The sequence below is a fragment of the Comamonas sp. A7-5 genome (assembly GCF_039581385.1).
Classification (GTDB): domain Bacteria; phylum Pseudomonadota; class Gammaproteobacteria; order Burkholderiales; family Burkholderiaceae_C; genus Comamonas; species Comamonas thiooxydans.
Genome location: NZ_JBCPWO010000014.1, coordinates 56468 through 110775, shown reverse-complemented (window position 1 = coordinate 110775; position 54308 = coordinate 56468). Strand labels below are relative to the sequence as shown.

The 54308-nt window shown below is 61.4% G+C and carries 57 protein-coding genes (1 of these 57 cut by a window edge); 20 read left to right on the top strand and 37 right to left on the bottom strand.

All coding sequences use genetic code 11. The features are described from left to right. From trbL to AAIL67_RS19945, 7 genes are all read right to left on the bottom strand, one after another. Positions 1 to 1604, bottom strand: partial view of a P-type conjugative transfer protein TrbL gene (gene trbL / locus AAIL67_RS19975; protein ID WP_343484653.1) — the 5' portion only. 46 nt of this gene lie to the left of the window's left edge; only the first 1604 of its 1650 coding nucleotides appear in the window; it begins with the start codon at positions 1602 to 1604; the stop codon falls past the left edge of the window. Continuing rightward, entirely contained in the window at positions 1601 to 1876 is a 276-nt protein-coding gene (trbK, locus tag AAIL67_RS19970) for an entry exclusion lipoprotein TrbK (protein WP_033945644.1), read from the bottom strand. Before trbK ends, trbL begins: the two co-directional genes overlap by 4 nt. 15 nt (positions 1877 to 1891) lie before the next feature. Continuing rightward, complete coding sequence (gene trbJ, locus AAIL67_RS19965) at positions 1892 to 2677, bottom strand: P-type conjugative transfer protein TrbJ (protein WP_343484652.1); 786 nt, start codon at positions 2675 to 2677, stop codon at positions 1892 to 1894. 170 nt (positions 2678 to 2847) lie between these two features. Further along, complete coding sequence (locus tag AAIL67_RS19960; protein ID WP_033945647.1) at positions 2848 to 3267, bottom strand: type II toxin-antitoxin system VapC family toxin; 420 nt, start codon at positions 3265 to 3267, stop codon at positions 2848 to 2850. Continuing rightward, a complete protein-coding gene (locus AAIL67_RS19955) occupies positions 3268 to 3522 on the bottom strand; it encodes a plasmid stabilization protein (RefSeq protein ID WP_033945649.1) in 255 nt (84 codons plus the stop codon). Between the two features lie 67 nt (positions 3523 to 3589). Next, positions 3590 to 5398 (bottom strand): TraI/MobA(P) family conjugative relaxase, encoded by a 1809-nt coding sequence (traI, locus tag AAIL67_RS19950; protein ID WP_343484651.1) that lies wholly within the window; start codon positions 5396 to 5398, stop codon positions 3590 to 3592. A gap of 399 nt (positions 5399 to 5797) precedes the next feature. After that, a complete protein-coding gene (locus AAIL67_RS19945; protein WP_017760541.1) occupies positions 5798 to 6097 on the bottom strand; it encodes a TraK family protein in 300 nt (99 codons plus the stop codon). Positions 6098 to 6378: 281 nt separating this feature from the next. On the opposite strand from AAIL67_RS19945, the gene AAIL67_RS19940 reads away from it, so the two are divergent. Then, on the top strand, positions 6379 to 6723 hold the full coding sequence (locus AAIL67_RS19940; protein ID WP_343484650.1) for a hypothetical protein: 345 nt from the start codon (positions 6379 to 6381) through the stop codon (positions 6721 to 6723). Positions 6724 to 6815: 92 nt separating this feature from the next. Here the strand turns inward: AAIL67_RS19940 and repC are convergent, their stop codons facing one another. From repC to AAIL67_RS19925, 3 genes are read right to left on the bottom strand one after another with little or no spacing between them, the layout of a single operon-like run. After that, positions 6816 to 7685, bottom strand: coding sequence for a replication protein C, IncQ-type (repC, locus tag AAIL67_RS19935; protein WP_033945669.1), 870 nt, complete (start codon positions 7683 to 7685; stop codon positions 6816 to 6818). After that, positions 7675 to 8553 carry a helicase RepA family protein gene (locus AAIL67_RS19930; protein WP_343484649.1) on the bottom strand — a complete coding sequence of 293 codons (879 nt, stop codon included), beginning with the start codon at positions 8551 to 8553 and terminating at the stop codon, positions 7675 to 7677. The genes repC and AAIL67_RS19930 overlap by 11 nt, the downstream gene beginning before the upstream one ends. A 15-nt stretch (positions 8554 to 8568) precedes the next feature. Continuing rightward, entirely contained in the window at positions 8569 to 8790 is a 222-nt protein-coding gene (locus AAIL67_RS19925) for a hypothetical protein (protein WP_017760538.1), read from the bottom strand. 90 nt (positions 8791 to 8880) lie between these two features. Between AAIL67_RS19925 and AAIL67_RS19920 the strand changes: the two genes are divergently transcribed. Together AAIL67_RS19920 and AAIL67_RS19915 are read left to right on the top strand one after the other, a co-directional pair. After that, a complete protein-coding gene (locus AAIL67_RS19920; RefSeq protein WP_343484647.1) occupies positions 8881 to 9918 on the top strand; it encodes a LuxR family transcriptional regulator in 1038 nt (345 codons plus the stop codon). Between the two features lie 103 nt (positions 9919 to 10021). Continuing rightward, positions 10022 to 10267, top strand: a complete 246-nt coding sequence (locus AAIL67_RS19915; RefSeq protein ID WP_017760536.1) for an AlpA family phage regulatory protein — start codon at positions 10022 to 10024, stop codon at positions 10265 to 10267. An 89-nt stretch (positions 10268 to 10356) separates the two neighbouring features. Here the strand turns inward: AAIL67_RS19915 and AAIL67_RS19910 are convergent, their stop codons facing one another. The 5 genes from AAIL67_RS19910 to guaB all read right to left on the bottom strand — a co-directional run bounded on the left by AAIL67_RS19910 (position 10357) and on the right by guaB (position 15798). Next, the gene (locus AAIL67_RS19910) at positions 10357 to 11559 is read right to left on the bottom strand and encodes a site-specific integrase (RefSeq protein WP_033945656.1); all 1203 of its coding nucleotides are present in this window, start codon (positions 11557 to 11559) and stop codon (positions 10357 to 10359) included. 306 nt (positions 11560 to 11865) lie between these two features. Next, positions 11866 to 13482 carry a glutamine-hydrolyzing GMP synthase gene (gene guaA, locus AAIL67_RS19905; protein ID WP_003064855.1) on the bottom strand — a complete coding sequence of 539 codons (1617 nt, stop codon included), beginning with the start codon at positions 13480 to 13482 and terminating at the stop codon, positions 11866 to 11868. 33 nt (positions 13483 to 13515) lie between these two features. Then, the gene (locus AAIL67_RS19900) at positions 13516 to 13956 is read right to left on the bottom strand and encodes a type II toxin-antitoxin system VapC family toxin (protein WP_003064858.1); all 441 of its coding nucleotides are present in this window, start codon (positions 13954 to 13956) and stop codon (positions 13516 to 13518) included. Further along, a complete protein-coding gene (locus AAIL67_RS19895; protein WP_034355606.1) occupies positions 13953 to 14225 on the bottom strand; it encodes a type II toxin-antitoxin system prevent-host-death family antitoxin in 273 nt (90 codons plus the stop codon). The genes AAIL67_RS19900 and AAIL67_RS19895 overlap by 4 nt, the downstream gene beginning before the upstream one ends. Positions 14226 to 14322: 97 nt before the next feature. Continuing rightward, positions 14323 to 15798, bottom strand: coding sequence for an IMP dehydrogenase (gene guaB, locus AAIL67_RS19890; protein WP_003064862.1), 1476 nt, complete (start codon positions 15796 to 15798; stop codon positions 14323 to 14325). A 97-nt stretch (positions 15799 to 15895) separates the two neighbouring features. Between guaB and AAIL67_RS19885 the strand changes: the two genes are divergently transcribed. Further along, the gene (locus AAIL67_RS19885; protein ID WP_343484646.1) at positions 15896 to 16399 is read left to right on the top strand and encodes a DUF4124 domain-containing protein; all 504 of its coding nucleotides are present in this window, start codon (positions 15896 to 15898) and stop codon (positions 16397 to 16399) included. A 69-nt stretch (positions 16400 to 16468) separates the two neighbouring features. Here AAIL67_RS19885 and AAIL67_RS19880 read toward each other — a convergent pair whose 3' ends face one another. Then, positions 16469 to 16831, bottom strand: coding sequence for an RnfH family protein (locus tag AAIL67_RS19880; RefSeq protein ID WP_224648184.1), 363 nt, complete (start codon positions 16829 to 16831; stop codon positions 16469 to 16471). Beyond that, positions 16824 to 17276 carry a type II toxin-antitoxin system RatA family toxin gene (locus AAIL67_RS19875; RefSeq protein WP_003064868.1) on the bottom strand — a complete coding sequence of 151 codons (453 nt, stop codon included), beginning with the start codon at positions 17274 to 17276 and terminating at the stop codon, positions 16824 to 16826. The genes AAIL67_RS19880 and AAIL67_RS19875 overlap by 8 nt, the downstream gene beginning before the upstream one ends. Positions 17277 to 17435: 159 nt before the next feature. Here AAIL67_RS19875 and smpB point away from each other — a divergent pair, with 159 nt between their 5' ends. Both smpB and AAIL67_RS19865 read left to right on the top strand, forming a co-directional pair. Beyond that, a complete protein-coding gene (smpB, locus tag AAIL67_RS19870) occupies positions 17436 to 17909 on the top strand; it encodes an SsrA-binding protein SmpB (protein ID WP_003054725.1) in 474 nt (157 codons plus the stop codon). A 103-nt stretch (positions 17910 to 18012) separates the two neighbouring features. Continuing rightward, positions 18013 to 18411: a DUF4259 domain-containing protein gene (locus AAIL67_RS19865; RefSeq protein WP_003064869.1), complete on the top strand. Its 399-nt coding sequence runs from the start codon at positions 18013 to 18015 to the stop codon at positions 18409 to 18411. A 51-nt stretch (positions 18412 to 18462) separates the two neighbouring features. On the opposite strand, the gene AAIL67_RS19860 is transcribed toward AAIL67_RS19865, so the two are convergent. After that, on the bottom strand, positions 18463 to 18756 hold the full coding sequence (locus AAIL67_RS19860) for a hypothetical protein (RefSeq protein WP_003064870.1): 294 nt from the start codon (positions 18754 to 18756) through the stop codon (positions 18463 to 18465). A 210-nt stretch (positions 18757 to 18966) separates the two neighbouring features. On the opposite strand from AAIL67_RS19860, the gene alaS reads away from it, so the two are divergent. Then, a complete protein-coding gene (gene alaS / locus AAIL67_RS19855; protein ID WP_343484645.1) occupies positions 18967 to 21591 on the top strand; it encodes an alanine--tRNA ligase in 2625 nt (874 codons plus the stop codon). A 246-nt stretch (positions 21592 to 21837) separates the two neighbouring features. Here alaS and trmB read toward each other — a convergent pair whose 3' ends face one another. The 4 genes from trmB to AAIL67_RS19835 all read right to left on the bottom strand — a co-directional run bounded on the left by trmB (position 21838) and on the right by AAIL67_RS19835 (position 25889). Further along, positions 21838 to 22572 carry a tRNA (guanosine(46)-N7)-methyltransferase TrmB gene (trmB, locus tag AAIL67_RS19850; RefSeq protein ID WP_343484667.1) on the bottom strand — a complete coding sequence of 245 codons (735 nt, stop codon included), beginning with the start codon at positions 22570 to 22572 and terminating at the stop codon, positions 21838 to 21840. A gap of 29 nt (positions 22573 to 22601) precedes the next feature. After that, entirely contained in the window at positions 22602 to 23660 is a 1059-nt protein-coding gene (gluQRS, locus tag AAIL67_RS19845) for a tRNA glutamyl-Q(34) synthetase GluQRS (RefSeq protein ID WP_343484644.1), read from the bottom strand. A gap of 41 nt (positions 23661 to 23701) precedes the next feature. Continuing rightward, entirely contained in the window at positions 23702 to 24817 is a 1116-nt protein-coding gene (locus tag AAIL67_RS19840; protein WP_034379415.1) for an FAD-dependent oxidoreductase, read from the bottom strand. Between the two features lie 133 nt (positions 24818 to 24950). Continuing rightward, on the bottom strand, positions 24951 to 25889 hold the full coding sequence (locus tag AAIL67_RS19835) for a LysR family transcriptional regulator (RefSeq protein WP_034410166.1): 939 nt from the start codon (positions 25887 to 25889) through the stop codon (positions 24951 to 24953). A 121-nt stretch (positions 25890 to 26010) separates the two neighbouring features. Between AAIL67_RS19835 and AAIL67_RS19830 the strand changes: the two genes are divergently transcribed. The 3 genes from AAIL67_RS19830 to AAIL67_RS19820 all read left to right on the top strand — a co-directional run bounded on the left by AAIL67_RS19830 (position 26011) and on the right by AAIL67_RS19820 (position 27913). Further along, positions 26011 to 26712 carry a pirin family protein gene (locus tag AAIL67_RS19830; protein WP_003064881.1) on the top strand — a complete coding sequence of 234 codons (702 nt, stop codon included), beginning with the start codon at positions 26011 to 26013 and terminating at the stop codon, positions 26710 to 26712. Positions 26713 to 26781: 69 nt separating this feature from the next. Then, a complete protein-coding gene (locus AAIL67_RS19825; RefSeq protein WP_012838442.1) occupies positions 26782 to 27189 on the top strand; it encodes a DoxX family protein in 408 nt (135 codons plus the stop codon). Positions 27190 to 27358: 169 nt separating this feature from the next. Continuing rightward, positions 27359 to 27913 carry a flavodoxin family protein gene (locus tag AAIL67_RS19820; protein ID WP_034355547.1) on the top strand — a complete coding sequence of 185 codons (555 nt, stop codon included), beginning with the start codon at positions 27359 to 27361 and terminating at the stop codon, positions 27911 to 27913. A 149-nt stretch (positions 27914 to 28062) separates the two neighbouring features. Here AAIL67_RS19820 and AAIL67_RS19815 read toward each other — a convergent pair whose 3' ends face one another. The 9 genes from AAIL67_RS19815 to AAIL67_RS19775 all read right to left on the bottom strand — a co-directional run bounded on the left by AAIL67_RS19815 (position 28063) and on the right by AAIL67_RS19775 (position 39252). After that, positions 28063 to 28848 (bottom strand): sulfurtransferase, encoded by a 786-nt coding sequence (locus AAIL67_RS19815; RefSeq protein WP_003064888.1) that lies wholly within the window; start codon positions 28846 to 28848, stop codon positions 28063 to 28065. Between the two features lie 52 nt (positions 28849 to 28900). Then, positions 28901 to 29707: a MinD/ParA family protein gene (locus tag AAIL67_RS19810; RefSeq protein WP_034355541.1), complete on the bottom strand. Its 807-nt coding sequence runs from the start codon at positions 29705 to 29707 to the stop codon at positions 28901 to 28903. Between the two features lie 49 nt (positions 29708 to 29756). Beyond that, positions 29757 to 30551 (bottom strand): GGDEF domain-containing protein, encoded by a 795-nt coding sequence (locus AAIL67_RS19805; protein ID WP_051517656.1) that lies wholly within the window; start codon positions 30549 to 30551, stop codon positions 29757 to 29759. Between the two features lie 40 nt (positions 30552 to 30591). After that, entirely contained in the window at positions 30592 to 32307 is a 1716-nt protein-coding gene (locus tag AAIL67_RS19800; protein WP_034355603.1) for a SulP family inorganic anion transporter, read from the bottom strand. Between the two features lie 476 nt (positions 32308 to 32783). Continuing rightward, positions 32784 to 34160 (bottom strand): DUF1329 domain-containing protein, encoded by a 1377-nt coding sequence (locus AAIL67_RS19795; RefSeq protein WP_034379410.1) that lies wholly within the window; start codon positions 34158 to 34160, stop codon positions 32784 to 32786. A 185-nt stretch (positions 34161 to 34345) separates the two neighbouring features. Further along, entirely contained in the window at positions 34346 to 35821 is a 1476-nt protein-coding gene (locus AAIL67_RS19790; RefSeq protein ID WP_034361973.1) for an amino acid permease, read from the bottom strand. Positions 35822 to 36356: 535 nt separating this feature from the next. Continuing rightward, positions 36357 to 37151: an ABC transporter ATP-binding protein gene (locus tag AAIL67_RS19785; protein ID WP_003064901.1), complete on the bottom strand. Its 795-nt coding sequence runs from the start codon at positions 37149 to 37151 to the stop codon at positions 36357 to 36359. 134 nt (positions 37152 to 37285) lie between these two features. After that, on the bottom strand, positions 37286 to 38167 hold the full coding sequence (locus tag AAIL67_RS19780) for an ABC transporter permease (protein WP_012838434.1): 882 nt from the start codon (positions 38165 to 38167) through the stop codon (positions 37286 to 37288). 116 nt (positions 38168 to 38283) lie between these two features. Next, positions 38284 to 39252, bottom strand: coding sequence for an ABC transporter substrate-binding protein (locus AAIL67_RS19775; protein WP_034355528.1), 969 nt, complete (start codon positions 39250 to 39252; stop codon positions 38284 to 38286). A 395-nt stretch (positions 39253 to 39647) separates the two neighbouring features. On the opposite strand from AAIL67_RS19775, the gene AAIL67_RS19770 reads away from it, so the two are divergent. Beyond that, positions 39648 to 39806: a hypothetical protein gene (locus tag AAIL67_RS19770; RefSeq protein WP_156367901.1), complete on the top strand. Its 159-nt coding sequence runs from the start codon at positions 39648 to 39650 to the stop codon at positions 39804 to 39806. On the opposite strand, the gene AAIL67_RS19765 is transcribed toward AAIL67_RS19770, so the two are convergent. Beyond that, entirely contained in the window at positions 39795 to 41498 is a 1704-nt protein-coding gene (locus AAIL67_RS19765) for an electron transfer flavoprotein-ubiquinone oxidoreductase (RefSeq protein ID WP_034355525.1), read from the bottom strand. The genes AAIL67_RS19770 and AAIL67_RS19765 overlap by 12 nt on opposite strands. 257 nt (positions 41499 to 41755) lie before the next feature. On the opposite strand from AAIL67_RS19765, the gene AAIL67_RS19760 reads away from it, so the two are divergent. From AAIL67_RS19760 to AAIL67_RS19730, 7 genes are all read left to right on the top strand, one after another. After that, positions 41756 to 42178, top strand: a complete 423-nt coding sequence (locus tag AAIL67_RS19760) for a thioesterase family protein (RefSeq protein WP_063661292.1) — start codon at positions 41756 to 41758, stop codon at positions 42176 to 42178. Positions 42179 to 42487: 309 nt separating this feature from the next. Continuing rightward, entirely contained in the window at positions 42488 to 43783 is a 1296-nt protein-coding gene (locus AAIL67_RS19755) for a dicarboxylate/amino acid:cation symporter (protein WP_039050781.1), read from the top strand. 61 nt (positions 43784 to 43844) lie between these two features. Further along, positions 43845 to 45707, top strand: coding sequence for an ATP-binding protein (locus AAIL67_RS19750; protein ID WP_231905772.1), 1863 nt, complete (start codon positions 43845 to 43847; stop codon positions 45705 to 45707). A gap of 13 nt (positions 45708 to 45720) precedes the next feature. Then, positions 45721 to 47043, top strand: coding sequence for a sigma-54 dependent transcriptional regulator (locus tag AAIL67_RS19745; RefSeq protein WP_343484642.1), 1323 nt, complete (start codon positions 45721 to 45723; stop codon positions 47041 to 47043). Between the two features lie 93 nt (positions 47044 to 47136). After that, entirely contained in the window at positions 47137 to 48249 is a 1113-nt protein-coding gene (locus AAIL67_RS19740) for a saccharopine dehydrogenase NADP-binding domain-containing protein (protein WP_343484641.1), read from the top strand. Beyond that, a complete protein-coding gene (locus AAIL67_RS19735) occupies positions 48249 to 48794 on the top strand; it encodes a DUF4166 domain-containing protein (RefSeq protein WP_343484640.1) in 546 nt (181 codons plus the stop codon). The genes AAIL67_RS19740 and AAIL67_RS19735 overlap by 1 nt, the downstream gene beginning before the upstream one ends. After that, positions 48791 to 49180, top strand: a complete 390-nt coding sequence (locus tag AAIL67_RS19730) for a thiol-disulfide oxidoreductase DCC family protein (protein ID WP_343484639.1) — start codon at positions 48791 to 48793, stop codon at positions 49178 to 49180. Before AAIL67_RS19735 ends, AAIL67_RS19730 begins: the two co-directional genes overlap by 4 nt. A gap of 64 nt (positions 49181 to 49244) precedes the next feature. Here the strand turns inward: AAIL67_RS19730 and AAIL67_RS19725 are convergent, their stop codons facing one another. Then, the gene (locus AAIL67_RS19725) at positions 49245 to 49823 is read right to left on the bottom strand and encodes a hypothetical protein (protein ID WP_063661279.1); all 579 of its coding nucleotides are present in this window, start codon (positions 49821 to 49823) and stop codon (positions 49245 to 49247) included. A 149-nt stretch (positions 49824 to 49972) separates the two neighbouring features. On the opposite strand from AAIL67_RS19725, the gene AAIL67_RS19720 reads away from it, so the two are divergent. Beyond that, positions 49973 to 51376, top strand: coding sequence for an RtcB family protein (locus tag AAIL67_RS19720; protein ID WP_343484638.1), 1404 nt, complete (start codon positions 49973 to 49975; stop codon positions 51374 to 51376). Between the two features lie 121 nt (positions 51377 to 51497). Here AAIL67_RS19720 and AAIL67_RS19715 read toward each other — a convergent pair whose 3' ends face one another. Next, positions 51498 to 51656 (bottom strand): hypothetical protein, encoded by a 159-nt coding sequence (locus AAIL67_RS19715; protein WP_343484637.1) that lies wholly within the window; start codon positions 51654 to 51656, stop codon positions 51498 to 51500. A 96-nt stretch (positions 51657 to 51752) separates the two neighbouring features. Between AAIL67_RS19715 and AAIL67_RS19710 the strand changes: the two genes are divergently transcribed. Beyond that, on the top strand, positions 51753 to 52289 hold the full coding sequence (locus AAIL67_RS19710) for a YcxB family protein (RefSeq protein WP_343484636.1): 537 nt from the start codon (positions 51753 to 51755) through the stop codon (positions 52287 to 52289). 104 nt (positions 52290 to 52393) lie between these two features. On the opposite strand, the gene AAIL67_RS19705 is transcribed toward AAIL67_RS19710, so the two are convergent. The 3 genes from AAIL67_RS19705 to AAIL67_RS19695 are packed head-to-tail and all read right to left on the bottom strand — an operon-like array spanning position 52394 to position 54260. Then, positions 52394 to 52981: an SRPBCC family protein gene (locus AAIL67_RS19705; RefSeq protein WP_034355499.1), complete on the bottom strand. Its 588-nt coding sequence runs from the start codon at positions 52979 to 52981 to the stop codon at positions 52394 to 52396. After that, positions 52978 to 53700 carry a YceI family protein gene (locus AAIL67_RS19700; RefSeq protein WP_343484635.1) on the bottom strand — a complete coding sequence of 241 codons (723 nt, stop codon included), beginning with the start codon at positions 53698 to 53700 and terminating at the stop codon, positions 52978 to 52980. The genes AAIL67_RS19705 and AAIL67_RS19700 overlap by 4 nt, the downstream gene beginning before the upstream one ends. Further along, positions 53697 to 54260, bottom strand: a complete 564-nt coding sequence (locus AAIL67_RS19695) for a YceI family protein (protein WP_343484634.1) — start codon at positions 54258 to 54260, stop codon at positions 53697 to 53699. Before AAIL67_RS19695 ends, AAIL67_RS19700 begins: the two co-directional genes overlap by 4 nt. Between the last annotated feature and the right edge of the window lie 48 nt (positions 54261 to 54308).

Here is a 54308-nt window from a genome sequence, read left to right as displayed (position 1 = left end):
GTATCGGCAGCCTGATTGCCGGCCTGCTCGCCGGCCAAGCTGTTGCCATCGAAAGCCGGAGGCTCGGCTGCCGCGCCGGCCCGGATCGCCGTTGCCACCTGGCCGCCGATCGTTTGGCCCATGCGCTCCTGGAAGCCCTCTGCGAGCTGCACGGCCTTGCCCTTGAGCACAGCACCTGCGCCTTTCGCCAGCTCGCCGGCGGTGCCCGCTGCCAATGCTGCGGCACGAGTCAAACCACTGGGGCCGGTGCTGCCCGGCGCGGCCTGATGGCTGCCCTGCTGCCCTTGTCCTGCCCCGCCGGCAGCGGACTTGGGTTCGCTTTTAGCCGCCTTGTCGGCACCGTTGCCACTACTGGCCGTCGAGCTGCCGCCCTTGTCGCCGGCGCCGGCCTTGTCGTCACCCTTCGCGCTGGCCGAGCTGCTGCCGAGTGACGTGCTATTGCCACCCGACGACGAACCGCCAAAGCCTGCCGCCTGCGCGAACGGTGATGCCCCTGCGCCGGCCGAATCCTGACCGCTCGATGTATTCGCGCCGCCCATGCTCGCCATCATGTCCACACCTGCGCCGACATCGCTCGTCGCGCTGCCCTGGGCCTTCTCGAAAGCGGCCTTGACGGCCGAAGCCCCGCCGGCGAGGTTGGCCGCGCCACTCATCACGGCAGCACCGGCCATGCTTGCAGCACCAGCCGCAACACTGGCCGCACCCATCGCAGCACCTACAGCAGCGCCCGCACCGAAGTTGCCGATGCCGCCGGCGTTCCCAATTCCCGTGCCGGAAATGATGCCGGCGATCAGTGGCGGCACACGATTGACCAGCATCAGCAACGCCACGCAGAAAACCAGCATCACGCCCAGCTCTTCAAAGTTCAGCGTGCCGGTGTTCATCCTGGCGTAGAAGCTGGAAAGCAGGTCGTTCCCGATGCCGACCAGGAGCACCATCGTCATGATCTGCACGGCCACGCCCAGCACCGTCTTGTAGTAGTTGATCGCCATGTCGGAAGTCCAACGAGAGCCACCGAAGCCGAGGAAGAAGATGCCGGCGTACATCAGCAACCACCCTGACACGAGCAGCAGAAGCATGTTCACGGCGACAACTGCCAGCAGGATCAGGATGCCGACGCTCAAGGCCACACCAATGAAGCTATCCACGGGCGACCAGATCGACGAGTTCGTGAATGCCTGCTTCAAGATCATGAAACCGATATCCACGATGCCCGAGGGTGTCACCGACGCCACCCCGGATGCCTGCTCACCGATCCGGGCCAGTGACTGGATGATCGAGTTGGCGAAGGCCGGGCCGTTGCGCAGTAGCCAGAGGAAGAAGCCGAAGAACAGAATGAAGCGGATGAACTCGGCGAAGAACTCGCCAATGTCGGCCTTGCGCAGCGCCATGAAACCGAACGTCCAGACCAGCGAGATCGTGCCCAGCGTCCAGAACAAGAACGTCGCGGCGTTCATCACCACTGTCTGCCAGGCCGTGGCCCGCGTGGCGAACTCCGTCACCACTTGGTCAAGCATCCCCTGGTTGGTGAGCTGGGCCGACGCAGCGGTGGAGTAAAGCGCGAGAGTGACGCCGATCAGCGCCGCCTTGTGCAGTGCTTTCATGGTTTCACCTCCTGCCCCTTCGAGCCTTTCGGATCGGCCAGCTCCAGCCAGTTCATCGGCCGCTCGGTCGGGGCGATGCCGCCGCCGGCCGGCGACCGGCGCGAGCACAACCCGGCGAAGGTTTCGCGCGTAGCCCTATCCTCGATCTTCTTGATCGCCTCGATCTGGCAATTGGTGTCATTGACCTCGGGCATGGGCGGAATGGCCGGCTTGTTGTCGCAGCCGGCCAGCATCGCCGCCGCGAGGCCGGCAAGCAGCATCGTCTTTTTCATGGTGCTGGGCCTCCGTCAGCGGGTCAGTTCGAGCCAGTTTTTCGGGGTGGCCGTGCGCTCGATCCTCGATTCCCTGGAAGTTGCCCCGGCTGCCGCCTGCTGGGCTTCCTTGTCGGCGTCGGCCTGCATCTTGGTCGCCACCGCGTTCTGCTGCGCGATCAACAGGCCGCGAATCTGCAAGAGCTGGTTGGCCTGCTGGCTGGCGAGCTGGTTGGCGTAGCCGATGGCCTGCATCTGCCCGGTTGCGCCCTGCGCCGAGGACTGGAGCCGCTGCAACGTCGCTGCGTCGGCGGTCAGGTTGTCTTGCTGCTTGTCGAGGCCCTTGAACAAGGCATCGTTGGCCTTCTTCTGCGACTCGCTGGCGAGCTGCTGCACGTTCTTCATGGCCGTCCACTCGGCGGCCGAGCAGCCGGTGGCCGAGAAGCACGGCGACCCCTTGTAGTAGTTCACGTCCTGGAACTTGCCGATGTAGCTGTCCAGGCTGCCGAGCTGGTTCTTGTAGTAGTTCAGCGTGTTGGTGGCGTTCATCAACCCGTTGATGGTCGATTGCGCCTGATCCCAGATATACGCGGCCGGGGCCATCGTGTTCTGGAGCTGGTTCTGATACTGCTGGAGCTGGGTGCTGTACTGCTCAATTTGCTTGAGCGTTTGAGCCACCGACTCGATGGCCGTCATGATGTTTTGCGACAAGTTGGTGCCGTCGATGACGGGAATACCAGCCTGCACAGGCGTGATGACGATGCTGCCGGCCAGGGCGGCGGCGAGCGCGGTTTTAGCCGCTAAAAAACGAACGTGCTTCATGAGCGTAATCTCCATTCGATGAAAGAAAGGCAATGCCCTGACCAAGCTCGCGCTTGCCCATGGCAAGGTTTCATCGAAGAGCTACGCCACTAGCTGATCGGTATCGCCCTGGGCACTGAGGCCCGGACTTCTGTGATTCTGTTCTTGGCCCTTACGGGGTGTCGCTGGCCCTACACGCCCTCCCAAGGATTGATGACAGTCACACCGGCCGCTTCATAGGGCGATGTGTCGCGTGATGCCACGATAAAGCCCCGCGATGCGGCAACGGCCGCGATGTAGCCGTCTGGCGTCGGGAAGCCACGCCCGCCGTTCTTGGCCGTCACGGCCAGGTCGGCGTAGTGGCGCGCTGCATCCGTGTCGAACGGCAGCACCCGATCTTTGAACAGCTCCAGCAGTTCGTTCAGGGCGCGGTCGAGCATGTTCTTGCGCTTGCCTGCTGGCAGCGCCCGGATGCCAAACAGCAACTCGGCCAGCGTGACGCTCGACAGATACAAGGTTTCCGCCGCCTGGTCGTTCAGCCAGGCCCTTACGCCCGCGTCTGGCTCTGGCTTCATCGCCTCAGAAACGACGTTGGTATCCAGGACGATCATTCAGTCAAAGCTCAACGGTTTGGCCGGCGTCTTGTCGCGCACGCTCTCGAACACAGCGAAATCTTCATTGGTCAGCCCGATCTTGCGACCGATGGCGGCCAAGGCTTCGCCCACGCGCACGCGCTTCTCTGGCTTGACCACAGCCGCCAGAATCTCGCGCACCTCCGCTTCCGTGCTGCGGCCGTGCTGAGCCGCCCGCACGCGCAAAGCGCGATGCACGTCATCAGGCACGTTCCTTACAGTCAAGATTGCCATAATTCAAAACCTCTCATTTGCTGTCCATGACTGCAATCATAGATAAATGCAGTCACCTGCGCAAGCATCAAGCTCCACGCCCCTTCCTGCCCTGGCGTCTCGCCCTCTTGGCTTCCATCTGCGCCCGTATCCGGGCCTCGCGCTGCTCCAACTCGGACGGTGCCGACTTCTGGACCCTGGACGGCTTCGGGGCCGAGGTGGTCGGCACTTGCGCCGGCCGTTGGGCCTCGCCCTCAATGTGCAGGTTGTCGAGCTGGCCAAGCGTGCGCAGGCCATGCCGGCGATGCGGCGGTGGTTCCGGGCCGGCTGCCGGCACGCCTGGCCGGCGCTTGACCTCGGCCTTCGTGGTCTCGGCCTGCCGCCGGCTTTCCAGGGCTGGATCGGCGAAGGTGATAGGAAGCTGCGCATCGACCGCCGCTCGGATCACGGCGGCCTTGAACGCCACGCTGCCGCTGACGGCGATGCGCTCGCCATAGCGTTCCATCGCCAGGCGCAGCGCCGCCGCCACGCCGGCGCGGTCGGCTTGGCTGGACACGGCCAGACGCTCGCCATCATCGCGCACAGCCGAGTTGCCGGCGCGAAAGATGATCGTCCCCTTCTTCGTGATGTTGTCCACCGCCGGCGCGCGACCGGGCTTCGCCTGGCCCTCGCCCCGGATGGTGTTGCCCTTGAGGCCCTGGGCCGCCTCGCGGGCGCGTAGGGCGGCCAGGGCGTCGGCGCTGCCGTGCTGCGCCTCCTTCTTGAGCCAGTCGGCCCACGTGCGCCGGCTGTGCTCGGCATAGAGCGCGGTGCGCTCCTGCTGGAACTGTTTGTTGATCGCCTGGATTTCGCTGCGCAGCGCCTTGCTCGCCTGGGCGTACAGCAGCTTCTTGTTCGTGCGGCCCTCGCCGACCACCTTGATCGTTGCGCGGCGCAGGCGGTTCGACCGCTTGGCCGCCTCGATCAGCCGATCCTTGCGATGCCGGGCGCGCTCCAGGGCCTGGCCGCGCGCCGTGGTCAAGCTCTGCTGCTCGGCCTTGTACTTCGCGTACAGCTCCACGGTGTTGACGCGGAGACGGATGGGGTCTTTGCGGTACTGCCGCTTCGCGGTGGTTTGCGCCTGCCGTTCGGGCGAAGCCTCGAACGGGCCAAGCCGCGCCTCCAGGCTCGGCTTGGAAAGGTCGCGGGCTACTGTGCTCGCCTTCACCATCGTGCCGTCGCCGGCCTCGAAGACGAGGCCATTGGCGCGGACGCGCAACTCCAGGCCGTTTTCGCGCATGACCTGGTGCAGCTCCTGCCAGGACTGCGCGCCCTTGATTTCGTCCAGGCACTCGCGCTTGATCCAGCCGACCAGGCTTTCAACGCCGGCGTGCCGCTCCATGTCGGCGGCCCGGCCCTCCGCGCCGCGCTTGCGCGGCTCGTGGTTGTCGCGCTCCAGGCCGTAGTCGCGCTCCAGGGCCGTGCAGAGTTCCGCCAGCGCCCGGTGCGGGTAGTACGGCTCGTGCATCGTGTGCCGCGTCGGGTGAATCTTGTTGATGGCGATGTGGATGTGCAGGTTGTCGGTGTCGTTGTGGACGGCACTGATTCGCTGATGCTCGCCATAGCCCAGCCCGGCACAGATGCGTTCCTCAATCGCGCGCAAGGTGTCGGCGCTCGGCTGCTCGCCGGCCCGGAAGCTGACGATCAGGTGGTAGGTCTTGTCGCCCTTCGCGCGGGTGTTCGTGTGCTGGGTCGCCAGCACCTCCGTGATGGCGTCCTGGATGGAACCGGCTTCGCAGTTCGTCGCCTGCACCTGGCCCAGCCGGTGGTCTTTGCTTTGCGCGTCGGTGATGTAGTTCGCAAGACCCGCGAAGTCGCTCTTGCCAAGCGAGCGCATCGGCACGTGCTTGGCGATCATGGCCGGCCTCCGGGCTTTTTAGCCGCTAAAAAGCTCAAGGCTCGGCCCTCGGCTGAACCACTCCGGCGGTAGCCGGCTGCCTCGCAGAGCAGGATGACCCGTTGAGCGCCCCGGCGCGAATAAGGGATAGTGAAGATAGATAACCGGCTCGCCGGTTAGCTAACTTCACACATCCTGCCCGCACCATCGCGTTGATTCTCGACAATCGACTCACCTAATCTCACGCGATAAGCACGCCATTGACGCGCAATGGCACGCCAACCGCGGGAAAACAGATAAAAGTTGCCGGTTTACGTGCGCTTGCTGCGATTCACCCGGGCGGTTGCAGCGTTTCACAAGACTGCTTACAGCGATTGAATACGGACCTTGTTGGACGTTCTTCATAGCAAGCGTGCTGGCTCAAGTCCGCTTCGCCGGACCGGCGGCCTTACCTTCTGAACTTGGCATCGTCAGGTCGGCCGGCGCATTGGTGATGTGCTGTTGGACGTATTTCAGGAACGTTTCGTAGCGAAACGGAATGCGCCCGATCTCGTGCATGTGCTCCCAGATGATCTTTAGCGCAAAGCCTGCGGCCATCGCCTCCATCACGTTCGAGCGCGCCGCCATGAACGCTGGCAAGTAGTCCTTCCGCGTCAGCCGCCCGCTTTTCTGCTCGCGCTTGAGACGAGCGGCCAGTTCCTGCTCAATCCTTGTCGTCATTTCCGTAAACCTCCGTTATCAACTGAACTACTCCGAAGGTTACGAACTGGCAGCCTACACAACATTCCAATAGTTGGCCGAATTGGTTGACATGAAGGACTCGACGCGACAGAAAATGCGGTAGACGCCATTCAGCAACGCCGAAAAAGTTTCAACGCCAAGAGGAAAAGGCCGGAAGAATCCCCGCAGCTCCGCCCCTCAAGTGTCAAAGAGTGGGATCTCATCGTCGGAAGTGGCGATGCGAGATCCAGCGCCGGCGGCCGTCATCGTCGAATGTGGCGATGGCCCTCGGTGCATCGCTGGATGTGGCGATGGTCGACCGTGGCCGGGATGTGGCCAGCCTCGCCGGAAGTGACGATGCTGCAGCTTCGACGTGCGCGCGAAAAGAAGGCCGCCCTTATGACGTGGCCGGGAATCGCATTGAACTGTTGTATGTTGTAGCGTGCTACAACATACAACATACAACATACAACGCCTGCCTATCGACACTTGAGGGGCGCTATGTTTTAGCCGCTAAAAAGATCAACCAGGAGCTGACCACCTTTCTGGCGTACAACTCAACGGCCGAAGGCCGCAGGCAATGGCTTGGCGTCGCCCTACAGGGCGGCGGCAAATGCCGCGCCTAGTGGATGATCTTGGAAGATCATGGATGGAATTTGCGGACTGACCGCAAGCCCGCGCCGTTACTGTGTTTTCCAGTTTTTGGCAGGGAACGTTGCTACGGGTGAAGGGGAACGTTGCTACGGAGATTGGGGAACGTTGCTACGGGCCTCGGCCTCCCGATTTCCCACTTTCCTTCTGCATACTCGTTCACCTTCCAGCCCACGGCATCAAGCTCGGCCAGGGCCTTGCGAGCCTTCTGCCGGCGCTTCTTCATGGCCTCGGCGTTCGCTTCGTCCGGCCAGACGTAACCGCAAAGCGTATCGAGTTCTGCGCGCCCGGCTTTGCCAGGGTCGATCCAGCCGCACAGCCGTTGATGAATCAGGCGAGCCGGGTCGGTTTGGAGCGCCCGCACCTCGGCCATCTCGATGCGGGTGTAGGGGCGCCGCCCAAGAATCGCCTCCGCAATCTGGGGATTCAGCGCAACGAATAGCCGCCCGTCTTCGTCGTCGAAGGCATAGCTCATCAGGTGAAAGGACCTTTGCCGGCTTCCTTTTGTGACTACCACCGTCACGTTCGCCATGCGGAGCAAGCACGCCTTGATCGCCCTGATGTTGTCGCCGCCATCGGTCAAGCCGATTTCGGCCAGTAGGCTTGTCATGCTCTCGCGTACGACAAGCGCATCCTGCCCAACCGCGTCGAACTTCGGCTCCAGGAATAGACGGAGTTGCCTCGGCAAATCCGCTGTTGGCTGTGGCGTCAGGATGATGCCCTTCGGCCCTCCAAGAGCCACAAGGCCTTGCAGCAATCGCATATCGTCAGCGCCAAGAGGCTCAAAGCCGACGAATCGCGCTTGTTCATTCTCGGCATAGTGATACGTCACATCGAGCTTGAACTTCTTTCGTTCGCCGCGCTTGAGACTGCGGAACAAACCGGGAACCAAACAGTGCATTGGGTCGTGCCTGGCATGGGTGAGGTCAAAAGCCATCGCCTCGCCTCCGACCATCACGTCCCTTTTCCTCATTTCTGCGGGCCTCATACAGCTCCACCGGCAACAGCACGCCGCCAGCGTGCCGCATGTACCAGCGATCAAGCGGCGTGGCGTCGTAGTTCTGCTTGCTGACGCCGAAGCGCACGAAGTAGCCACGCCGCTCATCGCCGATGGGCTGCCGGTCATGAGCGCGGTCGCTGAGGCGCTTCGCCTCGTCCTCAGTCATGCGCGCGACGTAACCGCACCACCTGGCGTTATCGATCAGCGCGGACGCACCACGTGCGGCCTGTTGCTGGTCGGTCTGCCCTTCGCGAGCACTTCCCTTGCTGACGTGATGCAGGTAGAGCACGGATGCGCCCGTGGCAGCCGCGACCTGCTCCAGCACAGCCACGAGGCGGGCCATATCGCCGTTGCTGTTCTCATCGAGGGCGTGGATGCGGCTCAGGGTATCCAGTACGATCAGCCTCGCTCCGGCGCTGTATTCGATGACGCGGCGCAACTGAACCTTTTCCATGATGTTCAGGCGCTTGCCCATGATCGGCTGAAGCGCAAGGTTCTCCGCTATGGCTTCGCGGGCTGCATGCCCGAGGTGCTGGCCGATGGCGTGAATGCGCCGTACAAGCGCGGGCGGCGGGTCTTCCCCGGCCAGATAGACCACGCGCCCGGTGTGTGCGGGGGCCAGGCCCACGAGGTCGCCGCCGGCAACGCTGCATGCAATGCTCATGGCCGCTTCCAGCGCCCAGAAGCTCTTGCCTGTGGCCCCCGGGGCGACCAGCGCGCCCACAGTGCCCGCAAGGAAGCCGGGCCATATGAAGTCAAGCACCGGCGGTTCTTGCTCGAAGGCCGCCAGTACATCAATCGCCATGACGCTGTTCCCCGCTCAGTACAGGGACTCGTCGCTCAACACCTCGGCGATCTGCGAAGTTCGGAAGTAGACCCGCCGGCCGATCTTCAAGCGGGACTTGTTGATCCGCCCCGCCCACTCGCTCGGTGCGCGCAGGCTGATCCGTAATCCATCCGGCGATCGATCCAGGACAGAGGCGAGCTGTGCCATGCTCAGCAGCGGGCCGAAGCGTTGCAGCAGCGTGTCTTCCATCGTCATTGCGTAAACCTCCGTTATCAACTGAATTGCAACGAAGGTTACGCAGCGCCAGGCTTGCTTGGAGCCTATTTGTTGTCGATAATGGTTGACATGGAAAGCGAAGAAGACGCGCAGAAACGCCTTGGCCCTTACTACATTTCCATCTGGGAAGGATGTGCGCCTGGCGTTTCTCAGGCTATCAAAGACTTTCGCGAACGCTGGAAGCCATACTCCATATCCTCAAGACGCTACCCCATCTGGCGACTGATCCACGAAGTGGTCGACCCCGCCGTGAGCGCGTACTTGGCAACTCTACCGGCACGCTATTCTGGTTACGTCCCCGGCGCGGGAACAGGAATCGGCTTCAGCGCAATTATTCGACTGGTTGGGTTTGATGCGATGGTTCGTGTGCAACGGCAGTTGCTACGCCAGTTCATCAAGACGGAAGACACGCAAACAGCCAGAGATCAACGCTTTGTTGCCTCGTTCGAATCATTAATCGACTTGGTTAGTGACTGTGGCCGAAAGCGTCCAAAGACCTCAACTGCCGTCAGGGGCGTCAGTCTCAATGCAGAACGCAAACATGGCTTTTGCGATCTCTGCGGAAATCTTTCGGAGTTTTCAGCCTTCATGGCCATAGTCGCCGAGGAGAAGGTCAATGATGTGGAGCTTGAAAACCGCAAGAAGCTTGAACTCAGCCATCAGTATTGCAACAGGCATCGCCCCAAACTTCCGAATGGCGAATGGAACCCTGTATACAGACAAGCGAAGCGGTCGCTCAGCCAGTTTGAAGTCGAAGTAGCGAGGCTCAGCCGCCAATGCGCCAGGCCGTCCTCACCACAGGCAGCGGCGTCGGGCGATCCACTGGTAGATAGCTATTACTACCGCTATTTGCTGCACAAGGGAGTGCAGCCGGCAGACAAAGCCGCGCTGCGCAATCTGGCCCGATTGATGGTGGACAATAAGCTGTCGGACACCAAGAAAAAAATGCTGGTTCTTCTACATTCCGGGTTCAATCAATCAGTGATCGCAAGCAAGTTGCAAGGCCATAGACAAAAATCCCTGACTCGCCAAGCGGTATCTAAAGCACTGACATCGATTTCCGAAATATTCGACCTGAGGAAACCCAATAGGCACTTCGTTTTTTGACGCCCATCTTGTCAACCATAATCGCCAACAATTGGACCGAATCAACCTGCTTCGCCAGGCACCATCAGGCACATGTTCGCAAGTGACTGAAAGAGGCCAGGAGATGCAAGCAACGACAAGCAAGACGCTTATCAACCGCAAGAAGCTACTGGCGATGATCCCGCTGTCTGAGCGCACGATTTTCAACATGGAGCAGCGTGGGGAATTCCCGCGCCGGATCGCACTCACCAGCCGAAACGTCGCCTGGGACTTGGCAGAGGTCGAGGAATGGATCGAGGCGCGCAAGGCATCGGGCACTCAGGCCATGCGTCCCGGCTTCACCCCGTCGGTCGCAGCAGCCACTTTTTAGCGGCTAAAACGCAGCGCCCCTCAAGTGTCAATGAAACCCGGGGCCATGCCTCGATGTTCGGGCAGGCGAGCGAACTGTCATCTTCTGGCTTACGCCTTCGGCCGCTTCAGTGTCCATTCGTCGATCATGTCCGCCCAGTCTTGCAACATCGCCGTCCGCTGCTCGCGGTACTCGGCCTTGTTGTAGACGGCCCTGACGCCTCGCTGCTCGTGCGCCAGGCACTTCTCAATCCAGTCCGTGTTGTAGCCGGCCTCATGCAGCAACGTGCTGGCTGTGCGCCGCAAGTCATGTGGCCCGAACTTGGCGAGTGACTTCCCTTCCTTCTGCGCCAGCCGATACGTCAGCGTCAGCACCTGGTTGAGCGTGGCGCTGCTCATGGGCAAGTCCGAGTCGTACCGCGACGGCAACACGTAGTCCGATCCGCCGGCAAAGGTCTTGAGGGCAATGAAGATGTCCAGCGCCTGCCGGGACAGGAAAACCAGGTGCGGATTGCGTCGCTTCATCCGCTCCTTCGGGATGGTCCAAAGCGCCTCGCTGAAGTTGATCTCGCTCCAGGTCGCGTTGGTCAGCTCGCTCTTGCGCACCATCGTCAGCAGCAACAACTTGGCGGCAGCCCGAATGGATGGCGTTGTGCCGATGCGCTCCATGTACTGGTACATCAGACCGATCTCGTCGGGCGTCAGCGCACGGTCGCGCGGCTCGAACTTGGCGATAGTCGTCGGCCGCACCAGCTCTGCCGGGTTCTCAACCTTCTGGCCGCGCTCGATGGCCCAGCGAAAGACCTGCAACACCACCTCGCGAGCATGCACTGCGGTCGCCGGTGCACCGCGCTCCACGATGGCATCGGTCAGCGCCCGCAAGTCCTCGTGGGTGATCTCCACCAGCTTCTGGTTGCTGAATTTCGGCTTCAGCTCGCGCTCGTAGACTGAACGGCGCATGTCGCGGGTGGAGTCGGCCATCTGGTAGCCGCGCAGCCACTTTTCCGCCCATGCCCCGAACGTCTCCGCATCCTTGATGCGAGCCTTGTCCCGCGCCTTCTCTTTGGCCGGCGACTTCCCAGCCGCGATCATCTTCTTGGCCTCGCCCAACCGCTCGCGGGCTTCCGCAAGGGTGATGCCGCCGACGCCATAGCGGCCGAAGGTGATGGTCTCCTGCCGGCCGTGGATCGAGTAGTTGTAGCGGAACGAGATCGCCCCGGCGGGCGTGACGGCCACATAGAGGCCGTCACGGTCGTTTTCCTTGTAGAGCTTGTCCCTCGGCTTGAGGTTGCGCAGCTTGGTATCGGTCAGCATGGTTTTCGCCCTGATTCGGCTCCAATACCATGATTCGCAGCCCATCCTATCATGGCGTAAAAACACAATAAAATCATTGTGTTACGCCATATCAATACCATGAACACCCGGAAGGGACTGCATGGTATTGGCGGCATCTCATGGCATTGAAGCGTTCAATGCCATTCATCATGCCATGAAAAAACGGTGCTTGGCGATGCCAAATATTGCCTGAAGATGCCGAACCAAATCATAAAAAAGCCCGCAGTGACGCGGGCTTAGGTGTGTTTTCATGCTACTCGGTGCCAGCCGATGCCAGACACCGAATCACTCCCACTCGATGGTTGCTGGTGGCTTGGTGCTCACGTCATAGGTGACGCGGTTGATGCCGCGCACTTCGTTGATGATGCGGCCGGAGACCTTCTTGAGCAGGCCGTAGGGCAGCTCGGCCCAGTCGGCAGTCATGAAGTCGCTGGTGACCACGGCGCGCAGGGCCACGACGTAGTCGTAGGTGCGGCCGTCGCCCATCACGCCCACGCTCTTGACGGGCAGGAACACGGTGAAGGCCTGGCTGGTCAGGTCGTACCAGCTCTTGCCGGTCTTTTCGTCGATCCAGTTGTTCAGCTCTTCGATGAAGATGGCATCTGCGCGACGCAGCAGGTCGGCATATTCCTTCTTCACCTCACCCAGAATGCGCACGCCCAGGCCGGGACCGGGGAAGGGGTGGCGGTAGACCATGCCGCGGGGCAGGCCCAGGGCCACGCCCAGTTCGCGCACTTCGTCCTTGAACAGGTCGCGCAGGGGCTCCAGCAGCTTCAGGCCCAGTTGCTCGGGCAGGCCGCCGACGTTGTGGTGGCTCTTGATGGTGACGGCCTTCTTGCTCTTGGCGCCGCCGGACTCGATCACGTCGGGGTAGATGGTGCCCTGGGCCAGGAAGGTTGCACCCTTGGAGCCGGCGTTGGCTGCCTTGAGCTTTTCGGCTTCGGCCTTGAATACGTCCACGAACAGGCGACCGATGATCTTGCGCTTTTGCTCGGGCTCGGACACGCCGGCCAGCTCGCCCAGGAACAGAGCGGAGGCATCGACGCGCACGACCTTGGCGTGCAGCTTGCCTTCGAACATGTCCATGACCATATCGCCTTCGTTCAGGCGCAGCAGGCCGTGATCGACGAACACGCAGGTCAGCTGGTCGCCGATGGCGCGGTGGATCAGGGCTGCAGCCACGGACGAATCCACGCCGCCGGATAGGCCCAGGATCACTTCTTCATCGCCCACCTGCTCGCGGATCTTGGCCACGGCTTCTTCGATGTAGTCGCCCATGATCCAGTCAGCTTGCGTGCCGCAGATGTCGAGCACAAAGCGGTTGAGCAGTGCCTGGCCCTGCACGGTATGCGTGACTTCGGGGTGGAACTGCACGGCGTAGTAGCGACGTGCTTCGTCGGCCATGCCGGCGATGGGGCAGGACGGCGTGGAGGCCATGACCTTGAAGCCTGGAGGCAGTTCGGTGACCTTGTCGCCGTGGCTCATCCAGACCTTGAGCATGCCGTGGCCTTCGGCCGTGGCGAAGTCTTCGATGCCTTCCAGCAGCTTGGTGTGGCCATGGGCGCGCACTTCGGCGTAACCGAATTCACGGGTGTTGGAGCCTTCGACCTTGCCGCCCAGCTGGGTGGCCATGGTCTGCATGCCGTAGCAAATGCCCAGCACGGGCAGGTTCAGCTCGAACACGGCGTCGGGAGCGCGGTCGTCCACTTCGTAGACGGAGGCATGGCTGCCGGACAGGATGATGCCCTTGAGCTTGCCGTCGGCGGCAAACTCGCGCACCCAGTCGCTGCTCACATCGCAGGGGTGAACTTCGCAGTAGACATTGGCTTCGCGCACGCGGCGAGCAATCAGCTGCGTGACCTGGGAGCCGAAGTCCAGAATAAGAATCTTGTCGTGTTGCATGGTGATCAAGGGCAAGAGGGTGGCAAAAAGGGATTAGAAATCTTCGGGAGCCCAGACGGTGACGCCGCTTTTGCGGGCGGCCGCGATCTGGGCTGCATCGAATGTGGCCAGTGGCAGGCGCAGCGACTGCGCCAGCCACAGGTATGCGGCATCGTAGGTGGGCAGGCCGGTGTCCAGTGCCACATCCAGCACGGCCTTGTGCTGTGCAGGAGCCAGGTCGTGCAGCTCCACGCGGTGGCGAATGGCTTCCAGCACGCCCCACAGGCCTTCGACCGAAGTCTGTGGAATACGGCCATTATTCACGCCCGATGCAATCAGGTTGCCGCATTCCCACTGCCAGAGGTTGGGGGCTTGTGGGTCCACTTCATCGCGGCGGATACGGGTGTAGAGGCGTCTGGTGTGCTCGCTGGCGTCGTCAGGCAGCAACCAGGCGGCGGTGACGGATGCATCGAGCACAAAAGCGGTGGCGCTCATGCCTGGCTCCGTCCTGTGTGGCGCAAACCGGTGATGCTGTTCGCTGCCGGGTTTGTGGCTGCTTGAGCTTTCACTGTCTGCTGCAGGGCCGAGATCTGCTCCAGCTCGCGGGCAATCTGTTCATCGGTGATAACGGGCTTGCGGCGCATGGGCAGCATGCGCACGACTTCTTTGCCATGGCGCGTGATGCGAACTTCTTCGCCTTGCTCGACCATTTCGACCAGGGCGGAAAAGCGGCTTTTGGCTTCGTAGATACCGATAGATTGCATGATGGAAAACAAAAAATCTGGCTAGAACCAGTAGTTCAGGCCAGATTTTAGCATTCTGACCAGGTTTTTCAATCTGGTCAGATTTCAAGGGGCTTGCTTAGTCAGCGCGGTAGTTGGGCGCTTCCTTGGTGATCTGCACGTCATGCACGTGAGATTCGCGGATGCCGGCTGCGGTGATTTCCACAAACTCGGCCTTTTCATTCATCTCGGAGATCGTGGCGCAACCGCAGTAGCCCATGGAGGCGCGCACGCCGCCAGCCATCTGATAGACGATGGAGACCATGGAGCCCTTGTAGGGGACGCGGCCTTCGATGCCTTCGGGAACCAGCTTGTCGGCATTGGGGTTGCCGGTGGAGGATTCCTGGAAGTAGCGGTCGGCCGAGCCTTGCTGCATGGCACCGATGGAGCCCATGCCGCGGTAGCTCTTGTACGAGCGGCCCTGGTACAGAATCACTTCGCCAGGAGCTTCTTCGGTGCCCGCAAACATGCCGCCCATCATGATGGTGGAGGCGCCAGCGGCCAGGGCCTTGGAGATGTCGCCGGAGAAGCGGATGCCGCCGTCACCGATCAGGGGCACGCCGGTGCCCTTCAGGGCGTCGGCCACATTGGAGATGGCCATGATCTGGGGCACGCCCACACCGGCCACGATACGGGTGGTGCAGATGGAGCCAGGGCCGATACCGACCTTGACCGCGTCGGCACCGGCTTCCACCAGAGCCAGGGCGGCTGCGCCGGTGGCAATATTGCCGCCGATGACGTCCACCTGGGGGTAGTTCTGCTTGACCCAGCGAACGCGATCGATCACGCCCTTGGAGTGGCCGTGAGCCGTGTCCACCACGATCGCGTCCACACCGGCCTTGACCAGCAGTTCCACGCGCTCTTCGGTGCCAGCGCCCACGCCGACAGCGGCAGCCACGCGAAGGCGGCCCGATGCGTCACGCGCGGCATTGGGGAAGGTGGTTTGCTTGTTGATGTCCTTGACAGTGATCAGACCCTTGAGTTCAAAGGCGTCGTTCACCACCAGGATTCGTTCGAGCTTGTGCTTGTTCAGCAGTGCCTTGGCTTCGGCGGGGCTGGTGCCGTCTTTTTCATTGACGGTGATCAGCTTTTCGCGGGGCGTCATGATCTGGCTGACCTTAACGTCGTAGCGAGTCTCGAAGCGCAGATCGCGGCTGGTCACGATGCCGACCACCTTGCCGCCGTCGCACACGGGAAAACCCGAAATGCCGCGTTCTTCCGACAGCTGCAGCACTTGCAGCACGGTGTGCTCGGGGGTGATGACCACAGGGTCGTGCACCACACCGGATTCGTGGCGCTTGACCTTGGACACTTCAGCGGCTTGTTGCTCGGCTGTCATGTTCTTGTGGATCACGCCGATACCGCCTTCTTGCGCAATGGCGATGGCCAGACGCGCTTCTGTCACCGTGTCCATGGCGGCAGACACCAGGGGCAGGTTCAGGCGGATATTGCGAGTGAATTGGGTGGCGAGGGAAACGTCCTTGGGCAGGACTTCGGAGTAGGCGGGAACGAGCAGGACGTCGTCAAAGGTCAGTGCTTTTCCGAGAAGGCGCATGTGATGGCTCCAAAAGAAAGATTGTACCTGTGACTTGCCGCACAATGTGGGCTCGTGACCCAGAATCCCCAACGCCAGTCCAAGACTTATTGACTCCATGCACGCCATCAAGTTCGCTTTGTTTGCAGCCATTGCCTGCTGCACGGTCCCCGCAATTGCCCAGTGGCAATGGATTGATGGTCAGGGGCGCAAAGTGTTCAGCGACAGGGCTCCGCCGGCCGATATCCCTGCCAAGAATATTTTGCGCAGCCCCGGCGGAGCCAGGCCCGCAGCACCTTCGGCGGTGCCGGAGGTCGGCGCGGCCAAGCCCGTGGCGGACGCCGGTGTGGACAAGGGGCTGGAAGAGCAAAAGCGCAAGATGCAGGAGCAGGAAGCAGCCAAGACCCAGGCTGACAGACTGCAAAAGGAAAGGCAGCGCCAGGACAACTGCAATCGTGCCAGGCAGGCCAAGACAACCCTGGCGTCGGGCCGCTTGCTCTCCCATGTGAATGCCAAGGGCGAGCGTGGCTTCATGGATGAGACCGCGCGCGATGCCGAGATCAAGCGCGCCGATGCCGTGATCGCTTCCGATTGCGGGCCCATGGCCGAGCCAGCGCAGTAGTCGCCGGAGTCTTCGCCGGGATCTCGATAAAAAAGCGCCTTCTGAAGGCGCTTTTTTGAGTCCTGTTGGCTAGTAACCCGCCTTGGCTCCGTCTCTCTGACGCTTGAAAAGTCCGGCGCTGCGCGCACCCTGGCGGGCAAAGCGTTCGCGTCGGGCAACCTTGGGGTCTACGGTCAGCGGGCGATAGACTTCCAGACGATCGCCATGTTTGAGAACCTGGCCCGGATTCGCGACCTTGCCCCAGATACCGACCATGCCGGCCAAGGGTTCGGGTACTTGAAGGTCCGGCAATGCTGTTGAAGCGGTCACGGCGTCCAGCGCCTGCTGGACGGTGCTGCCTGCGGGAAGCTGCAACAAGGCTTCCTTTACGGTACCGGGGCAGGGCGAGATGCAGACCGTGATGTCGATCACCTCCGGCAGGGCATCAGCCATAGATTTGCTCGGCTCGCTTGATGAAGGCGTCAACCATGGAGCCTGCGATGCGGTCGAAGACCGGGCCGATGATGGCGGCTACGGCACCGTTCTCGAAGCCGTAGTCCAGTTGCAGCTCGACCTTGCAGGCGCGCTGCGTGCCGTCGCCTACAGGATGAAAGCGCCAGTGGCCTTCAAGACGCGAGAAAGGTCCCTTGACCAGACGCATGCTGACCTGCTTGCCGCCGTCATCCATGCTACTGTTCGTGTTGCGCGTCACGAAAGACTTGCGCAGTCCGCTGAACGCAATACCCACCTCGGCTGTCATGCCTGTGTCGTCCTGCTCCAGAATCTTGGCATGATCGCACCAGGGCAGAAAGTCGGCATAGTGGGCCACGTCCGTCACGAGGGCAAACATTTCTTCGGGGCTGTACCAGATGAGGACGGACTTGTTGACGTTTTTCATGAACAAAGAGCAATCAGCAGGGCGCAAGAGCAGGGAATTGGCCTAGGCCAATGCACCCAGAGGCGCGATGCGAAACTAAAATCATCGCTCAGAGGCGAGACGGCAATCCAGTATTGTAGGGAGAGCTTTCATCTCCGGTCCGCCTGCAACTAATATTCCATGGCCAAGAAACCAGAAACATCGTCGCGCATTGCCGACAATAAAAAAGCAGCTTTCAACTATTTCTTCGAGGAGCGCCACGAAGCCGGCATGGTGCTGCACGGCTGGGAGGTCAAGGCCCTGCGCAGCGGCAAGGTGCAGCTCACCGATGGCTATGTGCTGATCAAGGACGGCGAGCTGTTCCTGCTGGGCTGCCAGATCAACCCGCTCAAGACCGCTTCCACCCACGTCAATCCCGACTCGGCACGTATCAAGAAGCTGCTCTTGAAAAAGGACGAGATCAAGCGCTTGGTCGGCAAGGTCGAGCAAAAGGGCTATACCCTGGTGCCTATCAATCTGCACTGGAAGAACGGTTACGTGAAATGCGAGATCGCCCTGGCCAAGGGCAAGGCCGAGCATGACAAGCGCGACGTGATCAAGGACCGCGAAGGCAAGCGCGAGGTGGAGCGCGCCATGAAAAACCGCAACCGTTGACTTGCCGCGCCTGGATCGATCTTCCGCACTGACACAGTTCTGACATCAAGGCTCGCTATGTTGGGCCTTGCTTTACTGACATATCGCAGCAAGGAGTTTGGTCATGGGCACTTGGTCGCACGGCAATTTCGATAACGACACCGCATTGGACTGGCTGGCGGATATCACGGGCCAGCTCATCGATGAAATTGCCGAGGCTCTGGACTCGCCCGAGGCCTTGCAGGCAGGCGAGTCTGAGTCCGATCTGGTTCCCTGCCGTATCGAGCTGCTGTGCGCCATGGCCGAGGGCGGCATGCATCCGCTGTGGCCGGATCTGCAGACGCTGGAGCAATGGAAAGCCACTTATCTGCAGGCCTGGGACCAGAGCATCGACGAGCTGGAGCCCGAAGAGGGCTACAAGCAGGACCGTCGCATCGCGATCATCGAGACTTTCGATCGCATGATCGCGCTGGCTGCAGCAGAAGAGGAAGAGGGCGCGGACGAAGACTGGGGCGAAGAGTAAGCCCCTCAGTCACCCAAGACGCCTGCCCGGGCTTGCCGCGTCGCGGCTGCCTCAAGGGTTTTCGCCGTAGCGGGTCTTGAAATCGAACTCCAGGCGTTCGCAGTCCTGAGGGGTTTTGAACTCCTGGGTCTTGCGCTCGGCCTCGGGCTTGGCCGTTTGTTTCCAGCAGATCTTGATGGTTTCTGCCTCCGTCCAGCGCTGCTTGCTGAGCGGATCGTCCATGAACTGGCCGATGAGCATGAGTGCGCCAAAGATGATCACGGGCAGGGCGATGAGCCAGACGACCAGGCGGTTTTTGGCGGGGGCAGCGGGCTTGGAGGTCTCGGTTTGGGGTGTATCGCTCATAGTGGTTGCCGATTATCCGCAAGCCGATGATGAAGACATTAATGCAACGCATGAAAATTCATGATCGCTGTTATCGGCACAAGGCCGCGCGGGTATGTAGCCGCAAACCTATAATGTTCGGCTGATTTGCCTGTCTGCGCAGCTCCTGAAAAAGCAGCGCCGGGCCGTACTGATCGCAGGCGTCATGCAGGCGTCTTCATACCAAACACCATGAGTACACCCACTTTTTCCGTTGCGGACATCCGCAAGACGTTCCTGGATTTCTACGCTTCCAAGGGCCACACGGTTGTCGCGTCCAGCTCGCTGGTTCCCGGCAACGATCCGACGCTGATGTTCACCAACTCCGGCATGGTGCAGTTCAAGGACGTGTTCCTGGGCACGGACAAGCGCCCCTACAACCGCGCAACTTCGGTGCAGGCCTGCCTGCGCGCCGGCGGCAAGCACAACGACCTGGAAAACGTGGGCTACACCGCGCGCCACCACACGTTCTTCGAAATGCTGGGCAACTGGTCCTTCGGCGACTACTTCAAGAAGGAGTCCATCGAGTGGGGCTGGGAGCTGCTGACCAAGGTCTTCGGTCTGCCTGCCGAGAAGCTGCTGGCCACGGTCTATCACGAAGACGACGAGGCCTATGACATCTGGAAGAACGTCATCGGCCTGCCTGCCGAGCGCATCATCCGCATCGGCGACAACAAGGGCGGCAAGTACAAGAGCGACAACTTCTGGATGATGGCCGACACCGGCCCCTGCGGTCCCTGCTCGGAAATCTTCTACGACCACGGCGAGCACATTGCCGGTGGCCCTCCCGGCAGCCCGGAAGAAGACGGCGACCGCTTCATCGAGATCTGGAACCATGTGTTCATGCAGTTCGACATGAAGGAAGATGGCTCCGTGGTGAAGCTGCCCGCACCTTGCGTGGACACCGGCATGGGCCTGGAGCGCCTGGCGGCCATCCTGCAGCATGTGCACAGCAACTACGAGATTGACCTGTTCCAGGCATTGATCAAGGCTGCCGGCCGCGAAACCCGCACCGAAGATCTGAGCACTCCTTCGCTGAAGGTGATTGCCGACCATATCCGCGCCACCTCCTTCCTGGTGTCCGACGGCGTGATCCCTTCCAACGAAGGTCGCGGCTATGTGCAGCGCCGCATCATCCGCCGCGCCATCCGTCACGGCTACAAGCTAGGCCAGAAGACTCCCTTCTTCCACAAGCTGGTGGCCGACCTGGTGGTGCAGATGGGCGATGCCTATCCCAAGCTTAAGGAGCAGGAAGCACATATCACCAGCGTGCTCAAGGCCGAGGAAGAGCGTTTCTTCGAGACCCTGGCCAACGGCATGGAAATCCTGGACAGCGCTCTGGCCGGCGACGTCAAGGTGCTGCCCGGCGATGTGGCCTTCAAGCTGCATGACACCTACGGCTTCCCGCTGGACCTGTCCAACGATGTGGCGCGCGAGCGTGGCGTGACGGTGGACGAGGCAGGCTTCAACGCCGCCATGCAGCACCAGAAGGAAACGGCGCGCGCAGCCGGCAAGTTCAAGATGGACCGCGCGCTGGAATACACGGGGGACGCCAATGTGTTCACCGGCTACGACAAGCTGGCCGAGGCTGCCAGGATCGTCGCGCTGTACGCCGATGGCGTGAGCGTGAACGAGCTCCAGGCCGGCCAAAACGGTGTCGTGGTGCTGGACACGACCCCCTTCTACGCCGAATCCGGCGGCCAGGTCGGCGACCAGGGCGTGATTGCCGCAGGCGGCAACCGCTTTGTCGTGGAAGACACGCTCAAGATCAAGGCCGATGTATTCGGTCACCACGGCGTGCTGGAAGTCGGCAGCCTGAAGTTGGGCGATGCCGTTGAAGCACAGGTGGATACCGCCGTGCGCGCAGCGACCATGCGCAACCACTCGGTCACACACATCATGCACAAGGCCTTGCGCGAAGTGCTGGGCGGCCATGTGCAGCAAAAGGGCTCGCTGGTCAATGCCGAGCGCACCCGCTTCGACTTTGCGCACAACGCCCCGGTGACGGCCGAGCAGATCCGCGAGATCGAAGCCCGCGTGAATGCCGAGGTGCTGGCCAACACCGCCACCGATGCCCGCGTGATGGATATCGAAAGCGCCCAGAAGACCGGCGCCATGATGCTGTTCGGCGAGAAGTACGGTGAAACCGTGCGCGTGCTGGATATCGGCTCCAGCCGCGAGCTTTGCGGCGGCACTCACGTCAGCCGTACCGGCGACATCGGCTTGTTCAAGGTGGTGGGCGAATCCGGCGTGGCCGCTGGCGTGCGCCGTATCGAAGGCATTACCGGCGAGAACGCGCTGGCCTATCTGCAGTCGCTGGAGTCCACCGTGGACCAGGCTGCAGCCGCTTTCAAGGCCCCTGCAGCCGAGCTGACCAACCGCATCGGCGGTGCACTGGATCAGATCAAGGCACTGGAAAAGGAAATCGCTGCGCTCAAGGGCAAGCTGGCTTCCAGCCAGGGCGACGAGCTGGCCACGCAGGCCGCCGACGTCAATGGCGTCAAGGTGCTGGCAGCCAAGCTCGAAGGCGCCGATGCCAAGACCTTGCGCGACACCATGGACAAGCTCAAGGACAAGCTGGGCGCGGCCGTGATCGTGCTGGCTGCCGTGGACGGCGACAAGGTGCAGCTGGCTGCAGGCGTGACCAAAGCTGAAACTGCCAAGGTCAAGGCCGGCGAGCTGGTGAACTTTGTGGCCCAGCAAGTGGGCGGCAAGGGCGGTGGCAAGCCCGATATGGCCATGGCCGGCGGCACCGATGCCGCAGCCGTGCCCGCAGCGCTGGCCAGCGTGCAAGCCTGGGTGGCCGAGCGCCTCTGAGCCGAGCGCCTGTAAGGCGAGCGTCAAAAGGCAGCTTAGGCTGCCTTGACTCAAAACAAAACGCTCCTCAATGAGGAGCGTTTTTTATGGCTTGGAGCGAAACCCTTGCAACTGGCGGTGATCAAGATCCGAGATGCCGAGCAAGAGCCGCCTCGCGGCGAAGGCATCGTCCCCCTTCCATAGTGCGAAGCGCGTAGAGAAAGGGGGCGCCCGGCTAGGGGAAGGCGCAGAGCGCCTCAGGGGGTATTACTTTTTCCTGAACACCAGGTCCCAGACGCCATGACCGAGGCGAATGCCGCGGTTTTCGAATTTGGTCAGCGGACGGTAGTCGGGCTTTTCGGCGTAGTTCTCGGCCGTGTTCTGCAGCATGGGTTCTGCGTTCAGCACTTCCAGGATCTGCACCGCATAGGGTTCCCAGTCGGTGGCGCAGTGGATGTAGCCGCCGGGCTTGATGCGAGCAGCCAGCTTGGCGATCAGTGGGCTCTGGATCAGGCGGCGCTTGTTGTGCTTTTTCTTGTGCCAGGGGTCGGGGAAGAAGATGTGCACGCCGTCGATCGAGGCTTCGGGCAGCATGTTGTCGATGACTTCCACGGCATCGTGCTGGAGGATGCGGATGTTCTCGATCTCCTGCTCGCCAATGCGCTTGAGCAGCGCGCCCACGCCGGGCTCGTGCACTTCGCAGCACAGGAAATTATCGTCGGGGCGCACGCGGGCGATATGGGCGGTGGCTTCACCCATGCCGAAGCCGATCTCCAGAATCAGCTTGCCGTCGCGGCCATAGGCGGCAGCGGCGTTCAGAGGAGCCTTCTGGTATTGCAGCAGGAAGCGCGGACCCAGTTCTTCAAAAGCCTTGGCCTGGCCCGTGGTGGTGCGGCCGGCGCGGCGTACATAGCTTTTGATGGTCTTGGGATAGGCCACGCCTTCGGGCGCCTGGCCTTGGGATGCTGCGGGTGCGTCAGCGGCTGGCACGTTTTCGGCCATATCGGTGGTAGGTGTTGGATTTGAAGAAGTCACGGGGCGATATTGTAGGTTTGGCGCCAGCACCGGACCCAGAAGTCCAGCGCCAAAGGCAAGGCGCTTGCGGGGCTTTCGCTGCTGGAGGATGCGGCTGCGGGCGCTTGTGGCAGGCCGAGCTGCTGCGCCGCGCCAGAAAGCACGGTCAGCGGCTGGCTGACATCCACGGCGGGTGCGCCATGCTGTTTGGAGAGCTTTTCTCCGTTTTCCATGCAGACCAGCGGCGTGTGCAGATAGCGCGGCTGGGTCAGACCCAGGGCGTGTTGCAGCGCGATCTGGCGAGGGGTGTTGTCGGCTAGGTCTTCGCCGCGCACCACATCGGTGATGCCTTGCTCGGCATCGTCGACGACCACGGCCAGCTGGTAGGCCCAGAGCCCGTCCGCTCGGCGCAGCACAAAGTCGCCCACGCTGGCGAGCAGGTTTTGCTGCTGGGCGCCCAGACGTTGGTCCTGCCAGTGCAGCACGGGGCGCTTGCTTTCCAGGCAAGAGTGCCCGATTGCTATGCTTTGCGTAGCTGCTTGCGCTTGTTGGTAGGGTGTTTCGGGTTGATTCTTTTGTAAGTCATGTACCTGCTGCTCCAGCGCAAAGCGCCAGGCTCTGGCAGATTTGCCTTGCAGGCCATGACGGCAGGTGCCGGGGTAGGGCCGCTCCACATGGCGCTCGTGAGTCAGTCCCTGTGCCAGCCAGGCGGCTTCGATGTCCTTGCGCGTGCAGCCGCAGGGGTAGGCCATTTTTTGCGCCTGCAGCTGTTGCAGCGCTTTTTCATAGAGTGCATGGCGCTGCGACTGCCAGACCACGGGGGCATCGGAGTGGAGGCCGCAGGCGGCCAGTTGGCGCAGGATTTCTTGGTCGGCACCAACCTGGCAGCGTGGCGGATCGATGTCTTCGATGCGAATCAGCCAGCGTCCGTGGTGGGCGCGTGCATCCAGCCAGCTGGCCAGTGCCGCGACCAGAGAGCCGGCATGCAGCGGCCCGGTGGGAGAGGGCGCAAAGCGCCCGATATATGGCCCCGTGCAGGGAGCGCTGGAGGAGGAACGGGAGAGGGCCGCAGTCATGAGGGACGCCATCTTACGCCCCTTGACTGCGCGCAGTTGGCTCAGGCCAGGGCCAGCCCCATTTCCAGACCCGAGACAAAAGCGTCTTCCACCCGCATGCCTATGCACCAGTCCCCGCACAGGCTCAGGCCGACCGAGGGGTCGTGGCTGAACGGCCTGCCCAGGGGCGCCAGCGTCTGGGCATGCTGCCAGAGGTAGACGCTGGCATGGCGCGGCGCAACGCGGATGCCCGTGATCTCGCCGAAGGCCTTTTGCAGCTTGGCAAGCACGCGCGTGGCGTCGTCGTGGCGGTGCTCGTTGGACCACAGCGGGTTGGCATGAATCGTCCAGCGCTCGGTCTGGGCGCGGCCGGGTTTGGAGGACTCGCGGGCTACCCAGGCAACGCGCTCATGCGTGCTGCGTGCGGCATTCCACTGCGGGCCCAGTGTGGTCAGTCCAGCCTGCGCGGCCATGGGGTAGGACAGCGTCATGGCCCAGCAGGGGGCCATTTCCACAGGGGCCAGGGTCCTGGCCAGGGCCGCCCCCTGCGGTGCGGTCTGCAGCAGCTGCGCGGCCACGGGCGCTGGCACGGCCAGCACCACGGCATCGAAGTCGGCAGCAATCTGCGGGCCGTGGTCTTCGGTATCCAGCATCAGGGACCATTGGTGGCGGCTGTGGTTGCTGCCGCTGGCAATGTGGTGGCTCATGGCGCGCAGGGACTGGCCCAGATGCAGGCGTCCGGCATCCCATAGCGGCGCTGCCCAGGCCAGTGGCAGCGATTGCATATCGGGCATGCCGACCCAGTGGGTCTCGCGCACCGGCGTGTGCTTGTCGACTCTGCGGCCCTGGGCGTTGCGGGTCTGCACGCTGTTCAGGCTCCAGGCGCGCAGATTGCCGGGCGTGGTGTCCAGCACTTGCTGAAAGCGCGGGTCGCGTACGGTGAAGAACTGGGCCCCGATGTCAAAGCTGCCGTAGGGGCCGCTGACCGAGCGCATGCGTCCGCCGGCCTGGGTCAGGCGCTCATAGACATGGACGTCGTGCCCGGCCTGCATCAGCGTGCGGGCACAGGCCAGACCTGCAATGCCCGCGCCGATGACGGCAATGCGCTTGGCACCGGTATGCGGGGAAGGGGAAGAAGCGGAGGCAGTTGCGGACGCGCGAGTGCGGGAAGCATTCATGAAAAAGCCTTTTCGACACCGTTTGAGTTCTAGCGTAGCAGCTATCCAAAAGATAGCAAGTGCTGCTTGTGCTGAATTGTTGCAGCGCAACTCACTCTACACCTCCCGCGTGATGGCTGCGACGCGCAGCAGCTTATTGACGGTGATGGTTTTCCATAAGCGCCTTGCGCGTGGCGGGGCTTTCCAGTTGCGTCAGCCACCACTGGAGGGCACGTCCAGGCGTACGGTGGGCGGGGCCGGGCCATGCATAGTGCAGGCGCAGATTGCGACTGGCGCGCTGCACCTGTCTTGTGACCAGCAGGCCGGCATCGAGATAGGCCTGCACCATGCCGCGTGGCAGAAAGCCGGCGCCAATGCCGCGTATCTGGGCCTCCAGCTTGGCCTGCATGCTGTCCACGGTGAGCACGTCCTGGCCGTTGACCAGGCCAAAGCTGGTGTTGGTGCGCACGCCGGAGTCGGCCACGGCCACCATGCGATGGCGCAGCAGCAACTCGTCGGACAGCGGCTCGTCGAGTCTGGCCAGAGGGTGGTGCGGCGCGACGGCGAAGACGAAATCAATCTCCCCGATTTCGCGCGTCTGCAGCTCTGAGACATTGCTGGTGTTGACCGCCACGCCAATGGCCAGATCGGCATGGCCGCTGGTCAGCACTTCCAGCGTGCCATTGAGAATGCCGTCACGCAGCTTGAGTGTGGTGGGCGGGGTCAGCGCATAAAAGGCTTCGACCAGCTCGAAGATGGGCGTGCGGGCCACGGCCCCGTCGATGACGATGGTCAGCTGCGGCTCCCAGCCCGTGGCCACGCGCTTGACGCGGTGCGCCACGGCATCGATCTCCTGCAGCAGGCGGGCGCCTTCGCGCAGCAGGGCCTGGCCGGCCTCCGTGGCCTGGGCATGGCGCGAGCTGCGGTCAAACAGCAGCACATCGAGCGCATCTTCGATCTGGCGCACGCGGTAGGTCAGCGCACTGGGCACCAGGCCCAGGGAGCGCGCAGCGGCGGCAAAGCTGCCGGTTTCGGCAATAGCCTGCAGCATGGCCAGGCTGTCGGGGGTGAGCACATCGCGGGAGCTGGGCATGGTGAGATTGATGATTCAAACAGTTTGAATGATGCCATCAACGCCGTTCAGCCACAGCCTGGCAGGTGACTTCTACAGTAGAGCCCATAGAGACAGTCACTTGAACGAAAGGAAGCACACCATGATGACTCTGCGCAAATCCCAGGAACGCGGCTACGCTGACCACGGCTGGCTCAAGTCCTATCACAGCTTTTCGTTTGCCGGTTACTACGACCCGCGCCATATGGGGTTCGGCAATCTGCGCGTGATCAACGAAGACCGGATTGCCCCCGGCACAGGCTTTGGCTCGCACGGCCACCGCGATATGGAAATCATCAGCTATGTGCTCGAAGGTGCGCTCTCGCACAAGGACAGCATGGGCAATGAAACTCCCATCCTGCCTGGAGAGGTGCAGCGCATGAGCGCGGGCTCGGGGGTGGTGCACAGCGAGCAGAACTATGCCAAGGAGCAGACCACGCACTTTCTGCAGATCTGGCTGCTGCCCGCACGGACGGGTATCGAGCCAGGCTATGCCCAGAAGACATTCAGCGAGGCGCAAAAGCGTGGACGTCTGTGTCTGGTGGCTTCACCTGACGGTGCCGAGGGCTCGGTTCCCATGAATGCCGATGCACGCTTGTATGCCGGTCTGTTCGATGCAGAAGAGGCTGCCGATGTGGCCCTGCCAGCCGGTCGCAAGACCTATGTGCACCTGGTGCGTGGCGAGCTGGACGTGAATGGACAAAAGCTGACAAGCGGCGACGCTGCACTTATTGAAAATGAGGAGCGCCTGCGCCTTGCCAATGGCCGGGCTGCGGAAGTTCTGGTGTTTGACCTGGAACCTTGAGTCTGACGATTTCAAGGCTTGTACTGATATGAACCAACGCGGCCCTTGGTCGCAATGACTGGAGTTTAAATGTTGAATCAATTGCGAAATCCTCTGGACCTGGTGGGCCGTGTGCTGATTGCCCTGCTGTTTCTGCCAGCAGGCATTCAGAAAATCAGTGGCTTTGCGGGCACCGTGGGTTATGCCGCATCGGCGGGCATGCCCATGCCTCAGGTAGCGGTGGCGGTGGGCCTGGTGATCGAGATCGTGGGCGGTCTGGCCATATTGCTGGGTTGGCACACGCGCTGCGCGGCCTTGATCCTGGGATTTTTCACGCTGATCGCCAGCTTCTTCTTCCATAACTTCTGGGGCGTGCCCGCAGAGGCCGCCATGATGCAGCAGCTGCTGTTCTGGAAGAACATCGCCGTGGTCGGGGGCCTGCTTGGCTACGCCGCCCATGGGGCAGGTGCCTGGAGCGTGGACGGCCGCAAAGGCTGAAGCATGAAGAGCACAAGCTGAACGTGCGCAAGCGGTCATAGCTTTGATAAGCTAGCGCGCTCTCGCAAGACAAGGCCCGCCGGGTGTCAATCCGGCGGGCCTTTATTTGGTACAGATACAGGATGGCGCGGCGGATGGCCGCGCCGATGCAAGCAGGAAAGAAGAAATCATGAGCAATATCGTTGTGGTCTACCACTCCGGCTACGGCCATACCCAGCGCATGGCGCAATCCGTGGCCCAGGGCGCGGGCGCACAGTTGCTGGCCATCGACGCCGATGGCAATCTGCCCGAGGGCGGCTGGGAGCAGCTGGCTGCGGCCGATGCCATCGTCTTCGGCGCGCCGACCTATATGGCCGCTCCGAGCTGGCAATTCAAGAAATTTGCCGATGCCTCGTCCAAGGCCTGGTTTGCCCAGGCCTGGAAGGACAAGCTGTTTGCCGGCTTTACCAACAGCGCGAGCGTGCAGGGCGACAAGCAGGTCACGCTCGATTATTTCTACCACCTGGCCATGCAGCATGGCGGCGTGTGGGTGGGGCTGGGCCTGCTGCCTTCGAATACCAAGGCTGCCCAGCGCAACGATGTGAACTGGATGGGCAGTTTCTGCGGTGCCATGGCGCAGTCGCCCTCTGACTCATCGGCCGGCGAGATGGCCGGCGGTGATCTGGAAACCGCACGCCAGTTTGGCGAGCGCGTGGCCAAGGCTGCAGCACGCTGGGCCAGATAAGCGTTCGGCTAAGTTGGGTGCTATCCAATTCAAAGCGGCTAGCGCTGCTCCTGCAGGAGTTTCAGAGATGAATATTTCTGAAACTTAGCCTGAGCCAGCGCTAGCCGCTTAGTTTTTGATAGTAGCGTTGAGCGCCATCTTGGCGCTGCTTACTCCGCGTCTTGCTCCATCAGATGCTTTTTGATGGGGCGGGGGTGAACCAGCTCGGTGCGCGACAGATCGGTGCCCAGCGAGTCGCGACCGTCAAAGACGAAGCAGCCGCCGTCGTAGAACTTGCCGTCGGTCTCCTCGAAATATTTGAGGATGCCGCCTTCGAGCTGGTAGACGTTTTCGATGCCTTCGTCCTGCATGAGGATGGCGGCCTTTTCGCAGCGGATGCCGCCAGTGCAATAGCTGACGACGGTCTTGCCCGCGAATTCGTCCTTGTGCTGGCGCAGTGCGGGCGGGAATTCGGTGAACTTGCTCAGGCGCCAGTCGATCGTGCCGGCAAACGCGCCTTCGTCCACTTCGTAGTCGTTGCGCGTGTCCAGCGTCACCACCTCGCGGCCCTCGTCGTCATGGCCTTGCTCCAGCCAGCGGCGCAGCGTGGCCGGGCTGACCGATGGCGCACGGCCATGGGCGGGTCGAATGGCGGGATGATCCATGCGGATGATCTCGTTCTTGACCTTGACCAGCATTTTGCGAAAGGGCACGGTCTCGGACCAGCTTTCCTTGGGAGCCAGGTCGGCAAAACGCGGGTCTTGCTTCAGCTGGTCCACAAAACTGCGCACGGCCTGGGCAGGGCCGGCCAGGAAAAAGTTGATGCCTTCTTCGGCCAGCAGCACCGTGCCCTTGAGGCTCAGGTCATGTGCACGCTCCAGCAGCGTCTGGCGCAGCTGGTCGGCGTCGGGCAGGGGCGTGAATTTGTAGCAGGAGATGTTGAGTATGTCGGCCACGTCGATATCCGGGGGGGCGGCCGCGCGGCTGCTGCATCGACGGTGATGCAGCTCAGACCGGGGCCGTCAGCTCTGCCTTGATTTTATTGGACAGCTGTGCCACTGCGAGGGATGCGGGTGCTCCGGGCATGGCCTGCAGCAGCAACTGGCGGCGCATCACGGCCTCGCGCACGGCAGAGTCGACGGGAATATCGCCCCAGTGGGTCAGCTGCAGCGGCTGGCCGGACTCGGTGGTCACGAAGCGGTTGAGCACCTGCTGCAACTGGCCCGTGATGGCGCGGCCATCGCCGGGGCGTTGCGCCTGGTTGATGACCAGACGGATCTGCTGGCGCTTTTGCTGCAGGGCCAGCACCTTGATGGCAGCGTAGGCATCGGTCAGCGAAGTGGGCTCGGGCGTGGCCACGACCAGCACTTCGGTTGCCAGAGAGACGGAGAACAGCACCACATCCGAGATGCCGGCACCGGTGTCGAGCAGGATGATGTCGTAGCGCGGGCGCAGCAACTCCACCGTGCGCATGAACTGGGAACGAATCTCGGGGGTCAGGCGCGAGTACTCGATCATGCCCGAGCCGGCCAGCAGCACGGAATAGCCGCCCGGCGTGGTCAGAATGGCATCTTCCAGTGTGGAGCGACCCGTGAACACATCGTGCAGCGTGACCTTGGGGTAGAGGTTGAGCACCACATCCAGATTGGCCAGGCCCAGGTCCGCGTCCAATACCAGCACGCTGAAGCCATGACGCGTCAGCGCAGCAGCCAGATTGGCCGAGACGAAAGTCTTGCCGACACCGCCTTTGCCGCTGGTGACGGCAATGATGTGGGCCTGCTTGTTGCGGCCAGGCGCCCGCAGGGCATCTTCCATGGATATATGAGCGGGCAAAGTAGGGTGAGGGGCCAAGGTGTCCATCGTCTCAAGGCGTTATGACCTGGCTTGCGGCGTCGGTGTTTACGTCTGGTGCTGTATTGTCAGAGACATTTTCCTCTAACGAAGCGGCAGGCAAAGGGCTGAAAAGCAGGCTTTTTTCCTCGGCACTCACCGTACTGTCGGGCGGATCCTCCACGCAGACGCAGTTGCGTCCCGCCGATTTGGCCAGGTAGAGCTGGCGATCGGCACGCTCGGTCCACAGTTGCGCCGTGCTGCGAATCCATTGCTGGGCGTAGACCCCGCCGATACTCACAGTGACCTTCAGCGACTGGCCCGAGGACAAAGCGATGGAGTTGCTTTCGATGGCCTGGCGCAGGCGCTCGGCGACCGCACGGCCCTGATGCGCAGGGCACACCGGAAGCACTATGGCGAATTCTTCACCACCGAAGCGCGCCAGGGTGTCCATGGGGCGAATGATTTCGGACAGGGTCTGTGCCACGGATTGCAACACCATATCGCCGGCGATATGACCGTGCTCGTCGTTGATCTGCTTGAAATGGTCGATGTCCAGCATCAGCAGCAGTGCGGTTTCTCCGGAGCGGGCCACGCGGTCGATTTCGCGCTCGATCACGGAGCGGAAATGGCGTCGGTTGGCCAGCCCCGTGAGGGGGTCGCGCAAAGACAGTGCGCACAAGCCATCAATGAGTGCTTGTAGGTAATGGGTGGGAGTGTCAGTGGGCAGACGGTTATCGCTACCGCCCGCGCGAGTCACCAGATTGTGTGCGGTGGCAAGGCGCAGATCGCGCAAAAACACGGATTGGTGGGGGGCGGATGAAGTCACGACAAACTATCAATGATGACCGTCAGTGTAGCAGCGACCCCTAGCTTTTTGTGGATGTAGGCTTTTCGTCAGCGTTGATCCGACTCAGTTCTGTGGGGAAATTGCCAAGCGTTCGCAGAAAGTCGGCATCCGTGCGATAGAGCCTGATGGGGCTGCCTTCCTTGTGCAGCAGTCCGGCGCGTTCCAGCCTTTGCTCGGCCGGCAACTTCAATCCCACCACGTGCAGCAGACCGCCGCGCAATGCGACCAGGCGTTCCAGTCGGGCAAAGGTTTCGACTCCGGTGATGTCTATGCTGTTGATGGACTGCATCAGCAGTGCCAGGTCTTTGGCCTGGGGCGTTTGCTGCAGTGCATCGGCCGCGTAGCGCTCAAGTGCCGTGGCCGTGGCAAAGTCCAGGTCTGCATCCATGCGCAGAGCCACGACTTCAGGTGCCAGGGGTGGCAATTGCCAAAGCAGACGGCTGCGCAGGCTGCCGTCGGGATGCTCGCCGACCTCGATGATGCGCGGGTGCAGATGGTGATAGAGGTAGTAAGCCTGGCTGAGCATGATGCCCGCGAACACACCCCAGTACATGCGCGGGGCGGTGACGATGGTCAGCACCAGCGTGGCGACGCTGATGCTGGCTTCGACCTTGGAGATCCTGAAAAGCTTGAGAATCGCGCTGGGCTTGACCAGGTTGAGCACGGCGGTGATCACGATGGCAGCCAGCGTTGCCTGGGGCACATGGTAGAGCCAGGGAATGAACCAGAGCACGACCACAACCACCAGCAAAATGGAAAACACGTTGGCATAGCCGGTCCTGGCACCTGCGAGCAGATTGACGGCAGAGCGTGAGAAAGATGCGCTGGTGGCAAAGCTGCCGAACAGGCCGGCGCTGATCTTGGACAGGCCCTGGGCGATCAAATCCTGGTTCTCGTTCCAGCGCGTGCCGGCCTGCTGATGTTCGACCTGGGCGCTGGACGCGGTTTCCAGAAAGCTGACCAGGGAGATGACCAGCACGGGCATGACGAGGGCGCCGAACTGCTCCCAGTCCAGCATGCCGGGCCATTGGAAGCTGGGCAGCCCCGCAGGCAGGTGGCCGATCACGGCTCCGCCCGCATCGGCGAAGCCCGTGAGCCAGCTGATGAACCCGCTCAGACCGATAATGAAAATGGCCGAGGGAAAAGCAGGACGCCATTTCTTGGCCAGCATCAGCAAGCCCATGCTGACCAGGCCGTAGGCGATGGACTGGATGCTGAACAGATAGATGGACGGCGAATGCCAGACGGTGGACCAGTCAGCGCGCATGCCCAGCAGGGTGGGCAGCTGCGAAGCCAGAATCAGCAGCGCAGCAGCCTGGGTAAAACCTGCCAGTACCGGCGAGGTGACCAGATTGAGCAGCCAACCCGCGCGTACCACGCCCAGACTCCATTGAACCAGGCCCGACAGAATGGCCATCCATGCAGCGAGCACCACCCACTGGGCCGAGCCCGGTTCGGCCATGCCGGTCAGAGAGGCGCCGATCAGCAAGGCGCTCAGTGCCGTCGGCCCCACACCCAGGCGGGGCGACGGACTGAAGAGGATGGCCACCGCAGCAGGAATGATGGAGGCGTAGATGCCGGTAATCAGCGGCATGCCCGCCAGCGCGGCGTAAGCCACGCCCTGGGGCAGCAACATCAGGCCCACGGTCAAGCCGGCCCAGAACTCGCCGCGCAGCAGGCCGAAAGTCGGTTTGGGCCAATTAAGAAAGGGCAGCCATCGGGCCAGGGATTGCATGGAAGTCATGATTGCGGCGAACTAAATCGTCTGCAAGCTTAGTCGGGCTTTGTTGTGCAGGGATTAAAACAGGACGAGGCTGCGACCTTGGCCGAGCGGGACGCCTTGTTCCAAAGTGACTCGAGGCGTTGTCCGAACCGGGCCCGCATGGCAGCGATGGCGGCAAGGGTGTCGGCGGATGGCCGATGAGTCCGGGAGGGGTCGCCCGCCAGATTCGCGCCCTGCCATGCGACCGGGTGGGTCGCTGGCTGCTTGTGAATGATGTTCACGTTGAAATCGACTCGAAGACAAAAAAACGACGCCAGCTGCTATGGTTTTCAATGCTGGCACCGTGTTTCATCCTAGCACGCAGCCTGCGCATATGCTGGGGTGCGCTCCAGTTTCGGGGCAGGAGCGGCCATAAAAAAGAGAGGCTCATGGCCTCTCTTTGCACCTTGCGGTGCGGTGCGCGCAGTGGCTGAGCCACCTGTTGTCTATCAGTTGCCCAGGTTGCGAATCGCCTCGGGCGTGTACTGGCTGGGCTTGAGGTCGTCCTTGCCCAGAATCGGTGCCTTGGGGCGCTCCTGGACCAGATTCATGCTCACATAGGAGCCGGCATTCAGGTCATAGTAGAACGATGTGCCCGCGTGCCATTTCTTGATGTCGTAGGCATAGTAGTAATTGATTTCACCGTGCTGCCACAACTGGCCGCGTGCGTCGTAGAAGTCGCCCGAGACGGCGTGGCCGGTGTCTTCGTCGATGAACATCACACGCTTGGAGTACAGGTGTCGGAAGCCGGGCTTGAGCTTGCCCTCCAGCACCCAGACGCGGCGCAGTTCATAGCGGGTGTAGGCAGGGTTGGGATGACCTGGCTTGAGCAGATCGGCGTATTTCATCTGCTGGTTGATGCGGAAGGTGTTCGCAGGAATGAACATCTCGCGCTTGCCGTGCATGGTCCACTCGTAGCGCTCGGAGCCGCCGTTGAACAGGCGCTCGGAGTCGATGGTCGCCTTGCCGCTGGTGCCGGGGGAGGGCTGGTCATAGCCGAACTCGGGCAGCTGGCGCACGCGGCGAGTGCCAGGATCGTAATTCCAGGCCAGGCGCTTGTCCGTGCCGAAGTTCATGGGCTCGATGGACAGAATCACTCCGCCTTTTTCGCGCTCGGGCAGGATGGAAAAATTGGTCACATAGGCGTATTTTCCCTCGTTGGGCTTGCCCAGATTTTCCTTGGAGTCATAACGACTGAGCTGGATATAGCTGGTGCGGCCCCAGGCGATATCGCCGCTTGCGCCCACCAGTGCCATGTCGCGTTCCACCTCTTCGGTGCTGGCGCGGCTGGGCATGAGGTTGTTCCATAGCAGTTCCAGCCCGGTCTTGGGAATGGGGAAGGGCAGAGCGCCCATGAAGCCCTTGACTCCATTGCCATCGTTGACTACCTCGGCTTCCAGTGCATTGCGCTTGATGACGGCGCAGATGTCGTCGTCATAACGGAAGTCGCGGTGGCCCGGATAGACGGGAATGCGCATGGTGGTGGGGAACTTGGCGAGTAGCGCCTTCTGACCGGCGCTGAGCTTGTCGCCATATTGCGCCATATTGGCGGCCGTGATTTCGAACAGCGGCTTTTCGTTGGCGTAGATATCGGGCTGAAACTGTCCCACGGACTTGGTGAACTTCACGCCGGGAGGAACGCCCAGGATCTTGCCCGTGAATGGCGGGATGCTGCCGTCGGCATTGCCGGCTTTGATGGCGCCGGTGCAGGTCAGCTCCTTGCCCAGCTTGTCGGCTTCCGTGGCGGGAACCTTGGCACAGGCGGCTCCTGCGCTCAGCAAACCTATGCACAGCATCAGTGCTGCGCTCATCGTCTTTTGTTGCATTGCTCTTGTTTTCCTAGTGAAAAAACCTTGCAGGCCGTTGCCTGTGAGCATTTATTTTTCAGATATTTGTCATGACATGAATCGTCTGTTGAGACTAATCGACGGCATTCGAGGCAGGCCCAGGACGCAAAAAAGGCAGCGCCGTTGCCGGCGCTGCCTTGGGCGGGATCAAAAATGACTAGGTATTAACGCGAGCCGTTCAGATCCATTTCCGAGTATTTGACGATCTTGGTGCCCTTGACCCATTTGTAGCCAAACCAGATGACCAGGAAGAGAGGCAGGCCGATATAGGTGGCGATGGCACCGACCCAGTCGATCTGGTCCTTGATCAGGTTCTCATAGTTCTGGCCCAAGGTGATGATCAGGCACAGCACAAAGGCGAAGATGGGGCCGAAGGGGAAGGCCGCTGCCTTGTAAGGCAGCTGGTTCATATCGTAGTTCTGCACTTCGCAGCCCTTGCGGAAACGGTAGTGGCTGATGGCAATGCCCAGCCAGGCGACGAAGCCACACATGCCGGACAGATTCAGCAGCCAGATGTAGACCACTTCGGGGCTGAAGATATTGGTCAGAAAGCACAGGGCGGCAATCACGGTGGTGGCGATCAATGCCAGCACGGGCACGCCGCGCGTGTTGACCTGGGCAAACAGCTTGGGCGCCATGCCCTGCTTGGCCAGTGCATACAGCATGCGGGTGGAGGCATACATGCCGGAGTTGCCGGCCGACAGCACGGAGGTCAGCACCACGGCATTCATCACGGCGGCGGCACCCAGCAGGCCGGCACGTTCGAACACCAGTGTGAAGGGGCTGACGGCGATATCGCCCAGATCGTTGCGCAGCAACTTGGGATCGGTATAGGGAATCAGCAGGCCGATGATGAGGATGGCAAAGACGTAGAACAGCAAAATGCGCCAGAACACCTTGCGCACGGCCTTGGGCACATTCTTGGCGGGATCTTCGGATTCGCCGGCGGCGATGCCGATCAGTTCCGTGCCCTGAAAGGAAAAGCCCACCACCATGGCCACGCCGATCAAGGCTGCAAAACCGCCCGCAAACGGCGCGTCGCCTGTGCTCAGGTTGGCGATATTGCCCCAGATGCCGTCAGGCGCGCCACCTTGCAAAATACCGAAGATCATCAGCACGCCGATGGCGATGAAGACCAGCACCGTTGTGACCTTGATGGCAGCAAACCAGAACTCGGATTCGCCAAAGCCCTTGGCGGACAGTGCGTTCAGGCCGAACATCAGTGCCAGAAACAGCGCACTCCACAGCACGCCGTTGGTGCCCGGGAACCAGTAGGCCATCACCAGCTGCGCCGCAACCAAGTCCACGGCAATGGTCACGGCCCAGTTGTACCAGTAGTTCCAGCCCAGGGCGAAGCCAAAGCCTTCATCCACGTACTTGGCGCCATAGGTGGCAAAAGAGCCGGAGACTGGCATGTGCGCGGCCATCTCGCCCAGACTGGTCATCAGGAAATAGACCATCAGGCCCACGATCATGTAGGCCAGCAATGCGCCGCCGGGGCCTGCTTGCGAGATGGTTGCGCCAGAGGCGACAAAAAGGCCGGTGCCGATGGAGCCGCCGATGGCGATCATCGACATATGTCGGGCCTTGAGGGAACGGTGCAAGCCACCGTTGTCAGTTTTTGCTTGGCTATCGCTCATGAGAGATATTGGTTTTTTGCGGATCATGAAGCCTTGGCGGTCCTGGCTGGTAAAAGCCTCGGCCTCATGCCCGTTTGTTGCGCCCTGATATCAGGAGTCCCCGGATATCAAAGCGGTCAGCGTGAACGGCGATGACATGCATCGTGCTCAGTGGCTTCCGATAGGGTGCAGATTGTGAGCGATTTGCGCATGAGCCGTACAGCATGAGCTGTGGATCAGGGCCGCCATGGCTTGAATCGATATCTAAGTGTTTGATATTTCAGAATTAATGACTGGATCGGAAATTCAAAAAAATATCCTTATATCTTCGTCAAATCGTCGGCGAGAGTGGCTTCATACTCGGCCTGCATTCAGTAGGGATCTGTCTATTTGATTGTTTTCTTTTTTATTTCGTCAAAAATAAATGCCGAAATGTCAATGTTGGTTGTCGATAGTTTCTATCTTGAGATGAAAAAAGCCGCCGGCCAATGATTATCAAGGACTGGCAGCTTCTTTTTTGATAGTGACCTGTGTGCGGTCAGGCCGTCGGCTTGAATCAGCTGAGCAGCAAGGCGTCATCAGCGAGCTTCTCGCCACGCACCTTCTCGAACATATGCAGCAGGTCGGGCACGTCCATTTTGGAGCGCTCTTCGCCGCTGACGTCCAGCACCACATTGCCCTGGTGCAGCATGACGGTACGCGTGCCCACATCCAGCGCCTGGCGCATGCTGTGCGTCACCATCATGGTGGTCAGATTGGCTTCCTGCACGATGCGTGCCGTCAACTGCAGCACAAAGTCCGCGGTGCGCGGGTCCAGGGCAGCAGTGTGTTCGTCCAGCAGCAGAATGCGCGAAGGCTGCAGCGCCGCCATCAGCAGGCTCACGGCCTGGCGCTGTCCGCCCGAGAGCAGGCCGATGCGGTCGGTCAGCCGATTTTCCAGACCCAGGCCAAGCGTGGCCAGACGGTCGCGGTACAGCTCGCGATTGCTGGCCTTCACTGCCTTGGACAGGCCGCGGAGATTGCCGCGCTCGTGTGCCAGCGCCATGTTCTCTTCGATTGAAAGGTCTTCACAGGTGCCGGCCATGGGGTCCTGAAACACGCGGGCCACCTGCTTGGAGCGGGACCATACCGGCATGCGCGTCATGTCGATGCCGGCAATTTCGATCTTGCCCTTGTCCACGCTCTGGTCGCCCGAGACGCAGTTCAGAAATGTGGACTTGCCTGCGCCGTTGGAGCCGATGACGGTCACGAACTGACCGTCGGGGATGGACAGCGACAGGCCGCGCAGGGCGCGGGTCTCGATCGGCGTGCCGGGATTGAAGGTGAGTTCGAGGTTTTGTGCGTTCAGCATGATGTATTCCGATCAGTCACTGAGGGCGCAGCATTTGTTAGTGCTGCAGTTCCTTGGCGAGAGGGCCAGCAAGGGCCGCCCCGCAGCAAAGGCCATCGTCCCCCTTGGGGGACGCGGCAAAGCCGCTCAGGGGGTTACTTTCTCTTCAGCTTTTTCTTGATTTGCGGAATCACCAGTGCGATGGTCACCAGCACTGCCGTCACCAGATTCAAGTCCTGTGCCTTGAGGCCGATGGCATCGATATTGAGGGCCGCAGCGATGAAGAAGCGGTAGACCACGGCGCCGAGCACCACGGCCAGCGTGGCCCAGATGATCTTGCGCGAGGGCAGGATGGTTTCGCCCACGATCACGGCCGCCAGACCGATGACGATGGTGCCGATGCCCATGGAGATGTCGGAGCCGCCCTGCGTCTGCACGAACAGCGCTCCGGCCAGACCGACCAGGCCATTGGAAATTGCCATGCCCAGCAGAATCATGGCGCCGGTGTTGACGCCCTGGGCGCGGGCCATGCGGGCGTTGGAGCCCGTGGAGCGGATGGCCAGACCGCGTTCGGTGGCAAAGAACCAGTCCAGAGCCAGCTTGGCCACGATGACGAAGCCCAGCATGATGAGGGGGCGCATCACATAGTCGTCAATATTCGCCGGCTGCAGCATGGTGAACAGAGTGGGTTCGTTGATCAGCGGCACATTGGGGCCGCCCATGATGCGCAGGTTGACCGAGTACAGGCCGATCATCATCAGGATGGAGGCCAGCAGGTCCATGATCTTGAGCTTGACGTTGAGCCAGCCTGTGATGAAGCCCGCCACGGCACCGGCTGCCGTGCCGGCCAGCGTGGCCAGCCAGGGGTTGGTGCCCGTGGAAATCAGAATGGCGCACACCGCACCGCCAAGGGGAAAGCTGCCGTCGACCGTCAGATCGGGGAAACGCAGCAAGCGAAAGGAGATGAAGACGCCCAGCGCCACCAGGCTGAAGATCAGGCCAATTTCAATGGCACCGAGGATGGAAAATAGAGACATAGAGAGAGCGACAGGCGCGGCAAACGTCTAAAAAAATCGGCAGGGCCATGTTGCCACGGCACCTGCCGCTGTGCTGGCACCGCCTGAGAGCGGCAGTGCTGGCGACAGGGAGTGGATTACTTGACCACGGTAGCGGCGGACTTGATCAGCGCGTCGGACAGCTTCACGCCTTGCTTTTCAGCGGCGCCGGGGTTCACGAACAGTTCCATCTTGGTAGAGACTTCGGGCTTGATGTCGCCGGGCTTCTCGCCCTTGAGAATACGCGCCACCATGCGGCCTGTCTGTTCGCCCAGATCGCGGTAGTTGATGCCGTAAGCGGCCACGGCTCCACGCTTGACGGAGTCGGTGTCAGACGCTACCAGAGGAATCTTGGCGTCCTGGCCAACCTTGACCAGCGATTCGTAGGCCGACACCACGTTGTTGTCGGTGTTGGTGTAGATCACGTCCACCTTGCCTACCAGCGAGCGTGCGGCGCTGGAGACGTCCACCGAGCGGGGAGCCGCAGCCGTCACCAGAGTCCAGCCCATCTTGGGCAGCAGGGCCTGCAGTTCCTTCACAACCACGGCGGAGTTGGCTTCACCGGGGTTGTAGACCATGCCGATGCGCTTGGCATTGGGCACGACCTGCTTGACCAGATCCATCTGCTTGTCCAGGGCCAGCAGGTCGGAAACGCCGGTCACATTGTTCTTGGAGGGTTCCCAACTGGCGACCAGCTTGGCGGCAACGGGGTCGGTCACGGCAGAGAACACGACGGGCACGGTCTTGGTCGACGCGATCACGGCCTGCGCGGAAGGCGTGGCGATGGCGACGATGGCATCGGGCTTGTCACCCACGAACTTGCGCGCGATCTGGGCAGCCGTACCGGTATTGCCCTGTGCACTCTGGTATTGCCACTTCAGGGACTTGCCTTCTTCGTAGCCGGCTGCCTTCAGGGCATCCTTGACGCCGTCGCGCACCGCATCCAGGGCGGGGTGTTCAACAATGGCGGTCACGGCCACGGACTTGGTATCGGCGGCATAGGCACCCGACATGGCGGAAATTGCCAGGGCCAGTGCGCCCATGCGGGCCAAGGACAGCTGCTTCATGTGTATCTCCAGCGTTTGTTGTGTGTTGCAGGTGAATTAAGACGGCAGTGCGTGATGCGCGTCGCCTCGCGGCAAAGTCTACTGCACCGATCTGGCTGTCTTCGCGATTGAGATAACCTTGTTTATCCCTATACGATGATCGCGAAAAAATGGCATGAAAGCTGCGCAAAGCGCTAATTGGCGGGAGTTAGTGTGTGTGGAAGCCGGGCAATGGCGCGCAATATTGCGTTGAGCGGGGCCGGATTTTGGTTTTCTACTGCATTTTTCCTGCGCCTTGTGCGATATGGGCAGGCATATTGATGCAATTGCCTGTTTTTTGAACATTGCTCTTTCTGCACCGGCAAGCGATCTTCATTGAGTGATTCGCGGCGATTGCGGTGGCATGCGTTTTTGCTGTGATGCTGCAAATTTGTGGGCATTTGGCAGCCTGCGTTGCTAAAAACATTCAGCCCATGAAAAAAGCCTGCGCAGCAATGGCTGGCGCAGGCTTTATGGAGCAGCATCCGGAGCAGCTGCAGCCGCCGAATGCAATCGTGGACGGATTACATACCTGAGTAGTTGGGGCCGCCGCCGCCTTCGGGTGTCACCCAGACGATGTTCTGTGTCGGGTCCTTGATGTCGCAGGTCTTGCAGTGCACGCAGTTCTGTGCATTGATCTGCAGGCGCTGCTTGCCGGCATTGGCTTCGTCCTCGACGAATTCGTAGACGCCTGCGGGGCAGTAGCGCTGCTCGGGACCGGCGAACTTGGTCAGGTTCACGTCGACGGGAACGCTGGCGTCCTTGAGCGTCAGGTGAGCAGGCTGGTTCTCTGCATGATTGGTGCTGCTGATGAACACGCTGGAGAGGCGGTCAAAGGTCAGCTTGCCATCGGGCTTGGGATATTCGATGGGCGTGCAATCGGCTGCAGGCTTCAGATAGGCATGGTCGGGCTTGTTGCGATGCAGCGTCCAGGGGATGTTGCCGCGCAGCACGAACTGCTCCAGGCCGTTCATGATCGAGGCGGTGGTCAGGCCCTTCTTGAACCAGGCCTTGAAGTTGCGTGCCTTCCACAGTTCCTCATACAGCCAGCTGTTCTCGAACGCATAGGTGTAGGCAGTCAGTTCGTCACTCTGGCGACCTGCGACGATGGCGGCGTAGGCAGCTTCGGCGGCCAGCATGCCGGTCTTGATCGCGGCGTGGCTGCCCTTGATGCGGCTGACGTTGAGGAAGCCGGCTTCGCAGCCCACCAGCGCGCCGCCGGGGAAGACAAAGCGGGGCAGGCTGGAGATGCCGCCGGCCGTGATGGCACGGGCACCGTAGGAGATACGCTTGCCGGGCTTGATGCCATTGGCTTCGTCACCTTCCAGGTAGTAGCGGATATTGGGATGGGTCTTCCAGCGCTGCATCTCCTCGAATGGAGACAGATAGGGGTTGGAGTAATCCAGACCGGTGATGAAGCCCAGCGTGACCAGATTGTCTTCCAGGTGATAGAGGAAGGCACCGCCGTAGGTGTCGCTCTTCATGGGCCAGCCTGCGGTGTGCAGCACCATGCCGGGCTTGTGACGCTTGGGGTCGATTTCCCAGAGTTCCTTGATGCCCAGTCCGTAAGTCTGCGGGTCGCGGTTGGCGTCCAGGGAGTACTTGGCGATGATCTGCTTGCCGAGGTGGCCGCGCGCACCTTCGGCAAAGATGGTGTACTTGCCGTGCAGCTCCATGCCCAGCTGGAAGTCGCCCGTGGGCTCGCCTTCCTTGCTGATGCCCATATTGCCGGTGGCCACGCCCTTGACGGAGCCGTCTTCGTTGTAGAGCACTTCGGCCGCAGTGAAGCCGGGGAAGATCTCCACGCCCAGGGCTTCGGCCTGCTCTGCCAGCCACTTGGTGACAAAGCCCAGGCGAACGATGTAGTTGCCTTCGTTATGGAAGCACTTGGGCAGCAGCCAGTTGGGCGTGCGCAAGGAACTCTTCTCGCCGAGGAAGACCATGGCGTCTTCGGTCACCGGCTGGTTCAGGGGGGCACCCTTTTCCTTCCAGTCGGGGATCAGCTCGGTCAGCGCGCGAGGGTCCATGATGGCGCCAGACAACGTATGTGCGCCGGGCTCGGAGCCTTTTTCCAGCACGACTACGGAGACATCCTGACCTTTTTCGGCCGCCAGTTGCTTGAGGCGAATGGCAGTGGCCAGGCCACCGGGGCCACCGCCCACCACCACCACGTCATATTCCATGGCCTCTCGCGGGCCGTACTGGGCCAGGATCTCTTCGTTTGTCATCGGGAAAGTCTCGCTTGATATTGGATTGGGAAAACTGGCGTGCGCGGCCTTGGCAGGTGCGTCTGCAAAAACCGCGATGCGGGCGATTCTATGCTGACAGCCCGGCACGACCGTGCAGATTTGGCGACAGCGCATCAATCGGTGTTGTGGCAAAGTCCATAGGCTAGTGATCGCCCCAGGGCATGCCATCCCTCAAAGAAACTAGAACAAGGTGGTGAGGCAGTTGCAAATCTCGTTCAATCAGGAGACATACCGGCATGAAAATCGAGCTGCCCGAGCTGAAGAAGCAGGTCTATGAAACGCGCTTTCCCGTACGCTGGGGCGATATGGACGCCATGGGACATGTCAACAACGCCCAGTACTTTCGCTATCTGGAAACTGCCCGTATCGACTGGATGCATGGCATGGGCCTGAATCCGGACTCCGCGGGGCAGGGGCCGGTCATCGTCAACGCCTTTTGTAATTTCTATCAGCAGCTTGCGTATCCCGACGAGGTGCTGCTCAAGATGTTTGTCAGCGATCCCGCACGCACCACTTTTGAGACCTGGGCCACCATGGAGCGTGTGGCGCAGCCGGGAGTCATCTGCGCCGCTGGCGGAGGCACGGTGATCTGGGTGGATTTCCCCCGGCAGAAAGCCGCTGCGCTGCCGGACTGGATACGTTCGGCGGTAACGGCCTGAGTTCTGTTCGGAATTCCGTACATCAATCCAGATGTCGTCCGGAAAACCGATTGTGGTTATGCAAAAAAGTATTTTGAATATAAGCAAATCAAAGACTTGGACGTGATTTTTTGGCTGGCACGGTATGTGCTTAAAGGACGGCACGCCGCTTCACTGCGGCTGACCAAGTGAGACTGGGGCTGGGCCTTGCTGACGAAACCTCGGTTCCGTCGGCGGTCCGTCTCGGTTTGTTGTCTCTGTCAGAACCCGGTGCCTACAAGGCCTGGACTCCGGCAGCGGCTCAAACAACGCATACCAAGATTCCAAGAAATGAAATCCAATCGCCTGACCATCATGGTTCTGCTGGCCATGGTTCTGGGTGTGGTTGTGGGCTATCTCGTCCACGCCAACGCCGCGACACCGGAGACTGCCAAAGACATTGCCGGCTATTTCGGCATTCTTACCGACGTATTTCTGCGCATGATCAAGATGATCATCGCGCCCCTGGTGTTTGCCACGCTGGTGGCGGGCCTGGCCAATATGGGCGATGCCGGCTCCGTGGGCCGTGTGGGCGGTCGTGCACTGGGCTGGTTTATCGCGGCATCGTTCTGCTCGCTGTTTCTGGGTCTGGTTTTTGCCAATGTGCTGCAACCCGGCCATGGCCTGACCGTGGAGCTTCCCACGAATGCCGAGAGCCTGGGTCTGAAGACCGGTGCGCTGAACTTCAAGGATTTCATCACCCATGTCTTCCCCAAGAACATCTTCGAGGCCATGGCCACCAATGAGGTGTTGCAGATCCTTGTGTTTGCGCTGTTCTTCGGTATCGCTCTGGGCTACCTGAACCACCAGAAAAAGCACATGCTGGTCGATCTGATGGAAGAGACCTCGCATGTCATGCTGCGCGTGACCGAGTACGTGATGCGCTTTGCGCCCGTGGGCGTGTTCGGCTCTGTCGCCGGCACCATTGCCACCCACGGACTGGGCATGCTGCTGGTGTTCGGCAAATTCCTGCTGGGCTTCTATATTGCGCTGGCCGCGCTGTGGGTGCTGCTCATCGGTGCCGGCTATCTGGTGCTGGGCAAGGATGTCTTCCGTCTGCTGTCGCTGATTCGCGGCCCGGTGCTGGTGGGCTTTTTCACGGCCAGCAGCGAATCCACGCTGCCCAAGCTCATGGAGCAGCTGGAAAAATTCGGCATCAAGCCGCGTATCACAGGCTTTGTGCTGCCTCTGGGTTACTCGTTCAACCTCGATGGCTCCATGATCTACACCACCTTCCTGGCCATCTTCATCTCTCAGGCCTATGGCATCGAGATGTCGCTGACCGCGCAGCTGACCATGCTGCTGGTGCTGATGATCTCCAGCAAGGGCATTGCCGGCGTGCCTCGTGCCTCGCTCGTGGTGGTTGCCGCCGTGCTGCCCATGTTCGGTTTGCCGGAAGCGGGCATCCTGCTGATTCTGGGCATCGACCACTTCCTGGACATGGGCCGTACATTGACCAATGTGCTGGGCAATGCCATTGCCACGGCCGTGGTTGCCAAATGGGAAGGCGACGAAGAGCAGGAGTCCTGCGCAGATCTGGCTGTCGAGCCACAGCTGATGCCCGAGCCCATTCGCGCCCGAGCCTGATCGTCCGTTGCCCGGATTCCTGTCCCCTGCAGTGCCGGGCGCTGCTACCATGGTTCGCACCATGTTAGCTTTCCTGCCCCCGCGCCTGCGTGCTGTTTTGCTGATCCTGCTCTGGCTGGCTGCAAGCAGCCTGGGCGGCTGGCTGGGCTATCAGGGCTTCGTCAAGATCGGTCTCGAGACCGTGGTGGCTGCCGGCAACAACCGCCTCGATCTCTATGCTGCCAGTCTGCGGCGCGAGATCGACAAATTTGCCTTTCTGCCCGATGTAGTGGCCCTGCAGCCCGAGATCCTGTCGCTGCTGCAATCGCCGGGCGACGAAAGACTGCAGTCTCGCGCCAATCTCTATCTGGAGGAACTGAGCCGTCGTGCGGGCACCCTCAGCGTCTACATGCTCGATCACGACGGTCATGTGCTGGCTGCCAGCAATTGGCGCCGCGCCGACAGTTTTGTGGGCGAGAACCTCGGTTTCAGGCCCTATGTCCAGCAGGCATTGCGAGAAGGGCGCGGGCGCTACTTCGGCGTAGGCACCACGCGCGGTGAGCCCGGCTATTACCTGACCACTACCTTAGGGCAGGGCGAGATGCATGGCGTGGTGGTGGTCAAGGTCGGGCTGGCGCAGCTCGAGCAATCCTGGGCCAGCGCAGAGTCTCCGGTACTGGTCAGCGACGAAAATACCGTGGTCATTCTCAGCAATATGCCGGCTTGGCGCTTTGCGACCTTGCTGCCGCTGGATGAGGCAAGGCGTGCCGAGCTGGAAGCTTCGCAGAAATACAACCGTCTGAACCTGCGGCCTCTGGGTTGGCGTGGCATGAGCAATGTCACTGGCGTCAGGCAGGTGAGCATTCCCGATGTCAAGGACGCTGCGGCAGACCAGAGCGCAGGCCGCTTTCTGGCCCAGTCCAGACCTATGGCCGGCACGCCCTGGCAGATTACCGTGCTCTCCCCCCTGAGCGTTGCCTTGCAACTGGCGGCCAGTCGCGCCTGGGTGACGGGGGCATTGATTGCGTTGATGCTTTTGCTGGGAGCTTTGCTGTACCAGCGGCGCAGACATGTGCGTGAGCAACTGGCGGCCCAGCAAGCTCTGAAACAGGCCAACGAGGTGCTGGAAAACAAGGTGCAGCAGCGCACAGCCGATCTGCAGAGTGCCAATGTGGCGCTGCAGCAGGAGGTGATGGAGCGCATGCAGGCCGAGACCACGCTGCGCGCGGCGCAGGACGAGTTGGTACAGGCAGGCAAACTGGCCGTCATCGGTCAGCTCTCCACGGAAGTGGCCCATGAGCTGAATCAGCCCCTGGCGGCCTTGCGGGCGCTGGCCGGCAACAGTCAGCGCTTTCTGGAACGTGGTCAGAGCGAGATGGTGCAAAGCAATCTGCAGCGCATGGCCGAGCTGACCGAGCGCATGGGGCGTATTACCGGGCAGTTGCGCAACTTTGCCCGCAAGTCCGCCGGCCAGCCCGAGCAGGTTGAACTGGCCAAGGTGGTCGATGGCGCCCTGTCCCTCATGGAGCCGCGCATTGCCCAAAGCGGCGTCATGATCGTGCGACAGCCCTCGGATCTTGAGCTGAGCGCCTGGTGCGATGCCAATCGCGTACAGCAGGTGTTGATCAATCTGCTGAGCAATGCGCTGGACGCTGTGCAAGGCGGCAATACGCGGTGCGTGGAAATTGCCTGCAACCGTTGCGGTGCCTGGGCGCAGATCACGGTGCGCGATCATGGCCCCGGACTCAGCGATCAGGCGCAAGCGCGACTGTTCGAGCCTTTTTTCACGACCAAGCCCGAGGGACTGGGCCTGGGTCTGGGCCTGCCTTTGTCGGCCGAGATTGCCCAGGCCGCAGGCGGCAGCCTGACCGGCGGCAACCATCCGGAAGGCGGGGCCATCTTCACGCTGAGCCTGCCCTTGGTGGATACTCGGCCGCTGTCCTGATTGCCTGCAGCCCATGAACCCTTCCCTCAAAGTCCTGATCGTTGAAGACGATGCCGATGTCGCCATGGCCTGTGAGCAGACCATGCGCCTCGAAGGTCTGGACTGCATCTGTGTGAGCAGTGCCGAGCAGGCGCAAAAGCACCTGTCCCCGGATTTTGCCGGCATCGTGGTCGGCGACATCCGCTTGCCGCAAATGAGCGGCCTTGGGCTGCTGGCCGCCGCCCGCGTGCTGGACGCCGAACTGCCCGTGATTCTCATCACCGGGCACGGCGATATCTCCATGGCCGTGCAAGCCATGAAGGATGGCGCCGCCGATTTTCTGGAAAAGCCGTTTGCGCCCGAGCGCCTTGTGGAAGCCGTGCGCCGTGCGCTGGAGCGCCGTCGCCTGGTGCTGGAGGTGCGCAGCCTGCGCCAGCAGCTACAAAGTCGGAATGTGTTGGAGCACCAGTTGCTGGGGCGCTCGCTTCCCATGCAGCAGCTGCGCAGCACATTGCAGAGCCTTGCGGCCAGCGAGGCCGATGTGCTGATCTGGGGGGAAACGGGCACCGGCAAGGAAAGAGTCGCGCGCAGCCTACATGAATCCAGCCGGCGCAAGAGCGGCAATTTTGTTGCCGTCAACTGTGGCGGCCTGCCGGAGACGCTGTTTGACAGCGAAATGTTCGGCAGCGAGGCCGGGGCCTTTACCGGCGCGGGCAAAAAGCGCATCGGCAAGATCGAACATGCCAGCGGCGGTACCTTGTTTCTTGACGAGATCGAAAGCATGCCCCTGCCCATGCAGGCAAAGCTGCTGCGCGTGCTGCAGGAAAGAGTGCTGGAGCGCCTGGGCTCGAACACGCTCATTCCGGTCGACTGCCGTGTGATTGCTGCAACCAAGGTCGATTTGCTGGAACTCAGCCGTCAGGGCCTGTTTCGCTCCGATCTCTACTACCGTCTCAATGTGGTGACGGTGAACCTGCCCCCGCTGCGCGAGCGCCGCGAGGATGTTGCGCTGCTGTTCGAGCATTTCGCGTTGCAGGCCGCCGCTCGCCACCAGCGTCCCGTGGCAGAGCTGACGCCGCAGCGTCTGCAGGCATTGCTTGCCCACGACTGGCCAGGCAATGTGCGCGAGCTGCGCAACACGGCCGAGCGCATCACGCTGGGGCTGGATGCCGGCCTGTCCCCGTCCGGTACGGCGCCCGAGGCAGCGGCTTCGCTTGCGGCAACCATGGAGTCCATAGAGCGTTCCCTGATTTCCGAAGCCTTGCGCAACAACGAAGGCAGCCTGACGCGCACGGCGCAGGCGCTGCACACCCCCAAGACCACGCTGCACGACAAGATCCGCAAGTACGGACTGTGATCGGGCTGTGACCGAGCCATGAACGCGGCTCAGCAGGCTCGCCGTTGCCGGGCTTGCGCTTCGGAGCGAAACCGCGTCCCGCTACACTGAGGCATGCGTGAATTGAAGGTCATGGTCGTCGGTGCTTACGGCTTCTTCGGCAGCCGGCTGGTTGCCAGGCTGGCCAGGCAAAGCGGTTTGCACATCGTGGTGGCAGGGCGCTCGGCCTCTGCGGGGCAGGCGCTGGTTGAAAGTCTGGCCCCCGATGCTTGCTCAAGCCTGAGCCACGTAGTGGTGGACGTGATGGCGCCCGGTCTGGAGGACAGACTCAAGACGCTGGAGGTGGACGCACTCATTCACACTTCGGGCCCGTTTCAGGAGCAGGACTACCGCGTGGCCCGAGCCTGTGCCCATGCCGGCGTCCACTATGTGGATCTGGCCGATGGGCGTGACTTTGTCTGCGGCATCGATGTGCTCGATCCGCAGGCCAAAGCTGCGGGCGTGCTGCTGCTCAGCGGTGCCAGTTCGGTGCCAGCTCTGTCCTCGGCGGTCGTGGATGCGCTGGCTTCGGGCATGGCTCGCGTCAGCGATATCGACATAGGCATCAGCCCGGGCAATCGTACGGATAGAGGCCTGTCCACCGTCGCTGCCATCCTCAGCTATTGTGGCAAGCCGCTGCCTGGCTTGGGCCAGCAAGCCTTGATTGGCTGGCTGCGCAGCTATGGGCATGACTATCCGGCCCCTGTTGGGCGGCGGCTGCTGTCGGCCTGCGATGTACCGGATCTCGCACTGCTACCGCTTCGCTATGAAGGCAGTCCTTCCATCAGATTCGGTGCTGGGCTTGAGCTGTCGTTCTTGCAGCGCGGGATGAATGCCATGGCCTGGCTGGCTCACAGAGGGCTGGTGCAGGACTGGTCTGCACATGCGCGCAGGCTCAAGCGCATGGCGGACTGGTTCAGGAACTGGGGCAGCGATGCAGGGGCCATGCATGTCACGGTCAGTGGCCTGGATGCAAAGGGGCAAGCCTGCCAGCGCTGCTGGGGGCTTATGGCGGGCTCGGGCGACGGGCCTTATGTTCCCACGCTGGCCGCCAGTGCGCTGGTACGCAAGCTGGCTGCGGGTGTACCGCTGGAGCCGGGCGCCAGGCCTTGCATGGGGCTGCTGACGCTGCAGGACTTTGCAGCCGAAGCGCAGGGACTGGATATTCAGATGCGGGAGCTTGCTTGATGATGCTGAGCGCCTCTTTGTTTCAGCAGGCCATGGGCGATGAGTTCTGCAAGCTCGATGTCGCCCTGCAGCGCTTTCACGGCCTGCAGGGTGAGCATGAGCTTCAGGGCAGGGTGCAGACCGGCGCCCCCCGGACTCTGGCGGCCAAGCTGCTGGCGCTGGCTCTGGGCACGCCACGCGCCGCCAGCGAGGGGACGATTCATTTCGAACTGCAGGCCAGTCCCGAGGCGGAAACCTGGATTCGCATCTTCCCCTCGCAGCGCATGCACTCAACCATGCAGTTGCACAATGGCCACCTGATCGAGCGCCTTGGCCTGGCGCGACTGTGCTTTGCCTTGCAGGCGGTAGATGGACGGCTTCTCATGCGACTGCAGCGTCTTTACTTTCTGGGCTTCCCATGTCCGGGCTGGCTGGCACCGCGCATCGTGGCCGAAGAAACCGGAGCCGGGGAGCATATGCAATTTCATGTCGAAGCGGCCGTCCCCCTGATTGGCGTGGTGGCCAGTTATCGTGGCTACCTGTTGCTGCCCGAGGAACAAGCATGATTGTGGTCTTTGATGGGGAATGTCTGTTGTGCAATGGCTGGGTGCAGTTCTTGCTCAAGCACGACAAGCAGGGCGTTTTTCAGTTCGCCGCCATACAGGGCGAGGTCGGCGGCAAGCTGTTGGCCGATGCAGGCTTGCGCATGGAAGGTCTGCAGACCTTGCTGCTGGTGGACGGACAGCGCTCCTGGCAGCACACGGATGCCATCTTGCGCGTGCTGCACGCACTGGGCTGGCCCTGGCGACTGACAGCGGTGATCAGGTTGATACCTTCTGCATTGCGCGATGCGCTCTACCGCGTGATTGCCAGAAACCGCTATCACTGGTTTGGCAAAAGCGAGCAGTGCATGATGCCGGATCCCGCTGTGGCTGCCCGATTTCTGGATTGAGTTTCGGATGAAAAGCGGTATCGCTCAGCGAATATGGGGATCAATACGATTGATGGATACGCAATCAGGCATGCTCTGCCGGCATGGGCGGAATATTCAATAGGGCTTGGTACTTCTTCTGCAGATCGCCAAAGCGTTGCAGCGTCGGCAGAACAGCTTGCATATTCAGCGCCTTGTGCAGCCGCAGCAGCAGCTGCTGCTGCATACCGAGATTGTTCAATGACTGGTAGCCCGCGTGAAAGCAGGCTTCGCCTTTTTCATCTTCGTAGTACAACTGTTCCAGCTCGCGCCAGCCCACGCAGTAGCCGTAGTCAAAGAACTCCTGAAAGTTCTCGGCAATCACCCAGCTCAATTCGTTCACGCAGGGCAGTGTCATGACGATGGGGCTGACGCTACCGGGCAGGCGCTCATCGACCAGATAGCTGTAATGAACGCTGTCGCAGCCCGTGGTCGCAAACGTCATCACATTGCGCGGCGTGCACCAATCGATGTAATCGGGTACGGGGGGTATCTCCAGTCGCAGGCCGCAGTCCCCAAAAACGGCTTCGGGCGACAGGCCGAACTGCGGGCCAATGGCCGCGGCTGCGTCATACAAAGTCTGCAGTGGTGCAGGAATCTGAAAGGACCGAATTGCATTGCGCATTGCAGCATATTAGCAACGCCGGTTAGGCGGCCCGGCGCTTACTCACTAGAATACGCCGCTTATCAGTCCTTCTTGATGCTGCTGCTCGAAGGTGCGTTGCATCTCCCAGATTCGGAGATGCGCTGTTGCGTACCTGTTTTCTCAGCATCATGCCGCACTCTTCCGGGAAGCTTTCCCGACTGCAAAAAGCTCTGTCACGTCAGGGCATCCAGGTCTCCTACCGAGACAATATCTATCAAATCCATAACGAGCAGGCAGCAGCCACCATTTTGTTGCCCGACAGCCTGCCGCTGGAGCACAAAGCCGTTAGTCAACTGCTGGACTTCGCCTCGGTTGCCGACCCGCAAGGCCATGGCGCGGTCTGCAAAGCCTGTGCCACGCCGGACTTTCACCCCGGCAGCATTGCGCCCGTGGGGGCGGTGGTGGCCACGTCGCCAGACTTCGTGATTCCTGCGGCCATCGGCACGGACATCAACTGCGGCATACGCCTGCTGAGCACGGGCCTGACGCAGGCGCAGGCCGAGCTGCACAAAAGCACCATCGTGCAGCGGCTGACCCGCGTCATCTTGCAGAACGGGCGCGATGTACCCGTGCGCAGCGCAGGCTTCAAGGCGCTGTTTGATGAGGGCCCCCAGGCCTTTATTGAACAGTTGCCTGACGTGGGTCTATGGCAAGGCGTGAACCGCGACCGGCTGCAGGCCGAACTGGCCGAGTGCGTGGGCCTGCAAGGCTTTGCGGGACAGAGTCGTTACGCGCCTGAAGCCCTGTTGCAGGCGCGCGAGCTGCTGCGCCCGCCATCTGCTGCCGACCTGGGAAGCGGTAACCACTTCCTGGAGTTCTGCGTGGTCGATGAAGTCTACGATCGTCATGCCGCCTATTCTGCAGGGCTCAAGAAGGGCGATGTCACGGTGATGATCCACACCGGCTCGCGCGATGTCGGCTTTTATGTCGGTCGCCGCTGGATGGACCTGGCCAGGCAGCAATGGCCGCAAGGTATCAAACACCCTCAGCATGGTCTGTATGGCCTGAGCGGCGCGCTGGCGCAGGACTATCTGCAAGCGATGGGCGTGGCTGCGCGCTATGCGTGGTTCAACCGCATGGCGCTGGCGGAGCTGGTGCGCAAAGAGCTGGCAGGCATTGCTGCGCCCGATGCATCGCGCCTGATTGTGGATGTGCCCCACAACGTGGTGATGACCGAGGGCGAGTTCAATGTGCACCGCAAGGGCTCCACTCCCGCGCATGACGGCCAGTGGGCGTTGATTCCAGGATCGATGGGCGACTACTCCTTCCTCGTCAAAGGTCTGGGCCATGACGACTGGTTGCGGTCCTGCAGCCACGGAGCGGGTCGTCAGGTGCGCAGACAGGACACGCGGCGCATGAAGCAGCCGCTGGTCGAATCCGTCTGGCAGTGCATCACCTTGCGTGAAGAGCGACTGATCGAAGAAGCGCCCAGTGCCTACAAACCCGTAGGGCCGGTGTTGCAGGCGCAGGAAGAGGCGGGGCTGATCCGTGCGAGTGTGCGGTTGAAGCCTTGGTTGACTTTCAAGGCCTGAAGTTGCTGCCAGCGCCTGATGGCCACGTGCTGGTAGCAAGGCTGTTGGACTGTTCGGGCGTTCGAGGAAGATGGAGCGAAATCGATACGTGGCAGGCAATCAGATCAATGCTTCAAACCCGTCACGCCATGGAGATGGCTGTCTCGATTTGCTGCAATTTCACATCTTGCGGCTGCATGGCTTGTGCTTGTATCGCATGCACAGCTCTGGTCGCACCCAGTAATGCCCGGTGCGCCGGCTTATAGTTGCAGCCAACAGTGCAGGTAACGAATTCGTTCATGAGCCAGAGCCAGCGACCGTGTGAGATGCCGCAGGCACCTTTCGATCAATACTCGCTGCTGCAGGTCGCTCAACCCTGTGGCCACATGAGCCAACCATGAACATGACCACCAGCTTTACTCTCGTTCCCGCCGACTTCGTTCGCCTGCAGAAAATGGTTTCGCGGCACTGGCATCAGAAGGCAGGGATGCTTTCCTGGCCGTTCCTCTTGCGGGTTGTTGTGTGGCTCTGCATTGGCCTCGCTGGTGCATCCTACGCGCGACTGATGCGTGAGTTTCCCGAGATCTCCCGCCCACTGGGAGTGGTTGCCTGCCTCCTGGTCGTCGCTTTGATCGCCGTCGTGACGATGCCATACCTGTCACAGGCATCCATGCGCAAGCTCATGCTCCTGCCGGATGGAGCGTTTCTGTCGCCACAAACGGTCACGCTCTCGTCGGACGCCATCAGGGTAGCCTCGGTTCGAGGAGACACGATACTGCCGTGGTCAGGAGTGCTGGCGCTTGCCGAAGATGACGTGAACTACTATCTGTTCATCGACGCTATGCAGGCCCTGGTACTGCCTAGGGCAGCCATTGCCCCCATGGCTGCAGAGTTCGAGCAGTTCACGCGCCGTCTCAGGGCCTCTGCGATTTAAGTCTTTGTTCTTGCAGATGCTTGCGCAGTCATGACGGCAACCCGAGGCACAGGGGCCGGGCTTGCTCGCGTCCAATACCATCTGGCCCTTGTAACGGCCTGCTGCTAATTTCCTGGTGTCTGCTTCTGCTCTTGAAGCGTCAAGGCCTCGCGTCGCTGGATTTCATCCACCAGTGCCTTGAACTGTCGTTTCAGCAACTGGCGCAGCACTGGCTTCCCGACCAGCGGCGGGATGGCGAAAGCCGGGACCAGGCGAGCACTGTAAGCCAAGCGTACCCGGCCGTCGGCTTGAGTTTCCAGGGTATAGCTGCCGTCCATCTGCTTGAGATTGCCGCCTATCGCATGCGCGGCGATGCGCTGCTGCGGCCATTCGGTCACGGCCAGTCTGACCTCGATTGCCTGGCGAAAAAACAGAAACCCCAGACTGCCTTTTTGCTCCAGCAGCACCTGATTGCCATCGCGTTGCAGCACGCGCGAACTTTGCATATCCGGCACAAAGTCGGCCAGATGGTCGTAGTCGGAAATCACGCTCCAGGCCGTAGCCCGCCTGACTTGCATGACGGCCGAGGCGTTCACGGTAATGGCCTCATTGTGCTCGGCAGTCTCTATGCGAAGCTCCTGTGCCGAAACCTGCAAACCGCCGCAGAACAGGGTCAGAGCTGCGCCGCAGGCACCGACAAGCCCCGTTCTCATGACCGGGATTCCTGCTTCAAAGGTGGAGCAGCACGGACTTCAAAGTTCAACTCGAGCCTGTCGCGGACCTGGATTGCACCGCCCAGGATGGACAAAGGCGTGATGCCAAAACTCGATTGATCGATGCTCAGCGAGCCGCTGATATGGAATTCGCTCGGCGTCCTCCTGATTCGGGCCGGTACGCTCAGGCTGCGTGTAACGCCGTGAAGAGTGAGTTCCAGGGCCAGCAATACATCGCCGTCCGCTTCGGGGGAAGCATGTGCCTGGATCAGTGCAAACGGATGGAGCGAGGTTTGCAGGAGCTTGTTCAGCATATTGGCACGGGTCGCTTCAATATCGGCTGCGCTGGGCTGGGTGTCCAGAGCCGCCTGGGCGCGCAGAGCGGGTTCGTCGACCGATAGCCTGTCCAGCGCCACATAGAGATCGGCGCGGCCAAGCCGGGGGGCCACATAGCCTTGCAGTTCATGGCTGGCAATCACATGATCGTGCCCCAGTCTGGCCAGAGCGCCAGCGCGTCGAACGGTGATCGAGACCAGGGAATGCGAGGAATCGATCTGAAGCACCGACTGGCCCCGTGCAGCAGCGTCGGCATAGAAGGCCGCAGGAAAGTCCGCAGGCCTTGCCGTCGGGCCGGGAGGCTGGGCTGGCTCGATGCCTGGTTGCGAGCAGCCCGTGATCAGAGTCAGCAGGACTGCAATCAGCTGTCTGCGCAATGTCATGGCAATTCGCGCAGCTGGATGCGAAATTTCACAGTCACGGCGTCTCCCACGGCATTGCTGCTCTTCCACTCTCCCGTGCCGATATCAAATATTGAGCGATGGGTGACGAATTCGCCTTCCATGCGGCGCTCCTCGGGCTTCCAGCTGAACGGCAGCACAAGCGGTTGCCTGCGGCCTTTTAGCTGCAGGGTGCCGCGTGCCCGGTAGCCGGTTGTGCCGGGGGCATCGAGAATCTCCTTGGCATCAAAGACTGCCTCGGGATAACGGACAAAGTCAAACCAGTCCTTGCCGGCAATGGCCTGGTTGATGTCCGGGTTGGCCATGTCGGCGCTGCTGATGCGAATGCTGACATTCAGCCTGTTGCTGTCTGGCTTTTGAGGGTCGAAGTCAAAACGAACCCGGAAGTCTTTGAACACGCCGGTGACCGGCGTTTGCTCGAAAGTGGCGGTGAATTCCAGTCGGTTGTCGCTACCGGGCTTGAGCTCCCACGAGGTGGCATGAGCTGCAGTGGAGCACAGCGTGGCGAGCAGGGCGGCGAGGCAGCAAACGGTATTGCGCATCTGGATGACCTCCGGCAAACAGCGTTTTGCCGGGTTGGCCGCTGCTCT

Coding starts and splice junctions, on each gene's coding strand:
- AAIL67_RS19945 (WP_017760541.1), bottom strand. CDS start 6,097: ATGACGACAAGGATTGAGCAGGAACTGGCCGCTCGTCTCAAGCGCGAG.
- AAIL67_RS19830 (WP_003064881.1), top strand. CDS start 26,011: ATGATGACTCTGCGCAAATCCCAGGAACGCGGCTACGCTGACCACGGC.
- AAIL67_RS19900 (WP_003064858.1), bottom strand. CDS start 13,956: ATGAGCGCCACCGCTTTTGTGCTCGATGCATCCGTCACCGCCGCCTGG.
- AAIL67_RS19785 (WP_003064901.1), bottom strand. CDS start 37,151: ATGCTGAACGCACAAAACCTCGAACTCACCTTCAATCCCGGCACGCCG.
- AAIL67_RS19740 (WP_343484641.1), top strand. CDS start 47,137: ATGCGTGAATTGAAGGTCATGGTCGTCGGTGCTTACGGCTTCTTCGGC.
- AAIL67_RS19835 (WP_034410166.1), bottom strand. CDS start 25,889: ATGCCCAGCTCCCGCGATGTGCTCACCCCCGACAGCCTGGCCATGCTG.
- traI (WP_343484651.1), bottom strand. CDS start 5,398: ATGATCGCCAAGCACGTGCCGATGCGCTCGCTTGGCAAGAGCGACTTC.
- AAIL67_RS19750 (WP_231905772.1), top strand. CDS start 43,845: ATGTTAGCTTTCCTGCCCCCGCGCCTGCGTGCTGTTTTGCTGATCCTG.
- AAIL67_RS19780 (WP_012838434.1), bottom strand. CDS start 38,167: ATGTCTCTATTTTCCATCCTCGGTGCCATTGAAATTGGCCTGATCTTC.
- repC (WP_033945669.1), bottom strand. CDS start 7,685: ATGGCTTTTGACCTCACCCATGCCAGGCACGACCCAATGCACTGTTTG.
- AAIL67_RS19840 (WP_034379415.1), bottom strand. CDS start 24,817: ATGAATGCTTCCCGCACTCGCGCGTCCGCAACTGCCTCCGCTTCTTCC.
- AAIL67_RS19910 (WP_033945656.1), bottom strand. CDS start 11,559: ATGCTGACCGATACCAAGCTGCGCAACCTCAAGCCGAGGGACAAGCTC.
- trbK (WP_033945644.1), bottom strand. CDS start 1,876: ATGAAAAAGACGATGCTGCTTGCCGGCCTCGCGGCGGCGATGCTGGCC.
- AAIL67_RS19885 (WP_343484646.1), top strand. CDS start 15,896: ATGCACGCCATCAAGTTCGCTTTGTTTGCAGCCATTGCCTGCTGCACG.
- AAIL67_RS19710 (WP_343484636.1), top strand. CDS start 51,753: ATGAACATGACCACCAGCTTTACTCTCGTTCCCGCCGACTTCGTTCGC.
- AAIL67_RS19865 (WP_003064869.1), top strand. CDS start 18,013: ATGGGCACTTGGTCGCACGGCAATTTCGATAACGACACCGCATTGGAC.
- AAIL67_RS19960 (WP_033945647.1), bottom strand. CDS start 3,267: ATGATCGTCCTGGATACCAACGTCGTTTCTGAGGCGATGAAGCCAGAG.
- AAIL67_RS19720 (WP_343484638.1), top strand. CDS start 49,973: ATGCCGCACTCTTCCGGGAAGCTTTCCCGACTGCAAAAAGCTCTGTCA.
- trmB (WP_343484667.1), bottom strand. CDS start 22,572: ATGGCCGAAAACGTGCCAGCCGCTGACGCACCCGCAGCATCCCAAGGC.
- AAIL67_RS19895 (WP_034355606.1), bottom strand. CDS start 14,225: ATGCAATCTATCGGTATCTACGAAGCCAAAAGCCGCTTTTCCGCCCTG.
- AAIL67_RS19775 (WP_034355528.1), bottom strand. CDS start 39,252: ATGAAGCAGCTGTCCTTGGCCCGCATGGGCGCACTGGCCCTGGCAATT.
- AAIL67_RS19875 (WP_003064868.1), bottom strand. CDS start 17,276: ATGAAAAACGTCAACAAGTCCGTCCTCATCTGGTACAGCCCCGAAGAA.
- AAIL67_RS19825 (WP_012838442.1), top strand. CDS start 26,782: ATGTTGAATCAATTGCGAAATCCTCTGGACCTGGTGGGCCGTGTGCTG.
- guaB (WP_003064862.1), bottom strand. CDS start 15,798: ATGCGCCTTCTCGGAAAAGCACTGACCTTTGACGACGTCCTGCTCGTT.
- AAIL67_RS19695 (WP_343484634.1), bottom strand. CDS start 54,260: ATGCGCAATACCGTTTGCTGCCTCGCCGCCCTGCTCGCCACGCTGTGC.
- AAIL67_RS19705 (WP_034355499.1), bottom strand. CDS start 52,981: ATGAGAACGGGGCTTGTCGGTGCCTGCGGCGCAGCTCTGACCCTGTTC.
- gluQRS (WP_343484644.1), bottom strand. CDS start 23,660: ATGACTGCGGCCCTCTCCCGTTCCTCCTCCAGCGCTCCCTGCACGGGG.
- AAIL67_RS19725 (WP_063661279.1), bottom strand. CDS start 49,823: ATGCGCAATGCAATTCGGTCCTTTCAGATTCCTGCACCACTGCAGACT.
- AAIL67_RS19940 (WP_343484650.1), top strand. CDS start 6,379: ATGGCCCTCGGTGCATCGCTGGATGTGGCGATGGTCGACCGTGGCCGG.
- AAIL67_RS19860 (WP_003064870.1), bottom strand. CDS start 18,756: ATGAGCGATACACCCCAAACCGAGACCTCCAAGCCCGCTGCCCCCGCC.
- trbJ (WP_343484652.1), bottom strand. CDS start 2,677: ATGAAGCACGTTCGTTTTTTAGCGGCTAAAACCGCGCTCGCCGCCGCC.
- AAIL67_RS19925 (WP_017760538.1), bottom strand. CDS start 8,790: ATGACGATGGAAGACACGCTGCTGCAACGCTTCGGCCCGCTGCTGAGC.
- AAIL67_RS19810 (WP_034355541.1), bottom strand. CDS start 29,707: ATGGAAGATGCCCTGCGGGCGCCTGGCCGCAACAAGCAGGCCCACATC.
- AAIL67_RS19730 (WP_343484639.1), top strand. CDS start 48,791: ATGATTGTGGTCTTTGATGGGGAATGTCTGTTGTGCAATGGCTGGGTG.
- AAIL67_RS19880 (WP_224648184.1), bottom strand. CDS start 16,831: ATGGCTGATGCCCTGCCGGAGGTGATCGACATCACGGTCTGCATCTCG.
- AAIL67_RS19745 (WP_343484642.1), top strand. CDS start 45,721: ATGAACCCTTCCCTCAAAGTCCTGATCGTTGAAGACGATGCCGATGTC.
- AAIL67_RS19700 (WP_343484635.1), bottom strand. CDS start 53,700: ATGACATTGCGCAGACAGCTGATTGCAGTCCTGCTGACTCTGATCACG.
- AAIL67_RS19920 (WP_343484647.1), top strand. CDS start 8,881: ATGGAAAGCGAAGAAGACGCGCAGAAACGCCTTGGCCCTTACTACATT.
- alaS (WP_343484645.1), top strand. CDS start 18,967: ATGAGTACACCCACTTTTTCCGTTGCGGACATCCGCAAGACGTTCCTG.
- AAIL67_RS19765 (WP_034355525.1), bottom strand. CDS start 41,498: ATGACAAACGAAGAGATCCTGGCCCAGTACGGCCCGCGAGAGGCCATG.
- AAIL67_RS19795 (WP_034379410.1), bottom strand. CDS start 34,160: ATGCAACAAAAGACGATGAGCGCAGCACTGATGCTGTGCATAGGTTTG.
- AAIL67_RS19800 (WP_034355603.1), bottom strand. CDS start 32,307: ATGCAATCCCTGGCCCGATGGCTGCCCTTTCTTAATTGGCCCAAACCG.
- AAIL67_RS19755 (WP_039050781.1), top strand. CDS start 42,488: ATGAAATCCAATCGCCTGACCATCATGGTTCTGCTGGCCATGGTTCTG.
- AAIL67_RS19715 (WP_343484637.1), bottom strand. CDS start 51,656: ATGAACGAATTCGTTACCTGCACTGTTGGCTGCAACTATAAGCCGGCG.
- guaA (WP_003064855.1), bottom strand. CDS start 13,482: ATGCAACACGACAAGATTCTTATTCTGGACTTCGGCTCCCAGGTCACG.
- AAIL67_RS19915 (WP_017760536.1), top strand. CDS start 10,022: ATGCAAGCAACGACAAGCAAGACGCTTATCAACCGCAAGAAGCTACTG.
- smpB (WP_003054725.1), top strand. CDS start 17,436: ATGGCCAAGAAACCAGAAACATCGTCGCGCATTGCCGACAATAAAAAA.
- AAIL67_RS19955 (WP_033945649.1), bottom strand. CDS start 3,522: ATGGCAATCTTGACTGTAAGGAACGTGCCTGATGACGTGCATCGCGCT.
- AAIL67_RS19760 (WP_063661292.1), top strand. CDS start 41,756: ATGAAAATCGAGCTGCCCGAGCTGAAGAAGCAGGTCTATGAAACGCGC.
- AAIL67_RS19735 (WP_343484640.1), top strand. CDS start 48,249: ATGATGCTGAGCGCCTCTTTGTTTCAGCAGGCCATGGGCGATGAGTTC.
- AAIL67_RS19820 (WP_034355547.1), top strand. CDS start 27,359: ATGAGCAATATCGTTGTGGTCTACCACTCCGGCTACGGCCATACCCAG.
- AAIL67_RS19790 (WP_034361973.1), bottom strand. CDS start 35,821: ATGAGCGATAGCCAAGCAAAAACTGACAACGGTGGCTTGCACCGTTCC.
- AAIL67_RS19930 (WP_343484649.1), bottom strand. CDS start 8,553: ATGGCGATTGATGTACTGGCGGCCTTCGAGCAAGAACCGCCGGTGCTT.